The sequence below is a fragment of the Rhabdochromatium marinum genome, assembly GCF_016583795.1.
Lineage (GTDB): Bacteria > Pseudomonadota > Gammaproteobacteria > Chromatiales > Chromatiaceae > Rhabdochromatium > Rhabdochromatium marinum.
The window spans coordinates 1-53,685 of sequence record NZ_NRRS01000022.1; the positions used below are offsets into that span (position 1 = coordinate 1).

The 53,685-nt window shown below is 62.2% G+C and carries 41 protein-coding genes and 1 pseudogene; 25 read left to right on the plus strand and 17 right to left on the minus strand.

Translation table 11 applies throughout. The features are described 5' to 3' along the window. Positions 1-236 precede the first annotated feature (236 nt). A pseudogene (gene iscB, locus CKO36_RS08655) lies at positions 237-1,019 on the plus strand (RNA-guided endonuclease IscB); the annotation flags it as partial. A gap of 89 nt (positions 1,020-1,108) precedes the next feature. Here the strand turns inward: iscB and CKO36_RS08660 are convergent. The 7 genes from CKO36_RS08660 to bchF form a co-directional block, all read right to left on the minus strand. Continuing rightward, positions 1,109-3,943, minus strand: coding sequence for a hybrid sensor histidine kinase/response regulator (locus CKO36_RS08660; RefSeq protein WP_200283464.1), 2,835 nt, complete (start codon positions 3,941-3,943; stop codon positions 1,109-1,111). A gap of 52 nt (positions 3,944-3,995) precedes the next feature. Then, complete coding sequence (locus tag CKO36_RS08665) at positions 3,996-5,087, minus strand: uroporphyrinogen decarboxylase family protein (RefSeq protein WP_200283466.1); 1,092 nt, start codon at positions 5,085-5,087, stop codon at positions 3,996-3,998. Further along, complete coding sequence (locus tag CKO36_RS08670) at positions 5,084-5,761, minus strand: cobalamin B12-binding domain-containing protein (protein WP_200283468.1); 678 nt, start codon at positions 5,759-5,761, stop codon at positions 5,084-5,086. Before CKO36_RS08670 ends, CKO36_RS08665 begins: the two co-directional genes overlap by 4 nt. A 63-nt stretch (positions 5,762-5,824) precedes the next feature. Next, positions 5,825-7,219, minus strand: a complete 1,395-nt coding sequence (locus tag CKO36_RS08675) for a BCD family MFS transporter (RefSeq protein WP_242469475.1) — start codon at positions 7,217-7,219, stop codon at positions 5,825-5,827. 129 nt (positions 7,220-7,348) lie between these two features. After that, positions 7,349-8,920: a ferredoxin:protochlorophyllide reductase (ATP-dependent) subunit B gene (gene bchB / locus CKO36_RS08680; RefSeq protein WP_200283472.1), complete on the minus strand. Its 1,572-nt coding sequence runs from the start codon at positions 8,918-8,920 to the stop codon at positions 7,349-7,351. 21 nt (positions 8,921-8,941) lie between these two features. After that, positions 8,942-10,216: a ferredoxin:protochlorophyllide reductase (ATP-dependent) subunit N gene (locus CKO36_RS08685; protein ID WP_200283474.1), complete on the minus strand. Its 1,275-nt coding sequence runs from the start codon at positions 10,214-10,216 to the stop codon at positions 8,942-8,944. Then, positions 10,213-10,704 (minus strand): 2-vinyl bacteriochlorophyllide hydratase, encoded by a 492-nt coding sequence (bchF, locus tag CKO36_RS08690; RefSeq protein ID WP_200283477.1) that lies wholly within the window; start codon positions 10,702-10,704, stop codon positions 10,213-10,215. The genes CKO36_RS08685 and bchF overlap by 4 nt, the downstream gene beginning before the upstream one ends. A gap of 337 nt (positions 10,705-11,041) precedes the next feature. Between bchF and CKO36_RS08695 the strand changes: the two genes are divergently transcribed. From CKO36_RS08695 to CKO36_RS08730, 8 genes are all read left to right on the plus strand, one after another. Next, positions 11,042-11,179: a hypothetical protein gene (locus tag CKO36_RS08695; RefSeq protein WP_200283481.1), complete on the plus strand. Its 138-nt coding sequence runs from the start codon at positions 11,042-11,044 to the stop codon at positions 11,177-11,179. After that, complete coding sequence (gene ppsR, locus CKO36_RS08700; RefSeq protein ID WP_338053443.1) at positions 11,176-12,600, plus strand: transcriptional regulator PpsR; 1,425 nt, start codon at positions 11,176-11,178, stop codon at positions 12,598-12,600. The genes CKO36_RS08695 and ppsR overlap by 4 nt, the downstream gene beginning before the upstream one ends. 28 nt (positions 12,601-12,628) lie before the next feature. Next, on the plus strand, positions 12,629-13,534 hold the full coding sequence (gene chlG, locus CKO36_RS08705; RefSeq protein ID WP_200283484.1) for a chlorophyll synthase ChlG: 906 nt from the start codon (positions 12,629-12,631) through the stop codon (positions 13,532-13,534). 80 nt (positions 13,535-13,614) lie between these two features. Next, the gene (locus tag CKO36_RS08710) at positions 13,615-14,841 is read left to right on the plus strand and encodes a geranylgeranyl diphosphate reductase (RefSeq protein ID WP_200283487.1); all 1,227 of its coding nucleotides are present in this window, start codon (positions 13,615-13,617) and stop codon (positions 14,839-14,841) included. Between the two features lie 43 nt (positions 14,842-14,884). Continuing rightward, a complete protein-coding gene (locus tag CKO36_RS08715; protein ID WP_207161423.1) occupies positions 14,885-15,154 on the plus strand; it encodes a hypothetical protein in 270 nt (89 codons plus the stop codon). A 45-nt stretch (positions 15,155-15,199) separates the two neighbouring features. Beyond that, a complete protein-coding gene (locus CKO36_RS08720; RefSeq protein ID WP_242469476.1) occupies positions 15,200-17,650 on the plus strand; it encodes a sensor domain-containing protein in 2,451 nt (816 codons plus the stop codon). A gap of 41 nt (positions 17,651-17,691) precedes the next feature. Continuing rightward, positions 17,692-18,144, plus strand: a complete 453-nt coding sequence (locus tag CKO36_RS08725; protein ID WP_200283489.1) for an SRPBCC family protein — start codon at positions 17,692-17,694, stop codon at positions 18,142-18,144. A gap of 60 nt (positions 18,145-18,204) precedes the next feature. Further along, positions 18,205-18,663, plus strand: coding sequence for a PAS domain-containing protein (locus CKO36_RS08730; protein WP_200283493.1), 459 nt, complete (start codon positions 18,205-18,207; stop codon positions 18,661-18,663). On the opposite strand, the gene CKO36_RS08735 is transcribed toward CKO36_RS08730, so the two are convergent. Both CKO36_RS08735 and CKO36_RS08740 read right to left on the minus strand, forming a co-directional pair. After that, positions 18,660-20,099: a GTPase/DUF3482 domain-containing protein gene (locus CKO36_RS08735; RefSeq protein WP_200283496.1), complete on the minus strand. Its 1,440-nt coding sequence runs from the start codon at positions 20,097-20,099 to the stop codon at positions 18,660-18,662. The genes CKO36_RS08730 and CKO36_RS08735 overlap by 4 nt on opposite strands. Then, positions 20,099-22,129: a DUF2868 domain-containing protein gene (locus tag CKO36_RS08740; protein ID WP_200283498.1), complete on the minus strand. Its 2,031-nt coding sequence runs from the start codon at positions 22,127-22,129 to the stop codon at positions 20,099-20,101. Before CKO36_RS08740 ends, CKO36_RS08735 begins: the two co-directional genes overlap by 1 nt. A gap of 452 nt (positions 22,130-22,581) precedes the next feature. Here CKO36_RS08740 and CKO36_RS08745 point away from each other — a divergent pair, with 452 nt between their 5' ends. The 5 genes from CKO36_RS08745 (at position 22,582) to CKO36_RS08765 (ending at position 31,492) form a co-directional block, all read left to right on the plus strand. After that, a complete protein-coding gene (locus tag CKO36_RS08745) occupies positions 22,582-23,550 on the plus strand; it encodes an RRXRR domain-containing protein (protein WP_200283500.1) in 969 nt (322 codons plus the stop codon). A 64-nt stretch (positions 23,551-23,614) separates the two neighbouring features. Next, complete coding sequence (locus CKO36_RS08750) at positions 23,615-24,706, plus strand: glycoside hydrolase family protein (protein WP_200283502.1); 1,092 nt, start codon at positions 23,615-23,617, stop codon at positions 24,704-24,706. Positions 24,707-24,748: 42 nt separating this feature from the next. Then, positions 24,749-26,083, plus strand: a complete 1,335-nt coding sequence (locus CKO36_RS08755; protein ID WP_200283504.1) for a metallophosphoesterase family protein — start codon at positions 24,749-24,751, stop codon at positions 26,081-26,083. A 17-nt stretch (positions 26,084-26,100) separates the two neighbouring features. Continuing rightward, positions 26,101-29,625, plus strand: a complete 3,525-nt coding sequence (locus tag CKO36_RS08760) for an ATP-binding protein (protein WP_200283506.1) — start codon at positions 26,101-26,103, stop codon at positions 29,623-29,625. A 130-nt stretch (positions 29,626-29,755) separates the two neighbouring features. Continuing rightward, a complete protein-coding gene (locus CKO36_RS08765; RefSeq protein WP_200283508.1) occupies positions 29,756-31,492 on the plus strand; it encodes a methyl-accepting chemotaxis protein in 1,737 nt (578 codons plus the stop codon). A 7-nt stretch (positions 31,493-31,499) separates the two neighbouring features. Here CKO36_RS08765 and CKO36_RS08770 read toward each other — a convergent pair whose 3' ends face one another. After that, positions 31,500-33,638, minus strand: coding sequence for a YgiQ family radical SAM protein (locus CKO36_RS08770; protein ID WP_200283584.1), 2,139 nt, complete (start codon positions 33,636-33,638; stop codon positions 31,500-31,502). Between the two features lie 85 nt (positions 33,639-33,723). Here CKO36_RS08770 and CKO36_RS08775 point away from each other — a divergent pair, with 85 nt between their 5' ends. The 6 genes from CKO36_RS08775 (at position 33,724) to modC (ending at position 42,201) form a co-directional block, all read left to right on the plus strand. Then, positions 33,724-35,169 carry an efflux RND transporter periplasmic adaptor subunit gene (locus tag CKO36_RS08775; RefSeq protein ID WP_200283510.1) on the plus strand — a complete coding sequence of 482 codons (1,446 nt, stop codon included), beginning with the start codon at positions 33,724-33,726 and terminating at the stop codon, positions 35,167-35,169. Beyond that, positions 35,166-38,318, plus strand: a complete 3,153-nt coding sequence (locus CKO36_RS08780; RefSeq protein WP_200283512.1) for an efflux RND transporter permease subunit — start codon at positions 35,166-35,168, stop codon at positions 38,316-38,318. Before CKO36_RS08775 ends, CKO36_RS08780 begins: the two co-directional genes overlap by 4 nt. 298 nt (positions 38,319-38,616) lie before the next feature. Further along, on the plus strand, positions 38,617-39,444 hold the full coding sequence (locus tag CKO36_RS08785) for a TOBE domain-containing protein (protein ID WP_200283515.1): 828 nt from the start codon (positions 38,617-38,619) through the stop codon (positions 39,442-39,444). Between the two features lie 203 nt (positions 39,445-39,647). Then, the gene (gene modA / locus CKO36_RS08790) at positions 39,648-40,406 is read left to right on the plus strand and encodes a molybdate ABC transporter substrate-binding protein (protein WP_200283518.1); all 759 of its coding nucleotides are present in this window, start codon (positions 39,648-39,650) and stop codon (positions 40,404-40,406) included. A 16-nt stretch (positions 40,407-40,422) separates the two neighbouring features. Next, positions 40,423-41,100, plus strand: a complete 678-nt coding sequence (gene modB, locus CKO36_RS08795; RefSeq protein WP_200283538.1) for a molybdate ABC transporter permease subunit — start codon at positions 40,423-40,425, stop codon at positions 41,098-41,100. A gap of 12 nt (positions 41,101-41,112) precedes the next feature. Beyond that, positions 41,113-42,201 (plus strand): molybdenum ABC transporter ATP-binding protein, encoded by a 1,089-nt coding sequence (gene modC / locus CKO36_RS08800; RefSeq protein WP_200283541.1) that lies wholly within the window; start codon positions 41,113-41,115, stop codon positions 42,199-42,201. Positions 42,202-42,223: 22 nt separating this feature from the next. On the opposite strand, the gene radC is transcribed toward modC, so the two are convergent. After that, entirely contained in the window at positions 42,224-42,898 is a 675-nt protein-coding gene (gene radC, locus CKO36_RS08805) for a RadC family protein (protein WP_200283544.1), read from the minus strand. Positions 42,899-43,013: 115 nt separating this feature from the next. Here radC and coaBC point away from each other — a divergent pair, with 115 nt between their 5' ends. Genes coaBC through argB form a run of 4 tightly spaced genes read left to right on the plus strand, consistent with a single transcriptional unit; the run spans position 43,014 to position 48,224 of the window. Next, positions 43,014-44,243: a bifunctional phosphopantothenoylcysteine decarboxylase/phosphopantothenate--cysteine ligase CoaBC gene (coaBC, locus tag CKO36_RS08810; RefSeq protein ID WP_200283547.1), complete on the plus strand. Its 1,230-nt coding sequence runs from the start codon at positions 43,014-43,016 to the stop codon at positions 44,241-44,243. Continuing rightward, positions 44,197-44,655 carry a dUTP diphosphatase gene (gene dut, locus CKO36_RS08815; protein ID WP_242469477.1) on the plus strand — a complete coding sequence of 153 codons (459 nt, stop codon included), beginning with the start codon at positions 44,197-44,199 and terminating at the stop codon, positions 44,653-44,655. Before coaBC ends, dut begins: the two co-directional genes overlap by 47 nt. A gap of 32 nt (positions 44,656-44,687) precedes the next feature. Then, entirely contained in the window at positions 44,688-47,303 is a 2,616-nt protein-coding gene (locus CKO36_RS08820; protein WP_200283550.1) for a phosphomannomutase/phosphoglucomutase, read from the plus strand. Between the two features lie 24 nt (positions 47,304-47,327). Then, entirely contained in the window at positions 47,328-48,224 is an 897-nt protein-coding gene (gene argB / locus CKO36_RS08825) for an acetylglutamate kinase (RefSeq protein ID WP_200283553.1), read from the plus strand. A gap of 4 nt (positions 48,225-48,228) precedes the next feature. Here argB and CKO36_RS08830 read toward each other — a convergent pair whose 3' ends face one another. Both CKO36_RS08830 and pyrE read right to left on the minus strand, forming a co-directional pair. Then, complete coding sequence (locus CKO36_RS08830) at positions 48,229-49,344, minus strand: DUF4124 domain-containing protein (RefSeq protein WP_200283556.1); 1,116 nt, start codon at positions 49,342-49,344, stop codon at positions 48,229-48,231. Positions 49,345-49,403: 59 nt separating this feature from the next. Further along, positions 49,404-50,078, minus strand: a complete 675-nt coding sequence (pyrE, locus tag CKO36_RS08835; RefSeq protein ID WP_200283559.1) for an orotate phosphoribosyltransferase — start codon at positions 50,076-50,078, stop codon at positions 49,404-49,406. Between the two features lie 61 nt (positions 50,079-50,139). On the opposite strand from pyrE, the gene CKO36_RS08840 reads away from it, so the two are divergent. After that, on the plus strand, positions 50,140-50,814 hold the full coding sequence (locus CKO36_RS08840) for a sulfite exporter TauE/SafE family protein (RefSeq protein ID WP_200283561.1): 675 nt from the start codon (positions 50,140-50,142) through the stop codon (positions 50,812-50,814). Between the two features lie 44 nt (positions 50,815-50,858). Here CKO36_RS08840 and CKO36_RS08845 read toward each other — a convergent pair whose 3' ends face one another. The 4 genes from CKO36_RS08845 to CKO36_RS08860 form a co-directional block, all read right to left on the minus strand. Next, the gene (locus CKO36_RS08845; RefSeq protein WP_200283564.1) at positions 50,859-51,143 is read right to left on the minus strand and encodes a DUF167 family protein; all 285 of its coding nucleotides are present in this window, start codon (positions 51,141-51,143) and stop codon (positions 50,859-50,861) included. A 30-nt stretch (positions 51,144-51,173) separates the two neighbouring features. Then, positions 51,174-51,758, minus strand: coding sequence for a YggT family protein (locus CKO36_RS08850; protein WP_200283567.1), 585 nt, complete (start codon positions 51,756-51,758; stop codon positions 51,174-51,176). Positions 51,759-51,834: 76 nt separating this feature from the next. After that, a complete protein-coding gene (gene proC / locus CKO36_RS08855) occupies positions 51,835-52,665 on the minus strand; it encodes a pyrroline-5-carboxylate reductase (protein ID WP_200283570.1) in 831 nt (276 codons plus the stop codon). 66 nt (positions 52,666-52,731) lie between these two features. After that, complete coding sequence (locus CKO36_RS08860) at positions 52,732-53,436, minus strand: YggS family pyridoxal phosphate-dependent enzyme (RefSeq protein ID WP_200283573.1); 705 nt, start codon at positions 53,434-53,436, stop codon at positions 52,732-52,734. Between the last annotated feature and the right edge of the window lie 249 nt (positions 53,437-53,685).

Here is a 53,685-nt window from a genome sequence, read left to right on the forward strand (position 1 = left end):
CAGCGCGTGCATCAATTCGCCAAGAACATCAACCGCAACGTCTTTGAAGTAGCGGATCGCCTGTGGGTAAAGATCGCCCTCGACCCAGAGGAAGAAAAACTACGTATTCCAGGTTAGGCGCGGTTTAAATATGCAATACTACCACCACGCCTTACTTGAACTGCTGGGATGGCGGTATGTGGCGTTATATTCTGGAAGCGGCTGAGGGGGGTGCGGAATGACGGCAACAGGGCGAACTCGCCGGTTATGAGGTGCGCGAATACCTGCTGGAGAAATGGCATCGCACCTGCGCTTATTGCGGCGCACAGCAGGTTCCGCTGGAGATCGAGCACATCCAGCCCAGGAGCCGGGGCGGATCGGATCGAGTCTCCAATCTCACACTCGCCTGCCGCTCCTGCAATCAGCGCAAGGGGAATCAGCCGATTGAGGTGTTTCTGGCTCATCAACCCGAGCGGTTGCGCCGTATTCAGGCACAGGCCAAAGCACCGCTTCGTGATGCCGCTGCGATCAATGCCACCCGCTGGGCGCTGTTTGAACAACTCAAGGCCACCGGCTTACCCGTGACCACGGGTTCAGGCGGCCAGACCAAATACAACCGTCAGCGCCTCGGTATTCCCAAGACCCATGCACTTGATGCCGCCTGTGTCGGTCAACTCACCGCGCTCCATGGCTGGAACATCCCGACGCTCGCCATCAAGGCCACCGGGCGCGGCTGTTACCAGCGTACCCGCCTGAATCGCTTCGGCTTTCCACGCGGTTATTTGATGCGTGAGAAGCGCGTTAAAGGATTCCAGACCGGAGATCGGGTCATCGCTGAGGTGCCAAAGAGCAAGAAAGCCGGAACCCATCTTGGGCGCGTGGCCGTGCGTGCATCCGGGCGCTTCAATCTCCAGACCGCAACCGGTCTGGTTCAAGGCATTTCACACCGCCATTGCCGAGTGCTGCAACGCGCCGATGGCTATGGCTATGGCTATGCATTCACTCCAACCCAAACGGAGGCCGCTAGACCGGTGGGTTAACCGCGCTACGCGCGGTGCGCTCTACCTCCTCGCCCTGAAGGGCGGGGTTTCTCGCGCAAGACTGATGAATCAGGCCCAAGCAAGTCCAATCAGGCCAGCCGCTTGCGCAGAGCATCCTCAAAACTGACAAACTCAGCACGCACCTCCGCCGCTAGCGAGGCGTCAAGCGCTTGCCCGTCCCGCTCCAGCTGCTCGATCTTATCAGCCAGCGCCGCTAGACGCTCGGCCCCGACATTCGCTGCTGCTCCATGCAGAGCATGAGCTAAACGGGTAATCATGGCCCGATCACTTTGCTCAATGGCCCGGCACAAGGCCTCCAGCTTGGGCGGCTGATCCTCCACGAACAACTCCAGTACCATCTGAACGCTCTCGACATCGTTATCCAAGCGCATGAACAGCCCTTTCCAGTCGAACACCAAGAGCGATGAATAATGCGAATCCAACGTCGGCCTGGCCTCATCAATCCTCTTGGCTGCCGCTGTCTCTGCCACTTCTGCTTCCGCTTCAGCGTTATTCGCGGGCTTGGCACTCGGGTCCAGCTTCAGCCAGTGCCCGAGCGTTGCGGCCAGTTCCTGTGGTTGCAGCGGCTTGACCAGATAATCGCTCATCCCTGCCGTCAGGCAGCGTTCGCGATAACCGGGCATGGCATGCGCGGTCATGGCGATGATCGGCACAGCAGCACCCGCCTCACGCGCCGCTTCAGCTTGGCGGATACGATGGATTGCCTCGAAACCATCCATGCGCGGCATTTGCATATCCATTAACACCAGATCGAAATGCCCGTTCTGCACAGCGGCAACGGCATCAGCGCCATTGGAGACGGTCTGAACATTCAGACCCAGGCGTTTCAACTGCGCCACGGCAATCTGCTGATTGACCGGATTGTCTTCCGCCAACAGCACGCACCCCGCGCCCAGTAAGCTGTCTGGCACGTTATCTGCTGGGCTGTTCGGCACGGTATCCGGCACAGCATCCAGCGCTAGCACATCCTCTTCCGGCGCTGACGCTAACGCCGACACCGACGCCAACTCGAACACGGCACTGAACCAGAAGGTCGATCCCTCGCCCAAGCGACTGTCAACTCCCGCCTGTCCTCCCATTAACTCCGCAAGCTGCTTGACGATCGCCAGCCCCAGTCCGGTGCCGCCAAAGCGGCGTGAGGTCGAGGCATCCACCTGACTGAACTTGGTAAACAGCCGATGCAGCTTGTCGGAAGAAATACCAATACCAGTATCACTGACCGCAAAATGCAGCCGTACCGACTGGTGCGGCTGCAACCGATCGCCCTCATTGGAAGCCAGCCCCACCTTAAGACGCACCTCGCCCTGCTCGGTGAACTTAATGGCATTGCCAAGCAGGTTGAACAGCACCTGCCGCAGTCGGCCGGGATCCCCGTACAGATACCGGGGCACGGTGGTGGCGATGTCCAGATGCAAAGCCAGCCCCTGCGCACGCGGCTCGAGAATCGATATCACGCCGCTCAGCACATCATTCAGCGAAAAGTGCAAGCGCTCCAGTCTGAGCTTGCCGGCCTCGACCTTGGCAAAATCAAGAAAATCATTGACCAGCACCAGTAGCGCGTTGCCACACTCGCGGATGGTTGTGACCTGATGCCGCTGCTCGGACCCCAGCGCGGTATCAAGCAACAGATCGGCCATACCAATCACGCCATTCAGGGGGGTGCGGATTTCATGGGTGACATTGGCGAGAAATTCACTTTTGGCGTGATTGGCGCTTTCGGCCTGTTCGGCCAGCCGGGTGGCCTGCTCGATGGTCTGTTGCAGTTCAGCATAGGTGCGCGCATTGGCAATGGCCAAACCGCACAGGCTGGTAATCGCCAGGCCAAGGTTGTAATAGCGCGCGCGATATTGCGGAAAGGCAATCCCGCGCAACACCACCATACCCAACACCTGATGCCCGTAGTCAATGCGCAGCACAAAGCCGGTTTCATCGGGCAACTCCATGCCGGGTGTCTTGAGCTGATCGAGCCACTGTTGCACAATCGGAATTGACAGCTGACGCTCGGGCATTGACCACCCATGCACAGCCCCCACACGTCCGTCATGCACCTCGACATAGTGGAATTCGCGACAGCCAAAGAGCATTGAGAACAGCTCCTGAATGCGCTGGATCGTGGTCGGCTCATCAGCGATGTCGGACAGGCGCATCAGCAAATCCAGCGCCATGGCGTGATCGGCCAGCTTGCGTTTGGAGTCCGCCAGCTCTGCGCGCAGGCGCGCCTGCTGCTGGCGATGACGCCAGGCATTAATCTGCCGCTCCAGCAAGGCGCGCAAATACTCCCGACCCACAAACAACCGGCGCCAGGGCCGATCCAGATAGGCGGCCAGCTCGGTGAGCTGCTGGGCGATGCGCTCATCCGAAACCGTTTCCAACCACAGCAGCTCGCGCGCCGATTCCTGAAAAAAAGCCCGTGCCGTGGCCTGATCAAAGCCCCAGGCGGATAAATGCTCGCGCCAATGCAGAATCCAGCCTCCATTGAGCAACCAGGCACCATTGGCGAGCTGGCGCTCCAGCAGATCGCGCCCGGCCAGCAACTCGGTGCAATGCTGTACCGGAACCATGACCGAGCGCTCGGCGCCAGCTGCCAAGGATGCAGGGGCCGATGACGGTGGGGACGCAGCCCCAGAGCCAGAGGTTAATCCGTGCGCTGGGCTCCCAGGGCATCCGGCACGCAGCCCCTCGCAGGTTCCCAGCACCAGGCTGTCGGTACAGTCATTAGGCTCGACATCACGCGCGCGACTGACCAACAGACAGCGTCCCGTGCGCCCGAGACAGGAGGCCGGCAGCGACAGCAGATGGACATCCGCGCCATCCAGACCGGCAAACACCGCCTGCACATCCGCCCAGTAATGGGCGCAGACATGAATGCACAACAAGGGTGAGGCAGGGGTATCGTCCGACATTCAGGCCACCGGCAGCACCCGCGATCCAGTCGCGGCGCGGCATGCGCGTGACTTAGTCCGTAACGGTGGCGTCCTGCGCAATCCAGTCGAGTGGATAGCGTCCCCAGCGTTCAACGGCGTCGGCAATGGCCAGCAAGGTCTCCTCCGGAACCTGAAAGGGAATCTCGCCATGATTGTCTGAGAGGATGAAACCACCGCCCGGTCCAGCGGCGGCAATAGCTTGCTTCACCGCCTGCTCGGCAGCAGCCGTGTCCCAGGTGCGCATGGCGATGCCGTTCAGATTGCCCAGCAGGGTCAACTGCCCGGCTGCCGCGCGCTTGAGTTGCCCCAGATCATCGTCGGCACTGACCCCGATCACCGCCGCTCCGGTCGCTGGCAGATCCTCAATAATGCGCACACAGCGCCCGGAGGCAAAGTGCATGGCCACCGGCCCCTGGATTTGAGCAATGGTGCGGGTGGCAATGACTTTGCCCCGCCGTCGGAAATCCTCCGGCCGCGAGATGGTCTGCGAGGACACCGGATCAAAATAGCAAATCGCCGTGGCACCGGCCTTGAGTTGCGCATTGGCCCAGTCCACACAAAACACCTCGTTGAGCCGCATCAGATGATCGAACAGCTCCGGGTGCTCGTACAGCAGGGTCAGATAGCGCTCGAACCCGAGCTGCATCACCGGCAGGGAAAAGGGCGCCATCACCACTCCGATGATGGGCGTTGCGCCATCGCGGGCGCGCAAACCGGCAATGGCGTCCAGCACGCGCCTGAGATCCGGGGATTCCGCCACCCGTGGCGGCTGCAACTGGCGGATCGACTCCAGATCGCGCACCAGCGGCCCCCCGCAATTGGGCGGTCCATTGTCGAGATAGATGACCTCCGCGCCCCAGGCTTTGGTCTCAATGGCGGCGTAGAAAAAGGCGTAGTAGCAATCGTTGCGATACTTGAGGCGCATGCGCCACTGGCCTTCGATCACATGCTGCGGATCGGCGAAATAGTCGTGAATGGACAGCCCCAGTTCACGCGCGCCGTGCATGGTCAGCAGCAAAAACAGCGGCACCCGATCTGGCTCGGACTGCCCAAGCGTGGTCAGTACCCGCTGCAATGAGGTCATGACTGGCGACAGCTGGGATGCAGGGCGCTGGCTGGTCATGGCGTCAGGGCCTCCTCAGCAGCGCGTACCAACTCCAGCGCATCGGCGGCACTGGCACCGGCTGCATCAGCCCCCACCTCCTGACACAGATTGGGATCGAAGCGGAAGGGTGCACCGCCGACCAAAATCCGTGGACACTGCCCGGCGGCATTCAAAGCGGTGCGCAACTCTTTGATGCGTAGCGCCGCTGGCAACATCAACACCGACAGCAGCAACACCTGAATCTGATCGCGCACCACATGAGCGGCCAGGGTGGTGGGATCGGTAGTGCCATAGTCACAGAGCTGATAACCACTGGCACGCAAGACCGCGCAGACCATGCGCTTACCCAGCAGATGGTAGTCATCCAGCGTGGAAATGCCGATGTTGATGTTATGCGCGCGCAGCGACCTGGCCGCCGGGCTGTGCGAGTCCTCGTCATCCCCCAAAGGCAAGGGCGTCAGGGGCGGTAGCTTTGTGATCAGCTCCTCGCACAGCCGTCCGCTCATATAGACCTGCGACAGCGAAAGCTCGCCCTGCTCCCACTGCTCGCCCACATACTCCAGGGCCGGCACCACCAGATAATCAATGGGCACCAGCGGATCCTTGGCACCAGCGCTGGCGACCATCTCCTCAATTTTGAGCCGATCCATCGCCAGCAGTGCTTCCACAAATGCCGTAACCATTGCTTCCATTGCCGGCTCCCCTGGTTAGCCAGCCCCCATCCAACCATGGATGCTGGGGCCGAACACTACAATCTAAAGCATTTCAGAAATACCAAACTTCTTGGGTGCGTCGAGTTCAGGCTGATTCTTTTTCAGCAACAGCGGAATGACCACCACCAAAGTGGCCAACAGCAGCACAATCTCCATGTAATAGACCACCCCGTAGCTGAAGGCCGGCCCGGACAGCTCGCTGCCAATCCAACCTTCCTCAACCATAAAGCTGACCAGATCGCGCACCGCACCACCGATGAAAATCGCACCACCCTGCGCCGTGGCCTGCACCGCGCCCCAGGCGCCGAGCGCCAAACCGGTGTGCCCGCCCTGGGCCAGCCCCATCGCAGCCGTCAGGGTGCCTACCGCAAAGAGCCCGCCCCCAAAGCCGATCAGGCCAGCGCCGGTGCGAAACAGCCAAGGCATACTGAAAGAGCCGGCGATAATCACCGCCGCAAAGGCAAACAGCCCCAGCGCCGCGCCAATGACACTCATCCGGTTGGGGTTGCCGCCCTTGGTGAGCAGCCAGCCGGCCAGTGAGAAGGCGATCAGTGTACCGCCGGCCCAGATGGCGGTCAGCAGCGTGGTCTGCGACACCGACAGCCCCAGCACCTCACCGCCATAGGGTTCGAGCAGAATGTCCTGCATACTGAAGGCGGCGGTGCCCAACCCCACCGCAATCAACAAGCGCGCGGCATAGCGATCCTCCACAAAGGCCTTCCAGGTCGCGGAGAACTTGGGTGCGCGTACCGGATTGGCCGCCCGCTTGCGATCCACCGCTTCCTGACGCCAGAGCGCGGTAATATTCAGCAGGATGGTCGCTGCCGCCGTGGCCTGAATCACCTGAATCAGTTTCACCTGGGTGAAATCGCGCAGGAAGAAGCCATAGAGAATCGCGCTGAGCAGCATGCCCAGCAGCAGAGTGACATAGAGCAGCGCCACCACCCGCGGCCGAGCTTCCTTGGGCGCCAGATCGGTCGCCAAGGCCAAACCGGCGGTCTGAGTGGTATGCAGTCCGGCGCCGACCATTAGAAAAGCCATGGCCGCAGCGATGTAGCCCATGAAGGCCATCTGATTGCCTTCCGCTGACATCAGCAGCAGCGCAAAGGGCATGAAGGTGAAGCCGCCAAACTGCAACAGGGTGCCCCACCAGATATAGGGTACCCGCCGCAGCCCAAAGGCCGAGTGGTGATAATCGGAACGGTGACCGATCAGTGCGCGCAGCGGCGCGAACACCAGCGGCAGGGCAACCATCAGGGACACCAGCCACACCGGCATGCCCAGCTCCACCACCATGACCCGGTTCAGGGTGCCATTGAGCAGCACCACAGCAGCGCCAACCGAGATCTGGAACAGCGACAGCCGCAGCAAGCGTGGCAACGGCAAGTCATCGGTGGCAGCGTCTGCAAAGGGCAGGAAGCGGATCAACAGCTGCATGCCGATCTGTTTGAGTTCGTCTATCGTGGATCTGTTACTGGCCATTTTTTCAGGTACTTAGGTATCAGGGATCTTAGGGGTTCAACCAAGGAGGGATGTCAACCACGGATGCGAGGTGACGGAGCCCGCTTAACGGCTAAAGTGCGCCTTGGCTTCGTAGAGCGTCTCAACGCTGATCTGGCTCAAACCACGCTCGCGGGCAAAGTGCTCGGTGTTGCGACGCGCCTTGCCACGGACAAAAAACGGAATTTTGCGCAGCTCCTTCTCGGCTTCCGGCTCCCAGCGCGGCGCATCGGCCTCAGCTGGCGTATCAGGTTGCGGCGCCGCTGTGGTTTCCTCAGCGGCCGGTGAGCGCTGCACTTGCGGCACCTCACCGTCATGGAACTCCACATCCTCGCGGAACATGGTAATCAGATGCTCTTCCAGGCCCATCATCAGCGGATGCACCCAGGTGTCGAAGATCACATTGGCGCCTTCAAACCCCATCTGTGGTGCATAGCGCGCCGGAAAATCCTGCACATGCACTGGCGAGGAAATCACCGCACAGGGCAGCCCCAGCCGCTTAGCGATATGACGCTCCATCTGGGTGCCCAACACCAACTCCGGGTGCAACTCAGCGACCCGCGCCTCGACCGCCAAATAGTCATCAGTGATCAGCGCCTCAACACCGATCCGCTCGGCCAGCGCGCGTAGCTCGCGAGCAAATTCGCGGCTGTAGGTGCCAATGCCAACGACATCGAAGCCAAGTTCCTCGCGCGCGATGCGTTCGGCGGCGATCACATGGGTGGCGTCACCGAAAATAAACACCCTTTTGCCGGTCAGGTAAGTCGAATCCACCGAACGCGAGAACCACGGCAGACGGGTGCGGGCGCGCGCCAGTGCCGGCTCCGGGTCGAGTCCGGTCAGCCGTCCGACTTCAAGCAGAAAGTCTCGCGTGGCCCCCACGCCAATGGGAACCGTGCGCACCCAAGGCTGCTTGAACATGCGCTCCAGCCACACACAGGTGTCATGGGCGATTTCCGGATACAGGCAGACATTGAAGTCGCCATCTGGAATGCGCGCCAGATCGGCCGGACTGGCCCCGGCGGGTGCCACCAGATGCACATCCACCCCCAGCGAATCCAGCAATCGCGTCACCTCAGTGACATCGTCACGACAGCGAAAGCCCAGCGCCGTGGGCCCCAGTAGGTTGGCACGCGGGCGCCGTCCCTCGGCTTGGGCGCGGGCGGCCGGATCAGCGGCCCCGTCAAGCGGCGGACGGCCATGCAGCAGCGCGCGCACCAGTTGATGGAAGGTTTCGCTTGCGCCCCAGTGCTCCTTGCGGGTAAAGGCCGGCAACTCCAGCGGTACCACCGGAATCTCAAAGCCCATGCCTTCAGCCAAAGCACCGGGCTGGTCCTGCAAAAGTTCCGCCGTACAGGCCTCGCCCACCAGCAGAGCCTGGGGCTGAAAGCGCGCCACGGTGTCGCTTAGGCGCGCCTTCACCAGTTGCGCGGTATCGCCGCCGAGATCGCGCGCCTGGAAACTGGTATAGCTCACCGGCGGGCGCGCTGCCGAGCGTGCGATCATGGTAAAGAGTAAATCGGCATAGCTGTCGCCCAGGGGCGCGTGCAACACCAGATGCACGGCATCCATGGAGGCGGCAACGCGCATGGCGCCGATGTGCGGTGGGCCTTCGTAGCTCCAAAGGGTCAATTCCATGGCTGTATTCCCAAGTAGATCCTAGATCGCGAGGCGTTGGCGGCGATTGAGCGGCCGCACAAACAGCTCGGCCAGATCGGCGGCCTGGTCAAAGCCCTGAATCGGGGTAAACACCAGTTCGATCGACCACTTGGTGGTCAGGCCCTCGGCCTCCAGCGGATTGGCCAGTCCCAGACCGCAGACGGTGATGTCAGGGCGCTCGGCACGCAACCGATCCAGCTGCGGCTCCAGATCCTGACCCTCGGTCAGCTGGGTGGTGGATGGCAGCAGCGCCAGTTCCGGCTCCATCACTCGCCGATCCAGATAGGGCACGCCAACCTCACCCAGCTGCATGCCGCATTCCTGGGCCAGAAAGCGCGCCAGCGGCAGCTCCAGCTGTGAGTCCGGCAAAAAGCTGATGCGCTTGCCGGCGAGCCAGTCACGACAGCGCGCCAGCGCCTTTTCCGCCCGCGCTGCCGGTGCGGCGATCACCGCATCGACCCGCTCCGGCGCCACGCCCCAGGCCGCCGCCAGCGCATGCATCCAGGCCCGCGTGCCCTCCACGCCCAGCGGGAAGGGAGCCGCAATCAGCTCGGCTCCGCGCGCGCGCAGCGCATCAATGGTTTCACCGACAAAGGGCTGCGCGGCCAGCAGCCGGGTGCCCGGCCCCACCGGCGGCAGCTCAGCGGCGCGGCGCGGCGGCAGGAAATGCACCGGCGCAATGCCCAGCTGATCGAACAGACGAGTGAATTGATCCTCCACCACATCCGCCAGGGAACCCACCACCAGCACCGAGCGCTGCCCGGCCGGCAGTTCCGGCAACACCGGCACCAGCGCTTGCAGACAGGTATCCTCGCCCTGGGTAAAGCTGGTATCCAGCCCGCTACCGCTGTAGGCCAGAATCCGCACCCGCCCCTCATGGCCCTGTTGCAATCGCGCTGCCGCCGTGTCGAGATCGAGCTTGATCACCTCGGATGGACAGGAGGCCACCAGAAACAGGGTGCCGATATCCGGGCGCCGAGCGAGCAGTTCGCGCACCACCCGGTCGAGTTCGTCATTGGCATCGGCCAGCCCGGCCAGATCGCGATCCTGCAACACGGCTGTGCCAAAGCGGGGCTCTGCAAAGATCATCACCCCGGCGGCGGACTGCATCAGATGCGCACAGGTGCGCGAGCCAACCACCAGAAAGAAGCTGTCCTGCATCTTGCGATGCAGCCACACAATGCCGGCCAGCCCGCAAAAGGTTTGGCGCTCACCGCGCTGGCGCAGAACCTCCGGCCCCGACACTGCCGCGCATTCCTCGCTGGTGGCACTCATGACTCACCCCCGGCATTCGCCATGGCGGCCTCACTCGACAGGCGCGCCGCGCGCAGCTTGAGCAGGAACTGCGTAGCATTGACCACATAGGTGGCATAGGCGGCCAGCGCCAGCCACATCTGCCCGCGCGTATCCAGCCAGCCGGTCAGCAGTGCGACCAGATAGGCGGTATGCAGGGCCAGCACCAGCATGCTGAACACGTCTTCCCAGAAAAAGGCATGTACAAACAGATATTTGCCAAACACCACCTTCTCCCAGATGGAGCCGGTAATCATGATGGTATAAAGCAGCAGGGTCTTGATGACAATCGACCAGGTCGCCGCCAGTTCGCCGGTACCAGTAGCGAGATAGCGCAGTACCAGCACTAGACTGATCAGAAAGACCAAAAATTGCAGCGGTGCCAGGATGCCCTGCACCAGTGTCCAGGGAGATTCGTCGCGCCGGCGGCGTTCTTCTGGCGTATAGAGAGGTTGTATGGGCCGTGTCATGAGAAGTGATGGCTCGATAAGGTCAACGCACGCGAAATCAGGCGGCTTCCAGAGTAAGCCTCCTTGCAGATGAGTCGGTTACTTTATCAGACTTGCAAGGCTCGGGTAGCGCCGAGGCATCCAGGCCCATTGCCAAGCCCACCAATCATACCTGCAATGGCGGCTGGGGAAAAATTATGCCCGCGCCCGGTCTATGTCAACTATACTTAACGTAAACAGGACTTGACAGATATCAGTCCTGGGTTTTACTAATTGGTGTAGCAATTCCTGTCGAACCAGGCTGCGCGGGCCTCCTGATCAGCGTCCGACCACCTTCAACAACCATCTGGCAAACCCCATGACCTTCAGCAAGGCTCCATGTCGCGGCACCCACCTTCCCTCCAGCACCCAGCAGGCCATTCAGGCACCGGTCAGCACCCACCAGCGCAAGTGCTGCCATGCCCTGCAAACGCCTGATACCCCGGCGGACTGGTGAAATTGTTTGACGCTCCGGAATCAGCCCTGGGTGACTTGGGCACCGACGCCGCCGCCGAGCTGATCGCGGCGGCTTCGGACATTGCGCTCATCCTCGACAGCGAGGGGCGCATTCTGGATCTCGCCTTCGGCAATGACGAACTCTCGACTCAGATCGGTGATTGGATCGGCCTGTCGTGGTCTGACACCGTCACCAGCAGCAGCCGCGCCCGGATCGGGCAGCTGCTGCACAGCGCTGGCGCCGATGAACAACCCCCGCACTGGGAGCAGGTCGAGCATGTCGCACTGAGCGGTGAAGAGCTGCCGGTACGCTACTGTGCTGCCAGTCTCGGCAATCGTCATCGCATTGTCGCTGTAGGACGCAGCCAGCAAGGCATGGCCGCCCTGCAACAGCGCCTGGTGGATGCCCAGCAGTCGCTGGAGCGTGACTACTGGCGTCTGCGCCAGCTCGAAACGCGCTATCGACTGCTGTTCCGCTCCATGTCGGAGGCCATCCTGATCGTGGATCCTGGCAACGGCAAAATTGTCGAAGCCAATCCGGCCGCCAGCCTGCTGCTTGCGACCGACTCGCGCAAGCTGGTCGGGCGGCCCTTCCCGGAAGGCTTCGACAATGCCGGCACCGAGGCGATCAAATCCCTGCTCGCCGGAGTACGCTCTGCCGGGCGCCCCAGTGACCTGCGCGCGCGCCTGCGCGAGCGCGATCTCGAATTCCTGATCACGGCCGCCCCGGTGCGGCAGGAAAATACCACCCTAGTGCTGGTGCGCCTCACACCGGTCGAGACCAACAACAACGCCGGCCTGCTCAACGAACCGCGTTCACGGCTGTTCAAGATGCTGGAAAAAGCCCCCGACGGCGTGGTCATCACCCGTCAGGACGGGCGTATCCTGAGCGCCAACAACGCATTTTTGGAGCTGGCCCAGCTGTCCACCGAGGAGCAGGCGCGCGGCGAATCCCTCGACCGCTGGCTGGGACGCCCTGGCGTCGATCTCAATGTGCTGATCGCCAACCTGCGCCAGCACGGCGCGGTCAGGCTGTTTGCCACCAGCGTGCGCAGCGACTATGGCAGCTCCACCGAGGTCGAGATTTCCGCTGTCGCGGTGCAAAATGGCGATCAGCCCAGCTTAGGCTTTATCATCCGCAATGTTGATCGCCGCGTTTCCGCCAGCGCTGCGCCTGGGCGCGCCCTGCCACGCTCGGTCGAACAGCTGACCGAACTGGTCGGCCGGGTGCCGCTCAAAGAGGTGGTGCGCGAATCCACCGACATGATCGAGCGCCTGTGCATTGAGGCCGCCCTGGAGCTGACCGGCGACAACCGCGCCTCCGCCGCTGAGCTGCTTGGCTTAAGCCGCCAGAGCCTGTATGTCAAACTGCGCCGCTATGGTCTCAGCGAGTCCGGCGCCGAGCATGAAACCGAACATTAATTCACCATTCAAGCACCCATGACCGCCCATGACCGATAGCCTTGCTGCCTCCCCGACCCCGACCCGCATCAAACCGGCCGACGTGCTGGAGTTCATGCACCCGATCACCTGGTTTCCGCCGATGTGGGCCTTCACCTGCGGGGTGGTGTCCTCCGGTCAACCAATTCTCAGCCACATCCTGCTGCTGATCGCTGGCGTCATCCTGGCCGGCCCGCTGCTGTGCGCCACCAGTCAGGCGGTCAACGACTGGTTCGACCGTCACGTCGATGCCATCAACGAACCCGAGCGGCCGATTCCCTCCGGGCGCATTCCCGGTCGCTGGGGGCTTTACATTGCGATTCTCTGGTCAGGGCTGTCGCTGATCTGGTCGCTGTGGCTCGGTCCCTGGGTGATCGTCGCCACCCTGCTCGGCATCGCGCTGTCCTGGGCCTACAGCGCCCCGCCGGCGCGGCTGAAGCAGAACGGCTGGTGGGGCAATGCGGCGGTGGGCTTTTCTTATGAAGGATTGGCCTGGATCACCGGCACTGCGGTGATGCTCGGCGGCCTGATGCCGGACTGGCGCAGCCTGACCCTGGCATTTCTCTACAGCGTTGGTGCCCATGGCATCATGACCCTAAACGACTTCAAGGCCATTGAAGGCGACCGGCAACTGGGCGTGCGTTCGCTGCCGGTGCAACTGGGAGCCGATCGTGCTGCGCTGCTGGCCTGCATCGTGATGATCGCGCCCCAGCTGGTTGTCATCGGTCTGCTGTTTGGCTGGAGCCAACCCTGGCACGGCTGGGCAGTGGTCGCCCTGGTCATCGCGCAGAGCGTCATGATGCTGCGCTTCCTGCAAGCCCCGATCGAACGCGCCACCTGGCTCAGCGCCTTCGGTGTCACCCTCTCCGTCAGCGGCATGATGATCAGCGCCTTTGCGGCACGTTCATTGGTCTGACAGGCGACCCAGGCCAATGCGCTGGCGAGCAACTCAATCAAGAAACCTTATCCACTGACCAATCAACCACCTAACACACCATGCCCGAACTTGACACCTACGACGTCGTCGTCATCGGCGGCGGCCCCGCTGGCGCCACGGCTGCCACTGATCTCGCCCGGCGCGGGCGCTCCGTGCTGCTGCTTGATCGCAGCAGGCGCATCAAGCCCTGCGGTGGCGCCATTCCGCCCATCGCCATCAATGAATTTGAGATCCCGGACGAGCAACTGTGCGCGAAAATTCACTCCGCGCGTATGGTGGCGCCGAGCGAGCGCCATGTTGACATGCCGATCAATGGCGGCTATGTCGGCATGGTGGATCGCGGCCCCTTCGACGAGTGGCTGCGCGAGCGCGCCGTCTCGGCGGGCGCCACACGCCGCAACGGCAGCTATCAGCGCCTGACGCGCGACAGCGATGGCACCGCAATCATTCACTTCCAGCCCGATGGCGATCCCAAGCCCGAACCCAAGCAGGTGCGCGCCCGCGCAGTGATCGGTGCCGATGGGGCCATGTCCAAGGTCGCCAAGGACTGCGTGCCGGGTGCCAAGGAACTGCCCCATGTCGCCGCTTATCACGAAATCATCCGCTCGCCCCAGACCGGCCAAGCGGCTGCCATTCACGGTGACTTCGACCCGACCCGCTGCGATGTCTACTACCAGGGCAAGATCTCCCCGGACTTCTACGGCTGGATCTTCCCCCATGGCGAGACTACCAGCGTCGGCGTCGGCACTGAACTCAAGGGCTTCTCGCTCAAGCAAGCCACCGCCGATCTGCGTCAGGCCGCCGGGCTGGCCGACTGCGAGACGCTGCGCTGCGAGGGCGCGCCCATCCCGCTGTATCCGCTGAAGAAATGGGACAATGACCGCGATCTGGTGTTGGCTGGCGATGCCGCTGGCGTGGTCGCACCGGCCTCCGGCGAAGGCATCTACTATGCTCTGACCGGCGGGCGCCTGGCCGCCGACGCAGTCGAGCAGTTCCTGATCACCGGTGACGCCAAGGCACTCACCCAAGCCCGCAAGCGCTTCATGAAAGCCCATGGCCGGGTGTTCTGGATTCTTGGCATCATGCAGCGTTTCTGGTACAAGAGCGATAAACGCCGTGAGCGTTTCGTCAGCCTGTGCGATGATCCGGACATCCAACACCTGACCTGGGAGGCCTACATGCACAAGCGATTGGTGCGCGCCAAGCCAGCGGCGCATCTGCGTATTTTCCTCAAGGATACCGCCCATCTGCTCGGGTTGGCCAAGCCCTGGAAGGCGAAGTCCTAACCTAAGCCACGCCCAAGCGTCTCCGAACCACAGATCTCTCACCATGATCGAGGCGGGCTTTGCCAACGGTCACATCATCGACGCTATCCTGCTCATGGTGTGGCTCGAAGCCGCTCTGATTTGGTTATGGCGCCGGCGCTCGGGACGCGGCCCAACCCTGATGAGCCTGCTGCCGGTGCTGGCATCCGGATTCCTGCTTCTGCTGGCAGTGCGCGCGGCCCTGACTGGGGCGCCCTGGCCCTGGGTGGCACTGCCGCTGACCGCCGCCTTGTTCACCCACATCCTTGACCTCGCCTCGCGCTGGCGAGGCTAAGCCACTTTCGACGCATGCCCGGCGCTGTCAGCCATGGAACCATAGATGGTCAAGCGTCGGTCACTGTTCATGGCCCTGACCCAACGGGTACTGCTGATCGCCAGCTTAGCGCTGATTGCCAGCCTGGTGCTGGTGGTTCTGCTCGAATATTTGAGTTACAACCAAGCCTCCCAGGCGTTTTTCCACGACTCACTCACCCTGCAAATCGGCGCCATTGTTGGCATTTTTTTGCTCGCGGCCGTATTCGCCTGGCTCAGTACCCGCCGCACCACCGCGCGGGCGCGCGACCAGACCCGGCGGGCCCTGGAAACCAGCGAGGAGCGTTTCCGCACCCTGGTGGAAGTCAACCGCTTCGCCATCATGGAACTCGACACCCAGGGCCGCTTTCGCTACGCCAACCCGGCAGCAAGCGAGATTCTCGGCTACCCGCGCGAACAGCTCACCCACATGCAGGTGACCGACCTGCTGCCGCCGGATGAAGTGGAACGCTTTCGCGCCGACCTCGTCCGCGTCGTCACTGAACAACCCGAGCCCACCACCTACACCAACCACAACCGCACCGGCGATGGCCGCTGGATCGAGGTGCAGGTCAGCTGGAATTATCTGCGCGACATCAAGGGCGCCGTGGTCGGCTTTGTCAGCATCTCCAGCGACGTCACTGCTTACCGACTGTCGCAGCGACTGCTTGATGGCCGCAATGCTGTGCTCGAACGCCTGGCGAGCGGCGCACCGCTGGCCGACATGCTGCGCGCGATCGTCAATTACAGTCAGGACATCCTGCGCGAGGCCTGGATTGCCATTCACCTCCTTGACTGTAAGCAGGGTCGGCTGCATTCCGCCGTTAGCCGCCGGCTGCCGCCAAGCTATCTGGAGGCCTTAGAGGGCGTGCGCATCGGCCCCAATGTCGGCTCCTGCGGCCATGCCGCCTATACCGGCGCCCGCACCATTACCACCGACATTCGCATCGACCGCAAATGGGACGGTTTTCGCGCTCTGGTGCTGCCGCTCGGGCTGGTGGCCTGCTGGTCCGAGCCGATTCGCGGACGCGACGGCCAGGTGCTGGGCACCTTTGCCATTTACCAGGAACAGGCCGGCGGACCGGAGCGCCACCATCTGCAACTGATCCAATCCGCCGCCGAGCTAGCCGGCATCGTCATTGAGCATCAGCAGAATGCCGACGCCCGGCGCAAAGCCGAGCGCGAGATCCAGCACCTCGCCTTTCATGATTCCCTCACCAACCTGCCCAACCGCGCGCTCTTTCGCGAAACGCTGCGCCATGCGCTGAGCAACTTTCAGCGCCAGGGCCGCCGCTTTGCCCTGCACATGCTCGATCTGGATCACTTCAAGGATGTCAACGACAGCCTCGGCCATCCGGTTGGCGACCGCCTGTTGTGCGCAGTGAGCGAACGCATCCGCACGCTGTTGCGCGCCAGCGACATGCTCGCCCGCCTCGGCGGCGATGAATTTGCACTGCTGCAGGAAGGTGTGCGCACCCGCGAGGATGCCGCCCAGCTGGCGACCAAAATCATCGACGCCCTGCAATGGGAATTCACCATCGACCAACATCGCCTGCGCATCAATACCAGTATCGGCCTGCTGATCGCCGAGCGCGACGACACCGATGTCGATGAGATGATTGGCCGGGCCGATGCCGCACTCTATCAGGCCAAGGCCGCCGGGCGCGGGACCTTCGCCTTCTTCGAGACCGACCTGGCCCAACGCTTCGAACAGGAGCGCGATCTCCTCGACGCGCTGACCGAAGCGGTGCCGCAAGGGCGCATTGGCTTCGCCTATCAGCCGCAAATCCGCCTAGCCGATCAGCAGCTGATCGGGGTCGAAGCCTTGATGCGTTGGGAGCATCCCACCTGCGGCCAGCTCGTGCCCCGGGACTTCTTCGCCATCGCCCGCAAGCGCGGCCTGCTGCGCGACCTGTCCAACACTGCCATTGAGGACGCCTGCCGGCAGGCTCGCGCCTGGTCAGCGGCGGGCCTGAGCTTCGGTCGCATCGCGGTGAATCTGTGCGCGCAACAGCTGAATCACCCGCATTTCGTTACCGAAACCCGCCGAGTGCTCGACGCCACAGGCGCCGATCCTCGCCACATCAGCTTCGAGCTGACCGAAAGCCTGCTCGGACAGGCGCCGAATCAGGTTCTAAACGCACTCAAAGAACTGGCGAACCTGGGCTTTGAGTTCGCGATCGACGACTTCGGCACCGGTTTCTCCTCGCTACGCCATTTGAGCGACCTGCCGATCAGCAAACTCAAGCTCGACTGCAACCTGATCCAGCATCTGCCCGAACAGCATAACGCCACCAAGATCGTCAAGGCCGGCATTGCGCTTGGCAAGGCGCTAAACTTTACCCTGCTGGCCGAGGGCGTCGAAACTCAGGCCCAGGCCGACTTCCTGCGCGAGCACGGCTGCGACCAGGCCCAAGGCTTTCTCTTCTCGCATCCAGAGCCAGCCGAGCGCATCGAGCACGATTGGCTGCGCAGCTAGCCAGTACAGATGACAGACGCGCAACTACGAGGACAGTATCAATGGTTAAGACCAAAGCCAACATTCTCATCAACCGACGACCGGAGCAGGTCTTCGGCTTCATTGCTGAGGATTTTCTCGACAACTACGCCCGCTGGTCACCGGAGGTCAAACAGATTGAAGCCCTCACCCCCGGCCCGCTCACGCTGGGCAGCCGCATGCGTCAGGTGCGGGTCGATCAGGGGCGGCGCAGCGAAAACCAATTCAAGGTCACTGCGCTGGAAAAACCCGAACGCCTGGAATTTACTGAAAGCTCCGATCTGTTTCGCACCGGCTACTGGCTTAGTGCCGCTGGCCAGCAGACGCGGCTGGAATTCGGCTTCGAGCTGTGCCGCATTGAGCTGTACATGCGTCCTTTCGAGAAACTGATTCGCATCGCCATTCAGGAAGGCACCGAACGCGTGGTGCGTAATATCAAAACATTGGCCGAACGCGAACTGACGCCCGACGCCTGATTCCCCCCCGACGCCTCATTGCCTGCCCAGCCATCTCATCTCATGCCTCAGGAGCCGACCATGGACTTCACCGCTGACAAAGACCCCGGACTGATTCCCTTTGTGCTCTCCCAGATCCTCGACACTGTCGTCAACGGCGTCACCCTGTCCGACCCCGATCAGCCCGACAACCCCATTGTCTACGCCAACGAAGCCTTCGAGCTGATCACCGGCTATGACCGCGACGAGATCGTCGGCCGCAACTGCCGGTTTTTACGCGGCGAGGATCACGACCAACCGGAACTCGAACGCATCCGCGCCGCACTGGCCCAAAAAACCCCCGTCACCGTCACCCTACGCAACTACCGCAAGGACGGCACCCTGTTCTACAACCAATTCAGCATCCGCCCGCTGTTTGACCGCGACGGCAACCTGATTTACTTCCTCGGTCTGCAATACGACATCACCGAACAAATCCGCGCCCAAGCGGAACTCAAGCGGCTCAATGAGCAACTGGCCCGCGCTGGAACGCCAGGCTAAAGCTCCGCCCGACTGTCGATTTCGCTCGCGGACAAGGCGCGCAGGATTTCCCCCAGAATCTGGCGGCTGTCATCCTCAAACTTGCTGTCCTTGCCCTTGCGGATGTCAGCAAAGAACTTCGACAGTGTCCTGAGTTGATTGGGCGCGAGTTCATCGGAAAAGCCGCGCTTTTTCTTCAGTGCCCGGTCGGGAACCCGGTTGCGCGCGCTGTCATCGGCGGCTTTGCGTCCGTGTGACCAGTTCATGGCACGAGCGCAGTACAGCAACATGCGATCAAGCAGAATGAAGGGGAAGCGCTGATTGCTGATGGGGCCAAGCGAGAACCGCTCCACGCCCAAGGTGCGTTGTATGTCAACCTTGGCCAGAGCAGCGCCGCCCAGGGCGCCTAGCACACTGCCGGCCGTCGCCCCCACCAGCAGCCCTGCGCCCAGGCTGCCACCGGCCAGCGACAGATCCAGACCAACGCCGGTGGTGGCACCGGCAGCAGCACCGGCTAGCGCCATCTGGAGTCGGTTCAGGCCCAGTGCCTTGCCGACATCATCGGAGAACAGATCCTTCTGCAGCAGGGAGTCGGGCGGCAGGTTCCAGACGTGGTGGCGAAAATGCGCACGAATCTGGTTCTGCGCATCGGTTTCCAGCTTGCGCAGCCCGTCCTGAAAGGCCACTTGCAGCGCCTGCTGGACATCAGCCCGATCCGTGTCGGATTGCAGATCACTAACACGCACCACGCGGTTGACCCGAAAGCTCAGGGCTTCTTTCAGCAGGCCAATGATGGTAGTCACACTTGCGTCAATGCGCCGCTCCCAGTCGTAACTGAAGGCTTCAATGGTTTCCTCCAGACGCGGTTCCCAGCGCTGGTTGATGCTTTTGAGGGCATTGAGCAGCTTAATGCGCTCGGAATAGGTAGCCCGGTGGGCATTGAATTCGCGAACCGAATTAAACGCCTTGCTCAGTGCATCCTGCCAGGCCGGCATGTATTTCTGGTTGTTACTGAGATTATTCAAAATGGCCATGCGCGGGCGTGCCGTCAGCCGCAGCAGCTCCATTTCGGTGCGGTCTTTTTCCTTGATGCGCTTGGAGCCATCAATCACCAGAATAATGCCCGCTCCGGCAGCGACCGGCTCCAGCAGAGCAATATCATGGCTGAACAGTGGATCATGATGGAACGCCTTGACGAAGGCGCGAGCCAGATCAGTCTCGCGCTCGTGCGCCTGAAACCACTCCAGAATGGCGCTTGGGTTCTGAAATCCGGGGGTATCAACAAAGTCGATGATGGTTTTGCCATCAATGATTACCGGATAGTGGTCGGAACGGGTAGTGGTACCGGCGCGCTTGTCGATCTCAATGCGGTCGTTTTCAGTCAGGGTGGCGACCACTGAGGATTTGCCAGCATTCGGATGGCCCATGATGGCCAGGGTTGGGATGTCCGCAGCCATTAGCGCTCCTCCGTGTCGTCATCCGCAGCCGCCGCAACCAAGGAAGTCAGGCGCAGATAAGGGTCGGCCAGTTGCTCAATTTTGCGCTGCCAGTCGCTGAAATCGAAGGCCGTCACTGGCGGCAGCGGGTCATCCTCGTCTTCGCCTTCGGGATCGCCGATCAGGCTGATCAGCATCTGCGCCTGATCACCAGCCGCTGCGCGCACCCGCCGCAGGAAGCTCAGACTTTCGGTAATCGGCGGCTGCGAGCCATCATCGACCAGCGCAATGCGCGGCGGCGGCGCCTCCCATAGGCTGTCGGTGATCAGGGCAATAGCCTGATCGGCCATGGCTGAGCCACCACCATAGGTGGCGGAGCGGGCCACCCGCCAGCCCGAGCACTGGCGCAGCAGCTGTTGCAAACGGCCATGATCGGCTTCTTCCAGCACATCGGCCACATCGACATGCAGCAGCAAAATACAAGCATCAGGAGCGATGCGCGCTTGATCCTGCGGCGCTTTGTCCTGCGCCGGTTGTTTGCTGATGGCACGGTGCGGCGGGCTGGAGGTCGTCGGAGCGGGCGTCGCAACCGGTTTCGCAGTCGGTTTCGCAACCGGTTTCCCAGTTGGTTTGGCAACTGGTTTCCCGGTTGCCTGCTTCACCAACTCCTTGGCTGGTGTATCGGTCGATATGTCAGCCGGTTTATCAGCTAATTTTTCAACTGGTGCTTCAACTGACTTATCAGCCGGCTTAGCCGTGGGTGGTGGCGTGGATTGCGCCGCTTCGTCCGTCACGGGCACCTCGGGCGGCGTCGATGTCGGCGCCGCGCGCGCAGCCGTCACCGGGGTTAAGGGGCCGGGAATGGGCATTTCAGGGCCAGTCCCGGTGCGACCCAGCCCGGTATCCAGCTCGGGCGTCACCAGTCGCGTGTAGAGCGCCTGAGTGCGCTGATGCGTGAAGGGCAGACGATTCAGCGCCTGGCGTTGGCTGAAGGCGGACAGTCCGAGCAACAGCAGCCGTGGCAGCAGACCGTAGCAGATCAGCGCCAACAGCAAAAACCAGCGCCAGGCGCGCAGATGCTCAGCATTCAGCAGGTACAGCGGATCTTTCAGGTTAATGCGCGTACCGGCCACCTCGGCCAGCGTCGGATAGCCAACCCCTTCGCCAAATAGATCGCTCCAGGGCCAGGCCACCGCTTTGGTCAGATGATAAATCACCGCCGGATCGACATTCAGAGCTGACCCCCAACCGAACGCCAGATCGCTGAACCACACCAGCAGTAGGGTGACCAGGATGGCGCCGAGATTAAAACCGATGCCAAAGGCCTGCACCGGAATCAGCATCGGCAGATAGGAGGCTGGCCCGTAGAGTGAGAAGTGCGACTGCAACAGCCCCTGACGCGACTTGGCCCGTTCGCGCACCTCGGGTGGCATTTGCCCCAGCCGGTGGCGCTGAATCCACTGCGCCACGCGCGAAAACAGTGGGCGAATCAGATGCGCCAGCAGGGAAACATCGCGCAGAGCCTGCTGCATGGATTTGGAGCGACGCATGAACCAGGCTCCCAGCGTAAAGCCAGCCAAACCCAGCTGTAAGAACACCAGCACAAACAGAAACCAGGACACATTGACCGGGCGCACGCCGTCATACTGCAACAGCGCCGAGGCCACCGCACCGCCGGTAATGAGGCCCAGCACGGTCAGCAGGATGGTGACCACCCGCTGACCGCGCGCAAAGGAAGCACCGGGCAACAGGGGCCGCAGAGCCGGATCTTCCGTGCGGCGACATTCGGCGAGCCACAGGCGCAGCGCGGAGCGGCGGTGCTCGGCGGTATGCTCGGCGGCTTGAATATGCGGTTTGACACGCTCAAGATAGATTGAGCGATCACGCTTGGCGAGCGATTGTCGCTCCACCAGGGTGTCCTGCTCGGCATGTTCATCGGCCTCGACGTAATAGTCGAAATCGATCAGGTCGGGGACTTCCCAACGTGGAAACGGGGCTGTATCACCTTGCGACGACTCGGCCGACAAGGCGGTTGTTCGGAAAAAGGTCATCGGATTGCCAGGACTCCGCTCAAGGGATATTCCAAAATAGGATAGCAATTCCTCCAGACGCCTGAATGGCGAATCGACTTTCGAATCGACTTCTGGGTGCAAGATCACCACTGAGAGCGCCATCGAACGGCTCTGTGCTAACCTCAACCAGCTCCGCGACATCAGAATCGAGATCAGCTGTCAACTACCCCGCCCTGAAGGGCGGAGCTTGTGAAGACAAGCTGGATTGACCAGGGAAAGCGGTGAAAACCCGCTACGTTTGCAACAGGTCGTTGAGACCCACTCCGGGATGCTTCCTCAGTCCCGGACCCTGGAAGATCAGGATCATGCGGGCGAAAGGCAAAGCGCCGAAGGTTTTGATCGCTGCCGCAAGGCCGGAGCCGGTTGCAGACAGTCCCGAGGGGAGCGGGCTGCAAAGCCCCGTCACCAGGCCCGTAAGGGCAGGAATTGAAATGGCTGTCTTCGTATTAGACCAACAGAAAACACCCCTGATGCCCTGCTCAGAAAAGCGGGCGCGGCTGTTATTGGAACGCGGGCGAGCAGTGGTGGTGCGATTGCACCCCTTCACCCTTTGCCTCAAAGACCGCATCGGCGGTGAAACCCAGCCGCTGCGCCTGTCGCTCGATCCGGGCAGCAAGACGACCGGAATCGCTTTGGTGCGCGAGCTTGAGTGCATCGACCTTGAGACAGGGACGGGCGAGGTGAGCCGTGAGATCAGCGGAGTCGAATACCAACAGGGTGAACTCGCCGGTTATGAGGTGCGCGAATATCTGTTGGAGAAGTGGCAGCGCGCCTGCCGCACCTGCAATCAACGCAAAGGCCGTCAGCTGATTGAGGACGTTCTGAGCAACCAACCCGAGCGCCTGCGCCGCCTTCAGTCACAGGCCAAAGCCCCACTTCGCGATGCGGCGGTGGTCAATGCGACGCGCTGGGCACTCTTTGAGCGATTGAAGGCCACGGGCTTGCCCGTGAGCACGGGCTCGGGCGGTCAGACCCAATACAACCGCCAACGCCTCGGCATTCCCAAGACCCATGCGCTCGATGCGGCCTGTGTCGGTCAACTCACGGCGCTCCATCGCTGGAACATCCCGACGCTCACCCTTCAGGCCACTGGACGCGGCCGCTATCAGCGCACCCACCTGAACCGCTTCGGCTTCCCACGCGGCTACCTGATGCGCGAGAAACGCGTCCACGGCTTTCAGACCGGGGATCGAGTAATCGCTGAGATGCCAACAGGCAAGACAGCTGGCATCCATGTCGGGCGCGTGGCCGTACGTGCCTCGGGACGCTTCAACATCCAGACCGCAACGAAATCTGGTACAAGGGATTTCACACGCCATTGCCGCGTGGTGCAACGCGCCAACGGCTATGGCTACTCATCCACCCCAACCCAAACGGAGGAAGCGAGACAGGTGGGTTAACCGCGCTGCGCGCGGTGCGCTCTGCCTCCCCGCCCTGAAGGACGGGGTTTCTCGCGTAAGACTGATGACGACAACAGACACAACACCACCGGGCCTGATGCTCACTCCCGGCCCCAAAGGCGCCTGGGACGATGCCCGGGTTTCCGGCCCCCGGGTGCTGCGCTCGGCCAATGGCCTCTGGCGCATGTGGTACTACGGTCGCGATCAGGACTTCGACTCGGAGATCAACCTCCCCACCGGTCGCTGCGGGCTGGCCACCTCGAATGACGGGCTGCACTGGACCCGGGAGCCGGGGCCACTGACCAAGGGCGCGGTCTTTGAGCCTCACCCCAATCCCGACCGTTTCGACTGCGCGCATGTCGGCATCAGCGACCTGAGCTACCAGGACGGCCTGTACTGGATGTGGTACCTCGGCGGGGATCAGAGTCGCACCCACATTGGCGAGTTCGACGCCAAAGGCCTGCAACTGCGCCCCGGCTGCGCCATCTCACGCGACGGGCTGCACTGGCTGCGCCTTGAAGGTCCGCACCGTGGCGCCCTGCTGGACCTCGGCGCCCCCGGCGAGCCGGACATGGCCCTGTGCGGCTGGCCAGTGGTGCGCCGCTTTGCTGATGGCGTCTGGCGGATGTACTACCACAGCCTGGATCCGGCACGCATGGTCTTTGTGCTGTGCCTGGCCGAATCCAGCGACGGACTCCGGTGGACCAAGCGCGGCGAGATTCTAGGTCCCGGCGAGCCGGGCCGCTTCGACGCCCAGGGCATCGGTACGCGCGACCTGCTGTTCCATCACGGCCACTGGCTGATGTTCTATGAAGGCGTTGGCGAGCAGGGCTACCGCTCCATTGGGCTCGCCACATCGGATGATGGCATTCACTGGACCCGCCGACCGGGTCGGGAACCTGATGGCTCGGCGTTTGCCCATGCCCCCAAAGGCTCGGGACAATGGGATGCCTTTGCCGTCGGCACTCCCCATATTGTCCCTTTACCGGACGGGTCCTTCCGTCTCTACTATGTGGGGGCGAATGAAACCCCCGCCGGTTTTACCGATGAACTGGCCATGGTGCAGCAAATCGGCGTGGCCATCAGCAACGGCCCTGACCTGACCCGCTGGAAGCGCTGGCAAGCGCAACCCCGGCCACAAAGCACTGGCACCTAAAGTCACTCAAAAGCCATCCAACCCTGAGCCACCAGCCAACCGATGCCCGCCTTCCTCCATGCCGCTGATGTGCATCTCGACAGCCCGCTGACCGGGCTGGAGGCCTATGACAGTGCGCCGGTTGAGGACATCCGCGCTGCCACCCGCCGCGCGCTGGAGAATCTGGTTGCGCTGGCGCTGGCCGAATCCGTCGATGCCCTGCTGCTGGCCGGCGACATCTACGATGGTGACTGGCGCGACTACAACACCGGCCTGTTCTTCGCCGGACAGATGGCACGGCTGCAACAGGCCGGGATTCCGGTACTGATGATCCATGGCAATCATGATGCCGCCAGCCAGATCAGCCGCCAGCTGCGCCTACCGAAGAATGTGCATGTCTTCTCCAGCCGCGCACCGGAAAGCCACCGCATTGAGGCCGCCGGTCTGGTGATCCATGGTCAGAGTTATGCCAGACGCCAGACCACAGAGGATCTCACCCGCGCCTACCCGGCAGCCGAGCCGGGCCTTTTCAATATCGGCTTGCTACACACCTCACTCGACGGCCGCCCCGGCCACGATCCTTACGCGCCCTGCCGACTTGATGATCTGTACCGCCTCGGCTACGACTACTGGGCGCTGGGTCATGTGCATCAGCGCGAGATCGTTCATGAAGAATCCCCCTGGGTGGTCTTCCCCGGTAACCTGCAAGGACGCCATGCCCGCGAGACCGGCGCCAAGGGCGCCACCCTGGTGCGCATTCAAGACAATCGTGTGCTGGCCGTCGAACATCACCCGCTCGATGTGGTGCGCTGGGTGCAATGCGATCTTGAGCTTCCCCACACCATCACCAGCGACCAGATCGAAGCCCGCATCGCCACCGAATTGCAAGCCGCCCAGGCCGCCGCCGAGGGACGGCTGCTCGCTGTGCGCCTGCGCCTGCATGGCACCACCCGTGCCGACACGGAACTGCGCGCCACCGCCGAAGCCCTGCTCAATCAGTGCCGAGTCATTGGCTTCGAGGTCGCCGGTCGCGATCTCTGGATCGAAAAACTCATCCTCGCGACCAGGCGACCGGCACACCCGCTGACAGCCACGGAATCGGCCGCTCAACCGGACGGCTCCGAAGACTCCGCCCTCGCACCGCTGTTCGAGTCCCTGGCCGACCCCGACAGCCTGCTCGTGCCGGCCAATGATCCGCCGGCGCTCGCCACCAACCTGCTCGAAGACATCGAAGCGCTGCTGCACAAGCTCCCCGCAACCCTGCACAACGACTCCAACGGTCTGGACCTGAGCGCCCCCAGCCTGACTTGCCACGACGGCGGCCTGCATCAATGCCTGCGCGATGCCCATGCGCTGCTGCTCGAACGCCTGCGCGCTGGCCCCAGTCCCCAGCACTAAGGCCAGCGCACCCGCGCATGCGCCTGCTCGAACTGCATCTGCAAGCCTTCGGCCCCTTCACCGACTGTCGGCTTGACCTCAGCGCCGGCCAATCGGGCCTGCACATTCTCCACGGCCCCAATGAAGCCGGCAAAAGCTCCGCCTTGCGTGCCCTGCATGCATTGCTGTTCGGCTTCCCGGCCCGCACGCGCGATAACTTCCTGCATGGGTCGCGCGATCTGCGCGTCGGCGCCCGGCTGCGCAGCCAGAACGGACAGGAATTGCACTGCTACCGGCACAAGGGCAACAAAAACACCCTGCTCTCGGCCGAGCAACAAAGCCTTCCGGAAGAACAGCTCAGCCGTATGCTTGGTGGCGTGGATGCCGAGCTGTTCCAGCGTCTGTTTGGCATCGACCACCACACCCTGGTCAGCGGCGGCGAGAAACTGCTCGCCGAACAGGGCACCGCCGCCGATGCCCTGTTCGGGGCCGATCTAGGGAAACTAAATTTGCGCGAGGTGGCCGCAACCCTCGCCAGTGAAGCCGATGCGATCTTTCGCCCCCAGGCCACCAAGCCGCTGCTGAATCAGGAACTGGTCCGCTACCGCGAACTTGAACGCAGCTTCAAACAGGCCGACCTCAGCCCGCGCGAGTGGCATCAGGCCGCCCAGGCACTGACCGAGGCCGAACAGGCGCTGCGCGACATCCAGCAGAGCATCTTGACCGCCGAAACCCGCCGCCGCCAGCTGGAGCGGGTGCGCCGCACTCAGCCCAATCTGGCGCGTCTCCAAGAACTCGACGTGCAACTCGATGCCCTTGGTCCGCTCCCGACCCTGCCGGAAGACTTCAGCGCCCGACGCCAGCAGAGCGAGCGCCAGCTCCACCAGGCCAATAGCGCCCAGGCCAGCGCGGCTGCCCGCCTGGCGGGACTTCAACAGCAGGTCGCCGCCCTGCCCGTCCAACATGCGCTCCTGAGCGAAGCCGAGGCCATTGACAGTCTGAGCGAAGCCCTCGGCAGCTACCGCAAGGCAGCGCAAGACCGCTCCAGCCTGGTCACGCAGCACGACACCCTGGGCGCACAGATCAGTCGCGTCCTGGCCGTCGCCCGCCCCGGCCAATCCCCGGATGAGGTTGAGTCACTGCGCCCCCTGCTGGCCTTGCAGCGCAGCACCCAGACCCTCGCCGTCGAGGGCGCACAGCTGCAAGCCACCACCAGTCAGGCGCACAAGTCGCTGCGCAAACTCGACCACCAGCTCAACCAACGCCAGGCACGCCTAGACGCCTGCCCGGCTCCGCCCGCAACCGCTGCTCTGGAAGACGTCATCACCGCCGCCCGCCACGCCGACAACTTGGACGCTCTGATCGACGACAGCCAGGCCGAGCTGACCCACAGCACCGAACAAGCCGAGCGCGCCCTGGCCGCCGCCGGGCTCTGGCCGGCTGACCTGCCCGCGCTGTGCCGCGCCGCCCTGCCCAGCGAAACCCAGATCGCCGAGATGATCGAGCGCGAGCAGACCCTGGCACAGGCCGCCGAGCGCATCGCCAGCGCCATCCGTGATAATCAGACCGAGCAGGCGCGTACCCGCGAGCGTTTGCAAGCCCTGCAGCGCGCCGACAAAATCCCCACCGAAGCCCAACTGCTCGAAGCGCGCGACCAGCGCGAACAGCTGTGGCAGCACATCAAGGCGCGGTGTTGTGCCGCCACTCCGCCCGCCCCTGAGGACAACGACCCATCGCTGCCTGAGCGCTTCGAATCACAACAAAGCGCAGCCGACCACCTCGCCGACCGCCTGCGCCGCGAAGCCGAGCAGGTGCATGAACAGGCCGCTGCCCAAACAAGTCTGGAGCAAGCCCAGAAACAAGCCACAGCTCTGGAGCAACAGGCGCGTGAGCAGGAAGCTGCATCCGCAGCTCTGAACCAAGCCTGGCAGGCCCTGTGGGCGCCACTGGGTATCGAACCACACTCCCCGAGGGCCATGCGCGACTGGCGCGCCCAGGTGCGCCCGTTGATCGAGCAAGCTGAACAACGCAGCCGCCTGGCACACCGCATCCAGGGACTTGAGCAGGAACGCAGCCGTCAACTCCAAGCCCTCAATGACGCCTGGCCCCCGCCCGACGCCACGCCCTCAACCCGGCTGGCACCACAGCTGCAACAGGCCGAGCGCGAACTCGCGCAGCGTCTCAAACAAGCGCAGGAGCGAGCCAGCCTGGCAGCCGCCTGCACCGAACTGCGCGCCCGCCAACAGGAACTCCAGGCGGAAACCACCGTCGCCGCGAACCAGCTCCAGGATTGGCAGCTGCGTTGGCAAAACCGCCTAGCGGAGCTGGGACTGCCCGCTAATCGCGACGCCGTCGCCGTCGCCGAGGATTTCGAGCGCCTGGCCCAGATGTTCACCCTGATCGACCAGCAACTGACGCTGGGCGCCCGCATTCATGGCATTGATGCTGATGCCCAGGCCTTCACCGAGCGCGCCCGCGCGCAGCTCGCACGCCTGACCCCTGATCTGCACGATACCGAGCTGGAACCCGCACTGGGCGCATTGCGCCAGCGCCTCGCGCGTGAACGCGAAACGCACAGCCGCCGCGCCGAACTCATCAGCCAATGCCAGCAGGCGGAACAGGAACTTGCCAGTATTACGGCCACGCAGGCCGGCGCCCAGGCCGCCCTGGACGAACTCTGTCGTCTCGCCGGCGCACCCGCACCCGAGGCACTCGCCGAGCTCGAAACCCGCATCCAGCACCAGCAACACGGCCAACGCGAACGGGCCGCCATCATCGCCGAGCTGCGCACCGCTGGCGATGGCCGCCCCCTGGATGAACTCAACGCCGAGGCCCAGACACTCGATGCCGATGTCCTCAGCGCCGAGTTGCAGGCCCTGGAACAGCAGCTGCAATTGGAACTGCGCCCGCGCGAGCATGCCGCCATTGAGCGCAAGCTCAACGCCCAGCAAGCCCTGGAGGCCATGGACGGCAGCGCGCTAGCCGCCGAACGCGCCGAGGAACTGGCCCAATCGCGCGCTCGGCTGCAACGGCTCAGTCAGCAATGGATTCAGTTGCGCTTTGCCGCGCGCCTGCTTACCGAGGCCAAGGAGCGCTTTGCCGAACAGCATTGCGACCCGTTGCTGCCGCGCATCGCCCATTACTTCGCACAACTAACCCAAGATGCCTTTGGCGGGGTGGAAATTGACTTTGACCAGGGCGAACACCCGGTGCTGCTCGCGCGCCGTGCCAGCGGTCAGCGTTTGGGTGTGGAAGCACTCAGTACCGGCACCCGCGATCAACTCTACCTGGCATTGCGCTTGGCCACCCTCGAACAACGCGCCGCCCGGACCGAGCCACTGCCGCTGATCGTCGATGATATTTTGGTGCAGTTCGACGATCAGCGCTCCCGCGCCACCCTGGCCACCCTGGCCGAGTTTTCGCATCACACTCAGGTGTTGCTGATGACTCACCACCGCTATGTCATCGAGCAGGCCCGGGCGCTGCAAGCCAGTCCCCCGGATGATGGCTCCGCAACTGTCACCGCGAAAGAACCCGCCATTTTTGTACATGCGATGGACTGACAGGGTGCCTGGCGACTGCGAATCGCGACTCGGCAGAAAGCCGCTTGACGATTCCCGGGGTTGCGCCTAGCCTTTCGACAAAGTTTATGTGGTTTCCGCCCCGATCCCCCCTTTTGAGGAAGCGTCCGCCGTGTCAAAATTCAGTAGCGTCGGCTTTCGTATTTTGGCCGCCACCGCAGCCATCCTGGTGCTCATTGCGGCCATCACTCTGGTGCTCTATGCCAGGGATGAATTCAAGCAAACAGTCGCCAGTGAGGTGCATGCCGCGCGCAATTTGCTGCTGCTGACCGAATCTGTGCGCGAAAATATGGACGAAAAGTGGCGCCTTGGCCTATTTTCGGCCGAGAAGCTGCGCAATTTCACCGGTTCCGATGAAGAGCGCTGGGACAAAATCGCCGCCACTGTGCCAGTCATTTCCGCCTGGGAAGCGGCTAAAAGCAAAGCGGCGGAAGGCGGTTATGAATTCCGCACCCCACGCAAGGGCGCGCGCAACTCCGACAACGAACCCGACGCCGTCGAGGCCAAAGCCCTGGCCTACCTGCGCGACACTCCGGATGCCGAAGAGCATGTGGTGGTGGATAAGGAACAGGATGCGGTGCGTTACTTTCGCCCGGTCTATCTGAGCCACATGTGTCTTGACTGTCACGGTAACCCGGAGCGCAGCGAGCAACTCTGGGGACGTTCAGACGGCAAAGACATCACCGGCTATCGCATGGAGGGCAAGCGTGTCGGCGACATGCACGGCGCCTTTGAGATTATTCGCCCCCTGTCCGATGCACGCGCAGAAACCCGCAACAAGATTTTCCTGCTGGTGATCATGGTGATTGTGGCCGGCAGCGGCGTGATCGGCCTGATCGGCTGGCTGAGCTGGCGCATGGTGTCGCGTCCCATCGATACCGCCGTGGATGCACTGGTCGATGCCCAGAAAAGCGGTGATCTCAGTTTCCGCCTGCCGATGCAGAACAACCGCGAAATGGGGCGGCTCTCGGAAAGCTTTAATGCCTTCATTGCCCGCATCCAGTCGCTGGTGAGCGAAGTGGCCCAGTCCGCCGAACAGGTCGATATCGCCGCCCGTGAGGTCGGCCAGATCACCAACGAGACCCATGCCGGCGTACAACAACAGCAGTCGGAGACCGACCAGGTCGCCACCGCTATGAACCAGATGACCGCCACGGTGGAGGAAGTGGCGCGCAATGCTGCCGCTGCCGCCGAGTCGGCACGCAATGCCGATAACGAGTCAAGCCATGGCAAGCTCATCGTGCAGCAGGCCATGGTCGAAATCGAAAAGCTTGCCAGCGACATCGAGCAAGCCTCGCAGATTATCTCCCGGCTGGAAAACGACGCCGAACAAATCGGTGCCGTAGTCGATGTTATCAATGGCGTGGCGGAGCAGACCAATCTGCTCGCGCTCAATGCCGCCATTGAGGCCGCACGCGCCGGTGAGCAGGGGCGAGGTTTTGCTGTGGTGGCCGATGAGGTGCGCAGCCTCGCCAGTCGCACGCAAAGCTCGACTGGCGAAATCCAGCAGATGATTCAACGCCTGCAAGCCGCCGCCAAGGAGGCCGTCACCGCGATGGGGGATGGTCAGACCCAGGCCCAGGAATCGGTCACCAAGGCGGTCGAAGCCGGCGCTGGGTTAGATTCCATCACCAATGCCGTCAGCACCATCACCGAGATGAATCAGCAGATCGCCAGCGCCTCGGAAGAGCAATCCGCCGTGGCCGAGGAGATCAACCGCAACATTGTCAACATCAGCCAGGTGGCAGATCGAACCTCCATGGGCGCCGAGCGGATGTCCGAATCTACCGAGCGCCTCAAGCATCTGGCGCAAACGCTGCGCGACCAGTTGCAACAATTCCGACTGTAATCCTGTTTCAGCGCCCTGATTGGCGCTTGGTTCGCGCCGCCCTTCGGCGCCCTTGCCCCGGCACCGCGCGCGACGCGGCTGCCACGCCGGCGGTCCCAGGTGGCTGAAAGCTCGGGATCAGGTGGCGCTTGCCGTTGCCGATCAGGTCGGCGCGGCCCATGCGGGTCAGGGCTTCGCGCAACAGAGGCCAGTTCTCGGGGTCGTGATAGCGCAGAAAAGCCTTGTGCAGACGCCGCTGGCGCTGACCGCGCACCACCAGCACCCGCTCGGAGTCCGGGGTGATGCGTTTGAGCGGATTGCGCTCGCTGTGATACATGGCGGTGGCGATGGACAGGGGCGTGGGCAGAAAGGATTGCACCTGATCCAGGCGAAAGTTGTTGCGCTTCAGCCACAGGGCGAGCTTGAGCATGTCTTCATCGCTGGTACCAGGATGGGCGGCGATAAAATACGGGATTAAATACTGCTCCTTGCCAGCTTCGCGCGAGTAGCGCTCAAACAACTCGCGAAAGCGCTCGAAACTGCCGATGCCGGGTTTGAGCATTTTGCTCAACGGCCCTGGTTCGGTATGTTCGGGGGCGATTTTCAGATAGCCACCGACATGGTGCGTCACCAGCTCCCGCACATAGGTCGGTGAACGCACAGCGAGATCGTAGCGCAGGCCGGAGGCGATCAGGATGCGTTTGATGCCTGGCACCGCGCGCGCCTTGCGATAGAGCCCGACCAGCGGGCCGTGATCAGCATTGAGATTGTTGCAAAGATCCGGATGCACGCAGGACAGGCGCCGACAGGCAGCGGCAATGACCGGGCTGCGACAGGACATGCGCCACATGTTGGCCGTCGGTCCGCCAAGATCGGAGATGGCACCCTTAAATTCCGGCGCGCGGTCGCGAATATCCTCGAGTTCGCGCAGGATGGACTCCTGCGAGCGACTCTGGATCACCCGCCCTTCATGCTCGGTGATGGAACAGAAGGTGCAGCCGCCAAAGCAGCCGCGCATGATGTTGACCGAGAAGCGGATCATCTCCCAGGCCGGGATGCGCGCAGCGCCGTAGCTCGAATGTGGCCGACGCGCGAAGGGCAGCTCATAGAGCCGGTCCAGCTCGTCCGTTCTCAGCGGCACCGGCGGCGGATTGAGCCACAGCTCGCGGTCACCATGCGCCTGCACCAACGCCCGGGCATTACCGGGATTGGTCTCCAGATGAAACACCCGCGCCGCCTGGGCATAGAGCACCGGATCAGCGCGCACCTGCTCATAGGATGGCAACCGAACCAGGGTACGCTCACGGGAGACGCGCAGTGCCACCCTCGCTGACGGAACTGCTTGGCCTGATCCTAATCCTGACTCTGCTTCCAATCCCGAACCCGCGTCTGTCTTGCCGCGACAAATGGGTTCATCGCGATACGGATTGGGATGCGGGTCGATGCGCTTGGAGCTGTCGAGCGTGCTGGCATCCATGCAGATCCAGTCGGACGGCAGTTCGCGACGCATGAATGCCGTTCCGCGCAAATCGCGAATGTGCTCAATGGGTTCGCCACGCGCCAGGCGATGCGCCAGCGCGACCAGGGCGCGTTCGGCATTGCCATACAGCAACAGATCAGCCTTGGCATCGACCAACACACTGCGCCGGACTTTTTCTGACCAGTAATCATAATGCGCCACCCGGCGCAGACTGGCTTCGATACCGCCGAGCACAATGGGCACATCCTTGTAGGCCTCGCGCGCGCGCTGGGCATAGACGGTTAGGGCGCGATCCGGGCGGTGATCAGGCTTGGCATCCGGGGTATAGGCATCGTCAGAGCGCTTGCGCCGATCCGCCGTATAGCGATTGACCATGGAGTCCATGTTGCCGGCGGTGATACCGAAGAACAGCTCCGGGCGTCCGAGGCGGCTGAAATCCGCCACGCTGGTCCAGTCCGGCTGGGCGATGATGCCGACGCGAAAGCCCTGGGCTTCGAGCAGACGGCCAATGATGGCCATGCCAAAGCTGGGATGATCAACATAGGCGTCGCCACAGACCAGGATCACATCGCAGGCATCCCAGCCGAGCAGTTCCATCTCGGCACGCGACATCGGCAGCTCGGGCGCAGTACCAAATTTATGTGCCCAGTGTTTACGATAAGAGAAAATATCCGGCGCTTCGGTCATGGCAAGAATCGCGGGCATTGGCGGCAACGATCGTTTAGCATACCTTGGTTTATTCGTTTCGCTCTGAAGATTATGAGGTTCCCCGATGCGACATGCAGGTTGCGCGCTTTCCCTCTCCCATTCCGCGCTCACGGCGCTCCATCCGCGCCAACCGGCCTCCCCGATCCTCCAATGGCGTCTGCTGCCGGCGGCGCTGCTGCTTGGCTTGGCGCTTGGTGGTTGTAGCAACTCGGCGCCTCCGGCGGCACCGGCTGCGCCACCCTCGGTGGTGGCGGAACCGGCCAAGATGGCGCTGGTCGAGGATCAGGCCAACTTTGTTGGCCGGGTGGATGCGATCAATAAGGTAGAACTGCGCGCGCGGGTCGAGGGCTTTCTTAAGGAACGTCGCTTCAAGGAAGGCGATCGGGTCAAAAAAGATCAGGTGTTGTTCCTGATTGAACCGGATCAGTACGAAGCCGAGGTCGAGCAACGCCTGGCCGATGTCGCCTCCGCTAAAGCCAGCGAGCTGAACGCCAGCGCCCAGCTCAAGCGCGGTCAGGAGCTGTTGCAAAGCAAAAATATCGCCCAGTCCAAGGTCGATGAACTCCAGGCCGCCGAGTCAGTTGCCCAGGCCAGCATTGCCCAAGCCCAGGCCGCGCTGAACGCCGCCGAACTGAATCTGAGCTATACCGAAATCATCGCGCCAGTGGCCGGGCGCATCGGCTTGGCCAATTTTACCGTTGGCAACCTGGTCGGTCCCGCTTCAGGCACTCTGGCAACCCTGGTCAGCCAGGATCCGATCTATGTGAAGTTTCCAGTCACGCAACGCGAACTGCTCCAAGCCCGACGCGAAATCGAAAATCGCGGAGGTAATGCCAAGAATGTGAAGGTGATGGTTGAACTGCCCGATGGCACTCAATACGACCACACCGGTCAGCTGGATTTTGTCGATGTCACCACTGATGAGACCACCGACTCCATCACGCTGCGCGCCGAGATCGCCAACCCCAATGCGCTGTTGGTCGATGGCCAGTTTGTCAATCTCAAGCTGGCACTGGGCGATCCGGAGGAGTCAGTGGTGGTGCCGCAGGCGGCGCTCCAGGTCGATCAGCAGGGGATTTACATCTTTGTCGTCGATCAGGACAACAAGGCGCAAGTGCGTCGCATCCAGACCGGCCCAGCCAAGGGCGCTGAAATTGCTGTGACCAAGGGACTCAAAGAGGGCGAGCTGGTGATTGTGCAGGGCATCCAGAAGGTACGCTCTGGTCAGCCGGTTAAGGCCAGCCCGCCACAGCAACCAGATGACAGCAGTGCGGCCAACTCCGGTCAGGATTCAGCCGATCCGCATGCGGACGCGGACGCGGACGCTGACCAAAAGACTCAACAGCCAGCGGATCAGGACTCCGATGCTGCCAAGGCATCCAAGCCAGCGGCAGCGGCGAAACCGGATGCGGATGATGAAACACAGAAGCAAGACGCCACCAGCGACTCGGATGATGCTTCTACCGGCCAGACCGAAGCCGAACAGCAGAGCGAGGCCAACGCCCTATGATTTCCGACGTCTTCATTGACCGGCCGCGGCTGTCGCTGGTCATTTCAATTGTGGTGGCCCTAGCCGGTCTGATTGCCATCACCCGTATTCCGGTTGCACAGTTCCCGGATATCGTCCCGCCGCAGGTGTCCGTCGCCGCCTCTTACCCCGGCGCCAATTCCTCAGTGGTCGAATCCTCGGTCGCCCAGCCAATCGAATCCCAGGTCAATGGCGTCGACAACATGCTCTACATGCAGTCGACCAGCGCCAATGACGGCAGCTATCAGCTCAATGTCACTTTCGCACTCGGTACCAACCCAGACATTAACACCGTCAATACGCAAAACCGGGTTAATCTCGCCGAGCCGCAACTGCCACAGGAAGTCGTCCGCCAAGGCATCACGGTCAAGAAAAAATCGACCGCGATGCTCCAGGTGATTTCACTGTATTCACCGAAGGAGTCCTATGACGCCCTCTTTCTGAGCAACTACGCCACCATTAACCTGATGGACACTCTGGCGCGGGTGCCAGGTGTGGGTGAGGTCAGTCAGTTTGGCCCGCTCAATTACAGCATGCGCATCTGGCTAGATGTAGACCGCATGACTGCACTGTCGCTGTCGCCGCAGGATGTGATCAATGCCATCCAAGCGCAAAATGTGCAGGCGGCAGTGGGCACCATCGGCTCCCAGCCGATGACGGCCGATCAGCAGTTTCAGATCAATCTGCAAACCCAGGGCCGGCTGACTGATGCCAGCGAATTCGAGCAGATCGTGGTGCGCGCCAATCCGGATGGTTCCAATGTGCTGCTTAAGGACATCGGCACCATCGAACTCGGCTCTCAGCAGTCGGACGTAGTCACTCAGCTCGACGGTCAGGACACCGCCGGCATTGCCATCTACCTGGCTCCGGGCGCCAATGCTGTGTCAGTGGCCAAGGGCATCGAAGCGGCCATGAACAAGCTTTCCGAGCGGTTTCCGGACGACCTGGATTACCTTTACGTTTACGATACCACCGACTTTGTTGAATCCAGCCTCCAGGATGTCATCCATACCCTGTTCGAAGCCTTTGTGCTGGTCATTCTGGTGGTGTTTATCTTTCTTGGCAGTTGGCGCGCCACCCTGGTGCCGCTGGTGGCGGTACCGGTCGCCCTGGTTGGCACCTTCGCCTTCCTGCTGATGATCGGTTTCTCGGCCAATACCATCTCCTTGCTGGCGGTGGTGCTGGCCATCGGCATCGTAGTGGATGATGCCATCGTGGTGGTCGAAAACGTCGAGCGCATCATGGAAGAGGATGATCTCGACCCGCGTGCGGCAGCCAAGAAGGCCATGGGTCAGATCACCGGGCCCATCATCGCCACCACGCTGGTGCTGCTGTCGGTTTTCGTGCCCGTAGCCTTCATTCCCGGCATCACCGGGCAACTGTTCCAGCAGTTCGCGGCGGTGGTGACCTTCTCCATGCTGATTTCGATGGTTAACGCTCTCACCCTGTCCCCCGCCTTGTGCGCGGTGTTGCTCAAGCCGGCTCAACACCGCAAGGGCGGCATCATGGCGCGACTCATGCGGGCCATTGATGGCGTGCGCGACGGCTATTCATCCGTCGTGACCCGCCTGGTGCGGGTCGCAACCTTGGTGTTGGTAATGGTCGCCGTTATTGGCGCCAGCGCCGGCTGGCTGTTTACGCACACGCCCACCGGCTTCCTGCCGGAAGAGGATCAAGGGGCCTTTATGGCCGAGGTGCAACTGCCCGAGGGTGCCTCGGTCAATCGCACCGTCGCCATCAGCCAGGAAATTCTCAAGATCATGCAAAAGGATCCGGCGGTGGCGCATCTGTTCACCGTGCCAGGCTATAGCATCCTGAACAGTGCGGTGCAATCGAACAGCGCGCTGGTCATCGTGCGCCTCAAGCCATTCGATGAGCGCACCTCGCCCGATCTCAGCGCCAATGCCGTCATCGACCGCATGGCAGAGAAAACCGCCGGCCTCCCCGGCGCGCGCGTCATGCCCTTCAATCTGCCGCCCATTATCGGACTCGGCACGGGGGGTGGTTTTCAGTACCAGCTGCAAGATTTGCAGGGGCGCACGCCGCAAGAGCTGGCCGGGGTAATGCGCGCCATGATTGTGGCCGCCAATCAGCAACCCAATCTGGAGCGGGTATTCTCGACCTGGACCACCAACACTCCGCAGATATTCCTGCACATCGACCGACAAAAGGCACAGACCCTTGGAGTGGAGATCAGCGACATCTTCCTCGCGCTGCAATCCACGCTTGGCGGCTATTATGTTAATGATTTCAATAAATTCGGCCGCGTCTGGCAGGTGCAGATCCAGGGAGACCAGCGTGATCGCAAGCGCTTCGACGACGTCTACCGTATCCATGTGCGCAACAAGCAGGGGCAGATGGTCCCGATCCGCGCCCTGATGACGCCAGAATTGTTGCTGGCCCCGCAAGTGCTGCAACGCTACAACAACTACCGCAGCGTCAGCATCCAGGGTCAACCGGCGCCCGGCTTCAGCTCAGGTGAGGCGCTGAACGAAATGGCGGACCTCTCGGCCAAGACCCTGCCACCCGGCTATGCCTACGAATGGACCGGCACCGCCTTTCAGGAGCAAGAAGCCGGCGGCAAGACGCCCATCGTGCTGGGCCTGGCGGTGCTCTTCGCCTACCTGTTCCTGGTCGGTCTGTATGAGAGCTGGTCCATGCCGGCGGCGGTGCTCATGTCGGTCACCATCGGCCTGCTTGGCGCTACTCTGGCACTGTGGATCTCCGGGCTGCCGAACGATCTCTATGCCCAGGTCGGCATCGTGGTGCTGATTGGTCTGGCGAGCAAGAACGCCATTTTGATCGTCGAGTTTGCCATGGCCGAGCGCAAAGCCGGGCGCAGCATCGAACAGGCCGCCATCAACGGCTCCCATCTGCGCATCCGCGCCGTGCTCATGACCAGCTTCGCCTTCATCCTCGGCCTGATTCCACTGGTCATCGCCTCAGGCGCCGGCGAAGCCAGCCAGCGCGGCGTCGGCACAGCAGTGTTCGGCGGCATGCTGGCCGCCTCCGTACTGGGCATCTTCCTGATCCCCATGCTCTATGTGGTCTTCCAGCGCGGACGCGAGTGGTTCCATGGCCTGGGTAAAAAGGATGCAGCTTCCGGAGAAACCGCAACCGCTACCCAGTGAGCAACCGCTCACCGCCACCTGCAACCAGACCTTTTCAACTTCAAATGCTGGCGCACCCTCCCGAGTGCGCCGGCTGCACAGCCGGTCAAACCAGCACAGCCATTTCCCCTGTGCTCAGGGCGTGATCTCGCCACTTGCGTCAATGGTGCCAAGGATGGTGCCAGCGACCGATCCGCTGCCAGCGATGGGAATACTGACGCCAAATCCCTCCAATAACTACCCTGATTTGCATTGGCGTCACGATCGTTATATCCTTTAAGATATAACGACACATTCCCCCCATCGCACCCTAGGCACCATGAGCAACATCATCGAACCCGGCTCTCTTGAAGCGAGTTTGAAAACCAGCGGCCCCTTGTGTCTGGAGATTGATCAACACCGCTTTGCCGGCCATGGTCGCATCGATCTGCTGCGTCGAATCGGCGAGACCGGTTCAATCTCACGGGCCGCGAAGGCCATGGGTATGTCCTACAAGCAAGCCTGGGATGCCGTCGATGCCATGAACAATTTGGCCACACATCCCCTGGTGTCGCGCCGGGCCGGCGGGCGTCACGGCGGCGGCACTGAACTAACAGACACGGGACGGCGGTTGATCCAAGTCTTTGAGGTCGCCGAGCGCGAGCACCGCCGTTTTCTTGACTGCCTGAGCCAGAGCGTTCAGGATTTCGATCATTTTCACCACCTGCTAGGAGCTATCAATATGAAAGTCAGTGCACGCAACAACCTGCGCGGTATCGTCTCCGAGATCAAGTCGGGCGCGGTCAATACCGAGGTCACCCTCAATATCAACGGCACCCCACTGGTCGCCATGATTACCAATGAGAGCGCCACCTCCCTGGGACTGGCCGTGGGCACTGAGGCCTTTGCACTGATCAAGGCCTCCTTTGTCATACTAGCCACCGAGGATGGCGGTCTGCGCACCTCCGCACGCAATCGGCTGTGCGGCACCATCGAGCGCATCACTGCCGGCGCCGTCAACACCGAGGTGGTGCTGGCTCTGGACGGCGGCAGCCGACTCACGGCTATGATCACCAATGAAAGCGCGCACGAATTAGAGCTGGCGGATGGCACTCGCGCCTGCGCTTTGATCAAGGCGCCGCATGTGATCCTGGCTGTACAGGACTAGGACTGACCCGGGTCGCAATGGTGCACAAGCGACCATCGCTTGTCGGTTTCACAACCAACCCCCGGCTGACATCGACCTAACCGACTGAATGCGCTGGGCCAAAGCTTGGCATCCATATTGCTTTTGGCCCATCGTTATTCTTTCAAGATATAACGATTGTTGAGATCTTTACTTATCTTTCTCACCCTACACGGAGTCATTCTATGCGTTGCATCTCTCCGCTGCTCGCCATCACCGTTAGCCTAACCTCAGTCGCCCAGGCTGAGGAAGTCAGTGTCGCAGTTGCGGCCAATTTCACCGGCCCCATGCAAGAGATTGCCGCTGCCTTTGCCGAAGACACTGAACATGAAGCCAAGGCAGCCTTCGGTTCGTCCGGCAAGTTTTATGCGCAAATCAAAAACGGCGCACCCTTTGAAGTATTCCTGTCAGCAGATGCAGCAAAACCGGCGCGGCTCGCCGAGGATGGATTCACCGTTCCTGGCAGCAACTTCACCTATGCCCTGGGTTCCCTGGTGCTCTGGAGCGCCGATGCTGAGCGCATCCCCGCTGGCGAGGGGGCTGCTGTGCTGCAAGCCGGTGAATTTCGCAAGCTAGCCATCGCCAATCCCAAAACCGCGCCCTATGGGGCGGCGGCCGTTGCAACCCTGCAAGCGCTGGATGTCGAAGACGCCATCAAACCCAAGCTGGTGCAGGGCGAGAACATCGCCCAGACCTACCAGTTCGTCAGCACCGGCAACGCAGAGCTCGGCTTCGTGGCCCTGTCACAGGTGATCCAAGACGGCGAGATTGGCTCGGGTTCCGGCTGGCGGGTGCCGGCTGAACTGCACGAACCGATTCGCCAGGATGCCGTGGTGCTCACACAGGGCAAGGATAATCCGGCCGCCCAGGCGCTGATGGAGTATCTGCACGGCGAACGGGCGCGGAACATCATCCGCGCCTATGGCTACAACCTGCCGGAATAATGGGAATCTGAGCGCCATGGGCTTTTCTGAGGCCGATCTGCAAGCCATTGGGCTCACCCTGCGCCTAGCCAGTCTGGTGACTGTCGTGCTGCTCATCCTCGGCACCCCCATCGCCTGGTGGCTGGCGCGCACCCGCTCGCGCTGGAAGGGACCGGTCGGCGCCGTGGTGGCGCTGCCGCTGGTATTGCCACCCACAGTGCTTGGCCTGTATCTGTTGCTGCTGCTGGGACCGAACGGCCCGGTCGGGCAGTTTACCCAGTGGCTTGGCCTCGGGTTGCTGCCCTTTACCTTCTGGGGGCTGGTGGTAGCCTCAGTGTTTTACTCCCTGCCCTTTGTGGTACAGCCGATTCAGAACGCCATTGAAGCCCTGGGTAAGCGCCCGCTGGAAGTGGCCGCCACCCTGCGCGCCGGTCCCTGGGATCGCTTTTTCACCGTGGTAGTGCCACTGGCCAAGCCGGGCTTTTTCACTGCCGCTATCCTTGGCTTTGCCCATACCGTTGGCGAGTTCGGCGTGGTGCTAATGATTGGTGGCAACATCCCCGGCGCCACCCGAGTGGTTTCGGTGCAGATTTATGACCATGTCGAGGCCATGGAATATGGACAGGCCCATTGGTTGGCCGCCACCATGGTGGTATTTTCCTTCCTGGTGCTGCTGGTGCTCTATAGCCTCAACCCCAACCAACGCCGTTTTTAACCACCAACCACCATGATTCAGGATGCGATACATGCGCGTTTCCAGCTCGATTATCCCGGGTTCTCGCTCCAGGTAGATCTGGAGCTGCCGGGACGCGGTGTCACCGCTCTTTTTGGTCATTCCGGCTCGGGAAAAACCACGCTGCTGCGGCTGATCGCTGGGCTGACCCGGGTGTCCGATGGCTATCTAAAGGTCAATGGCGAGGTCTGGCAGGAGGGTCGCGAGTTTCTGCCCACCCACCGCCGCCCGCTCGGCTATGTCTTCCAGGAGGCGAGTCTGTTTCCGCACCTGAGTGCCCGCGCCAATCTGGCCTATGGCATGAAGCGGGCCGGCGATGCTGCCATGGGACGCGAGGCCCTAGCGCAGGCGGTCGAGCTGCTCGGGATCGGGCATCTGCTCGACCGCCGTCCGCAGCAGCTCTCCGGGGGCGAGCGTCAGCGCGTCGCCATCGCCCGCGCCCTGGCGTTGCACCCCAAGCTACTGCTCATGGACGAACCACTGGCCGCGCTGGACCTGAAGCGCAAGCAGGAGATCCTGCCCTATCTGGAGCGCCTGCATGACGCGCTGGAGATCCCGGTGCTCTACGTCAGCCACTCGCCCGATGAGGTGGCCCGCCTGGCCGATACCCTGGTGCTAATGGAACAGGGCCGGGTGCGTGCGCAGGGGCCAGTGAGTGAGCTGTTCAGCCGCCTGGATCTGACCCTGGCCCAGGATCAGGATGCCAGCGCCATCATTGAGGGCGTGGTGCTGAGTCACAACGATGACTACGCGCTCAGCCGTTTGGAGATCCCAGGCGGCTTTCTAACCGTGGCGCGACTCCAACGTGACATCCATGAACAGGTACGGGTGCGCATCCATGCGCGCGATGTCAGCTTGGCACTGGACGACCCCGGTACCTCCAGTATCATCAATATCCTCCCGGCGCGCATTCTGGAGCTGCGCGAGATCGAACAGGCCCAGGTGCTGGTCAAGCTGTGCACTGGCGCAGGTGAACGCACCCCGCTACTGGCACGCATCACCCGCCACTCGCGCGACCGGCTGCGCCTGTATGAAGGGCAGTCGGTCTTTGCGCAAGTCAAGGCAGTGGCCTTGATGGACTGAGGCCCCAACGCAAGCCTGGCCCTCAGATCAAGCCGCGTTCAGAAAAGGACGTACCCGCCCCGGCACCGACGATGATGTGATCCAGCACCCGGACATCGATATACTCGAGCGCCTGACGCAAGCGCTCGGTGATGCGAATGTCCGCCTGGCTTGGCTCGGCGACTCCGGAGGGGTGGTTGTGTGCGAAAATCACCGCCGCTGCATTGCACTGGATCGCAGCGCGTATCACCTCGCGCGGATGCACACTGGCCCCGTCAATGGTGCCGCGAAAGAGTTCCGTATATTCAAGCACCTGGTGGCGGTTATCGAGAAAAATCGCAGCAAAGACTTCATAGGGATACCCGCGCAGGCGCATTTTTAGATAGTTGCGCGTCGCCTCCGGACTGGTGAGCGCATCGCGTGCCTTGAGATCTTCGAGCAGATAGCGCCGACTCATTTCCAGCACAGCACGCAGTTGCACGAATTTCGCCACCCCCAAGCCTTTGCCGCTGCAAAAATTATCCTGACTGGCGGACAACAGACCAACCAGACCGCCATAGGTGGACAGCAGTTCGCGCGCCAGATCAACGGCGCTCTTGCCCGGAATCCCAGTTCGTAGAAAAATGGCCAGCAGTTCAGCATCGGTCAGGGCCTCAGCGCCCAAACCAAGCAGCTTTTCGCGCGGGCGTTCATCGGCCGGCCAGTCCGTGATTGACATTGTTCGGTCTCCTGAGCGCGTTAAAAAACAACCAGTACCCGCATAGAGTAGACGAAATGTTTAACAAGGCCAAGCGTTCCACAAGCCATCAACGGCTGGCACCTCACACAGCATCATGAGCCAGACGCAACATCCGCGCATTCTGCTTGGCGTTAGTGGCAGCATCGCCGCCTACAAGGCGGCAGAACTGATCCGCCGCCTGCGCGAACGCGGTGCCGAGGTGCAGGTGGTAATGACCGCGCACGCACAGGCCTTTATCACACCACTCAGCCTGCAAGCCGTGGCCGGGCAGCCGGTGCGTTGCGAACTGTTTGACCGAGCGGCTGAGGCCGGGATGGGACATATCGAACTGGCCCGCTGGGCGGATCACCTGCTGATCGCACCAGCCAGCGCCAACCTGATTGCGCGTCTCGCGCATGGAATGGCCGATGACCTGCTGACCACCCTGGTACTGGCCAGTGCCGCCCCGCTGGCCATCGCCCCAGCGATGAACCACCAGATGTGGTCCCATCCGGCCGTGCAGGAAAATATCAACCGTCTGCTGGCCCGTGGCGTGCATCTGCTGGGGCCGGAGTCGGGCGACCAGGCCTGCGGCGAGAGCGGTGCAGGGCGCCTGCTGGAACCGCAGCGGATTGTCGAACAACTCCTGGGATCCGAGCACCGTCCGCTGGCCGGGCGCCGGGTGCTGGTCACAGCGGGACCGACCCGCGAGGCGCTGGATCCCGTGCGTTTTTTGGGCAACCGCAGTTCGGGAAAGATGGGCTATGCTGTGGCCCAGGCACTCACCGCAGCCGGCGCCCAGGTCATGGTGGTTTCCGGCCCCACGGCGCTAACGCCACCGGCGGTTGAGCGAGTCATACCCGTGGAAACGGCGCTGGAAATGCACGCGGCCGTCATGGAACACATCGACCACTGCGACATCTTTGTCGCTGCGGCGGCTGTGGCCGATTATCGCCCCCAGGCCCCATCCCCGGAAAAAATCAAGAAACACCACCACGAGTTTCAGCTGCGCATGGTGCGTAATCCGGATATTCTGGCCGAAGTTGCCGCCCGCCACCCCGCGCCCTTTACTCTGGGGTTTGCCGCCGAAACCGAGGCGCTGGAAGCTCATGCCCGGGAGAAACTCCAGGCCAAAGGGCTGGATATGATCGCCGCCAACTGGGTCGGCGGCGCGCAGGGGGGCTTTGATCGCGATGAGAATGCCCTGTTGCTACTGTGGCGCGGTGGCCAGCGTGAACTGCCGCTGATGTCAAAACGCCAGGCGGCGCGTGAAATCGTCCATACCATTACGGAGCGCTATGCTGCATTCACTGCACGTCAAAATTTTGGATCACCGCCTGGGTGACACCTTTGAGCTGCCCCACTATGCCACTGAGGGCGCTGCCGGACTGGATCTGCGCGCCATGCTGGCGAAGCCCTTGCAGCTCGACCCCGGCATGACAGAGCTGATTCCCACCGGACTGGCCATCCATATTAAGGATCCTGGCACGGCCGCCATGATTCTGCCCCGTTCGGGCTTGGGACATCGTCATGGGATTGTGCTTGGCAATCTGGTCGGTTTGATCGATTCCGACTACCAGGGAGAGATCTTGGTATCCTGTTGGAATCGCGGGCAAACGCGCTTTGAAATTCAGGTTGGCGAACGCATCGCGCAACTGGTGTTGGTCCCCGTCTTGCGTGCCAAGCTCGAAATCGTTGCTGATTTCGCGCCCTCATCACGCGGCAGCGGCGGCTTCGGGCACAGCGGCCGGCAGTAACCCGACTCTATTAAAGACAGCTGCATTGCATCATGGCTCTTCTAGGCAAAAAAAGCGTCAAACACGACAAGAAGGCTACCCAGGGCTCGCAGCCGCATTCTCAGCGCCTGAGCCACTACTGGCTCTTGGCTGGCGTGCTGTTGAGCCTGGCCACTCTGGCGGCCTTCGTGGTGGCGGCTTGGCTGGGGACTGGAACCGAGCGCAAGATGCAGGAGCAACATCTCAGCGAGTTGGTCAACAACCTGGCCGGTGCCCTGGATGATCATAAAGAGCGCCTCTATGAACAGCTCAGGGAATTGTCCAAGGACCAGCACCTGCGCACCAGCTTTGAATACGCCGACCAGGCCGATTTCGTTGCCACTGCGCAGCACTTGCAACAACGGATTCCCCTGGCCCTGCAATTACTGCTGGTACGCCTTGAACCCGGCTCCTCAGACGTACAGATTCTGAATCAAGCCACCACGCCACTCAGCTATGCCGGACTGGTGATGGTGCGCGAGGTCGCGACCTCCGGGAAGCTGTCACAGCTGGAAGCCCATCAGGTCGGCACACCTGAGGCCCACCTGGCGCTGGCCGGTCCGGTGCTGGCCAGCGATGGTCAGACGACACTCGGGGTCATCTATGTGGCGCTGCCGCTAAGCCTGCTGCCAAAGCCTGATGCCGCCACGGCCCGCAATCACCACTTTTTGTTCCAGCAAGGCCGGGGGCAAGACCAGGCGATCATTGCCCCGGCGGCGGCCTCCCTGCCCCCGGCTGATGCTTTGGTGGCTAGCACCAAGATCCCGCGCACCGACATGGAGTTGATCGCCTGGCAGCCTCCGCCCCAGCCGCTCGATTCGCAGTTGCTGTGGTCCAATCTGATCGGAGCCGGTGCCCTGCTAGCCATGACTCTGCTGATTCTTGCCGCTGCTGGCAGCGCACAGAGCCGGCGACTGCATCGCGAAATCGATCAGCTCAACCGCGGTCTGGCGGAGGTCGATCTCGGCCAGGTGCCAAGCAAACGCACCGTGCAGCTACAAGAGCTGGCCGTTCTGGATGAGGGCCTGCGCCAGATGTCACGCAAGCGGGCGCATGTCGCCAAAGCCCCGGCGGCCGAGACCCCGGACATGGCCCTGGATCTGGGCTCGAAGATGCTGGACGGTGATCCGGCAGAAGCCGCCATGGAGATGGATCTGGCCAATCCGCCCAGCCAGCTCGCGGGCACTTCCGAGATGCCTACCAACGCGCGCTCATCCAATCCACTACCGCGTGTGGATGTCTCCGCCTTGGGCACCATTCCGGCACGGGTATTCCGACCCTATGACATTCGCGGGCTCATCGCCACTGAGCTGACCGAGGACTTCATGCGCTTTCTCGGGTATGCCATCGGCACCGAATCCCAGGACGGCGGCAGTCGGGCCGTGCTGGTCGGGCGCGATCATCGCGCCAGCGGCGCCTCTCTGTGCGGATTCCTGACCGAAGGCCTGCGCGCCAGCGGCTGCGATGTGATCGACCTGGGCATTGTGCCAACCCCGGTGCTCTACTTCGCCACCCACCTGGCTGGCGATATTTCCGGGGCCATGATCACCGCCAGCCATAATCCGCATGAATACAATGGGGTAAAGCTGGTGCTGTCCGGCAAGTCGGCCACCGCGCTGAATGTTGCCAAACTCAAGCAGCGCTTGCAGCGGGGCGAATTCCGCGCGGGTGAGGGCAGTTATCGTGAGCAATCCGTGCTGGCCGACTATTTCGACGAAGTGGAACAAAACATTACCTTCGCCCGTCCGCTCAAGCTGGCGATTGACTGCGGCTTTGCCACGCCGGCCCTGGTGGCGCCGCAACTGTTCCGCGACCTGGGCTGCGAGGTCATTGAGGTGCGCTGCGATCTTGAAGACCCGCGCGCCGGAACCGAGTTGCCAAACCCTTCTGCGCCCGAGCATCTGCGCGACCTGATTGACGCCGTCACCGAGCATCAGGCCGATCTTGGCATCGGCTTTGACGGCGACGGTGACCGCCTTGGGGTGGTCGATTCAGCCGGCCAACTAATACAGACCGAGCGCGTGCTGATGCTGCTCGCCGCCGACCTGCTCTCGCGCGCGCCCAGCAGCGACATTGTCTTTGATGTCAAATGCAGCGGTCTGCTCACCAAGTACATCAGCAGCCTGGGCGGTAAGCCGGTGATGTGGAAATCCGGCCATGCCTTCATCAAGGAAAAGCGTGAGGAACTCAAGGCGCCGCTGGCCGGCGAGTTCAGCGGCCATATCGTCTTTGGTGATCGCTGGAACGGCTTTGATGATGCCTTCTACGCCGCCGCACGCCTGATCGAGGTGCTGGCCATCGACTCGCGTTCCACCCAGGAAATCTTCGCTGAACTGCCCACCGCCATCAGCACGCCCGAGCTGCTGGCCCCGGTTGCGCCCGGCCAGGAGCTTGAGATTATGTCTCAAGTTATGGAGGTCAAAGGCCGCCTGAGCGGCGTCACCGCCATCACCATTGACGGCCTGCGCGTCGAAAGCGACCGCGGCTGGGCGCTGGTGCGCGCATCGAATTCCGAGGCGGCGCTGGCCTTCCGCTTTGAGGCCGTGAATGAATCCACTCTAGAAAAGCTCAAGGATCTGGTACGCCGTATCATGAAAAGCGCCGCCCCCGGTCTTGAGCTGCCGTTTTAACCCTGCTTTGCTCTTTTTGCGTCTATGTCACTCCCCGCCGAACGCGCCCAGAATATCGCCCATGTCCTGATTGAGGCACTGCCGTATATCCGCCGCTTCAGCGGCAAAACCATGGTGATTAAATACGGCGGCAACGCCATGGTCGAGCAACGTCTGAAAGCCGGCTTTGCCCGCGATCTGGTGCTGATGAAACTGGTCGGCATCAATCCGGTGGTGGTGCATGGCGGTGGGCCGCAAATCGGCGACCTGCTCAAGCGACTCGGCAAGGCGAGCAAGTTCGTGCAGGGCATGCGGGTGACTGACAGCGAGACCATGGATGTGGTTGAAATGGTTCTGGGCGGCCTGGTCAACAAAGAAATCGTCACCCTGATTAACCATCACGGTGGCGCTGCGGTGGGGCTGACCGGCAAGGACGGAGATTTCATTCGCGCGCGCAAGCTGCTGCTGCGCCGCGATGCCCCCGAGCTGAAGGAACCTGAAATCATCGACATTGGCCATGTCGGCGAGGTTGAAAGCATTGATGCCGCCGTGGTCGATATGCTGGTTGGCGGCAATTTCATCCCGGTGATTGCGCCCATTGGCGTCGGCACCGATGGCTTTTCCTACAACATCAATGCGGATCTGGTGGCCGGCAAGGTGGCCGAAGTCCTGCATGCCGAAAAGCTGATCCTGCTGACCAATACCTCCGGGTTACTCGATGAGGAGGGACGCCTGATCAAGGAAATCGACGCAGCGCGGGTCGATGAATTGATTCATAGTGGCGTTATCCAGGGCGGCATGCTACCCAAGGTGCGCTGCGCGCTTGAAGCCGTGCAAATGGGTGTCGGTGCCGCCCATATCCTTGATGGGCGCATCGAGCATGCGGTGATGCTCGATTTGTTCACCGACGAAGGTATCGGCAGTCTGATTCGCCGCCGCTAGCCACCTATTCCGCGCCCTGAGTGGTGGCGGCTGGCTCATCCGCTTGGTCTGATGATGCCACTGGCTCAGCGGCCTTGGCCTCATCAGCATTCGCTGGATCCCCATCGGCCTGATCGCCAAGCAGCGCGGTACGAAAACCTTCCAGCACTTCCAGACGCTGGTCGGTACGGCAGGCAGAGGCGGCCTGCAAATAGCTTAAACATTGCAGGTCCAGAAAAAGCACCGCATTAGCCTCTGGGTGTTTGGGATCATTGGGAATGCGTGAGACGATCAGGCTAATATCTCCCTCATCCTGCGGAGCAGCCGTGATCACAACCGTATCGCTCAGGCTCTCAATCGGTTGGGTAGCATTGGCCTCCACATAGCCCACCGCCTGTCCCCACAGCAGATCGCACTCGCGATCATTCGCACAGGGCACCAGATTGTCGAGACCAAGCAAAATATTCCTTTTATCCTCTTTCTGCACCAGCTCGCGCACATTCTTCAGGCGCCGAAAGCGCTCCATGTCTTCAGCAAACTGCTCATAGATGCCCTGCTTGGTGCGCTCGTGGCGCAAAATCACCGCCAGATCGCTCTGGATATTCTCTTTGGTCGCAGCGATATTACGCTCCAACTGGGGGTAAACCGGCTTGCCAGCGCGCTCCAACTCAGCGGCGTCGGACTGCAAGCGGTTGATGCGATTCTGCAAGCGACGAATGTTGCCCTTGAGTTGCTGGATCATCACATCAACAGCGGCAATCTTGCCATCGCGCATCATGATGAGATCATCCGCTGTGCGATAGGAGCGCAATAGCACCTGATCCTCATTGCGTTGCTGGTCGATCAGCGCCTGCTGTTCCTTGCGCAGCCGTTCCAGCTCCTGCTCTTGCAACCACTCGTCGCGAGTCTTGGCGCGATCCACGGTGCGCAGCGGCACGCCTTCCTTGGACAGCTCCACGCGCGCCTTGTCAGTGGCTGCGGGCGGCAGGCGATCCGAAAAATGCACCTTGCCATCATCATCGACCCAGCGATACAACTGTTGCGCCGCTGCCGACAACGGCAACACCAGCCCGCCCAGCGCGAGCAGCAGGCCCAGCAGCAGAGGCAGAGGCAGAGGCAGACGCAGACGCCGAGGTGCCATCGCGGTCGTTGACTGGCTGAACAGCCTTTGAGAAATTCTAGTTGCCTGTGGCCAGCGGATCATGGGCTCTCTCCGTTATCAGTAACACCATAATGCTGCCGATACGACTCCATCGCCTGGATCAGCTCGGGCGTGAAGCCGGGATAGTTCTGATGCTTGCGCACAAAGTCGATCAGCTCCGTCAGGGACGCAATGCTCAGCACCTCGACACCATAACGCGCAGCAACCTCATCGGTTGCCGCCAGGCCGGTCTGGCCGCGCTCGCGCCGATCCAGTGCGATGAGCACGCCGGCCAGCTCGGCCCCGGCCGCTTCGATCAACTCGACTGATTCCCCCACCGAGGTACCAGCGGTGATGACATCGTCAATCACCAGCACCCGGCCCTGCAAGGGACGCCCGACAATCTGCCCGCCTTCGCCGTGATCCTTGGCCTCCTTACGATTGAAGGCATAGGGCAGATCGCGTCCATAGAGATCCGCCATGGCAATCGCGGTGGCCGCCGCCAGGGGAATGCCCTTATAAGCTGGACCAAACAGCATATCCACCGCCAGCCCCGAGGCATGCAGGGTCTTGGCGTAGAATTGTCCCAGGCGCGCCAGCCCGGCACCGCTGTCAAAGCGCCCGGCATTGAAAAAATACGGGCTGCGCCGACCGGATTTCAGTGCAAAATCGCCGAAGCGCAACACCCCGGTTTCCACCGCAAAGCGGACAAAATCCTGCTGATACGCGTGCAAAAATCTCTCTCCCCCAATGACTCAATGACGAAAGCGCCTTTCCGATAACGAGCAATCCACCATGACCCATTCTCTGATCACGGCTTTTCTGGTTGGCCTGCTCGGTGGCCTGCACTGCCTGGGCATGTGCGGCGGCATTGTCACCAGTTTGACATTCAGCCTGCCGCGCGCGCAACGCCCTCTCGCGCGCCTGCCGATGCAACTGGGCTACAACCTCGGGCGCCTGCTGGGCTATGGCGTCATGGGCGCACTCTTCGGCGGGCTGGGCGACTGGATGCTCGCGGCCCTGCCGCTGGAGCAGGCGCAGCGGCTGCTCTATGCCGCCGCCGCCCTCATGATGTTACTGCTGGGACTTTACCTTGGGCGCTGGTGGCCCGGACTCGCGCGTCTCGAACAGCTGGGCATCCCCCTGTGGCGCCATCTCGAACCTCTGGGACGCCGCCTGCTGCCATTGCGCCACGGCTGGCAGGCCCTGGCCATCGGCTTCATCTGGGCCTGGCTGCCGTGCGGTCTGGTCTACAGCGTCTTAATTTGGGCGCTGGCCGCCGGCAGCGCATTGTCCGGCGCTCTGCTGATGCTGGCCTTTGGCCTGGGCACCTTGCCCAATTTGCTGGGAATCGGGCTGCTCGCCGGAGCCAGCGCCCGCCTGAGCGAGCGGCCCTGGCTGAATCAACTGGCCGGTGCCCTGGTGATCGGCTTCGCGCTCCTGGCGTTCTGGCAACTGCTTGCCGCTTGAGCAGCCCCCGGCCCGGCACCGTCGCGCACAGCGCCCACAAGCTGTCAGCCCGGCTCAATCCCCGCCGGCAACGCCTGTGGCGCCTGGATGCGCAGCCGTTTAGTGCGACTGTGCTCACCACTGAGCAGGGTCACCTCGGCGCGCGACACGCCAAACGCCTTGGCCAGAAAAGCGATCAGGCTGGCATTGGCCTTCCCATCCACCGGAGGGGCGCGCAACTGGAGCTTGATTGCCTCACCCAGCGGTTCGGCAAAGCCATCGCGCCGCGCGCGCGGCTGCACCCGCACCCGGAGAATGACATCCCCGCCCTGCCATTGATACCAGTCCATGCGTACCTGACCCGGTCGCTTACACAGCGCTTACAGCACCAGAGCCGCCGGTGCCAGTGTCAACGCCAACAGGGGTGGCAACAGCAGCATTTGCAGCAGCACCAGCACCATCATCACCACCATGGGGGACAAGTCGATGCCACCAATCGGCGGCAGCAGCCGTTGGGCCGGCAACATCAGCGGATCGGTCAGACGCCCAAGCAAGGCCACCGCCGGATTATAGGGATCAGGATTCACCCAGCTCAGAATCACCCGAATGATGATGGCAAACAGGAAGATATTGATCACCAGCTTCAGCAGCGCCGGCAGCGCCCACAGCGGCGCCAGCCAGGGCACTGAGGCGCCCAGCAAGAGCGCGATCAGCAGCAGCTCAAGGGCCTTAAACGCCCAAGCCGCCAGCATGGATGAGGTATCCATGCCCTTGACGCTGGGCACCAGCCGCCGCAACGGTTGCAACACCGGAGCCGTGAGCTTAACCACAAACTGCGAAATAGGGTTATAGAAATCAGCCCGCGCCCATTGCAGCAGAAAGCGCAACACCAGCAGGGTGGTATAGATCCCGAGCAGGGTCTTGATGATAAAAATCAGCGGGTTGGTAAAATAGGACGCGCCCATGAGCAAAGGCCTCCAGCCAAAAATTCGTGCGGTGGTTATGCGTGCCTGGTCACCAGACCAGTCGTCACCAAGTCGGTCAACCGGCCTGATGCAGATCGTGCGCGAGTTCGGCGGCACGCTGCCGGGCGGCCTCCATGGCCTGCTCGACCAGCGCGCCAAAACCGGCGGCTTCAAAGTGCGCAATGGCACGCTCAGTGGTGCCGCCCGGTGAGGTCACCCGAGCGCGCAAGGCTGCTGGCGACTCGGTACTTTCCATCGCCAAACGCGCCGTGCCCAGCGCGGTTTGAATCGTCAGCAGACGCGCCGCCTCGGCCTCCAACCCCTGCTGAATACCGGCGCGCTCCATGGCCTCCATCAGCAACAGAAAATACGCCGGTCCGCTGCCGGAGAGCGCGGTCACGGCATCAATGGCCGCCTCGCTGTCCACCCACTGGGTCACGCCGCCAGCGCGCAGAATCTCCTCGGCCAGGTTACGCTGCTCGGCGCTGGCCTGCGCATTGGCATAGAGCCCGATCGCGCCCGACTGCACCAGCGCCGGCGTATTGGGCATAGCACGCACCAGCGGCACTGGGCGTCCGAGCCACGCCTCCAGGCTGGCAGCGGTGACACCGGCCATCACCGAGATCACCAGTGGCGCTGCGGCTGGCAGCTGAGCAGCCAGCGCACGGCACACGTCCGGCGCCATCTGAGGCTTGACGCACAGCACCAGCACGCGCGCCTCTGCCACCATGGCCGAGGTATCCGCGCTGGCTGTGACGCCAAAATGGCTGGTGAGTTGTTGGCATTTGGTGGCATCCGGTTCCGCGACCCGAATCGCGGTGGGCTCATGGTCATCCGCAATCAGACCGGCAATCAGGCTGCGGGCCATGTTGCCGCCACCGATAAAGGTAACAGTTGTGTTCGACATGGTTGTGATACGGCTTGGTTAAACTGAGAGTGGTACGGCCCGCGCCGGGCATGCAGATGCGGTCATTCAGATCGGCGCACGTGCACCAAAGAGCGCGGTACCAATGCGCACCATTGTAGCGCCCTCAGCGATGGCCGCTTCAAGATCCCCGGACATCCCCATCGACAGCATCGGCAAGGGCCGCTGCGCGCTGGCAAGCTGATCCCGCAGCGCGCGCAGGGCAGCGAAGGGCCGGCGCTGGGTGGCAAAATCCTCTGCCGGCGCCGGCAGCGTCATCAGCCCTTCCAGCTTGAGCGCCTCGTGGCGCTCGACCTCCGCCAGCAGCGCCTCGGCCTGTTCGGGCAAAATCCCGGCCTTGGAAGCCTCGCCGCTGAGATTGATCTGCACGCAAACATGCAGCGGGCCGCGCGCCGGCGGGCGCTGTGCGGCCAGGCGCCGGGCGTGATCGGCACTGACCAGCCCATGCACCCAATCGAAGTGCTCAGCAATCAACCGGGTTTTGTTCGATTGAATGCGGCCGATGAAATGCCACGCCAGCCCTTGATCGGCCAGCGCCTGCCGTTTCTCCACCCCTTCCTGCACATAGCTTTCGCCAAAGGCGTGCTGACCTGCCGCCTGCGCCGCCACCAACTTGGCCAGCGGCTGGCGCTTGCTGACCGCCAGCAGCTGCACCGATCCTGGTGGGCGTTCAAAGCGCTGCTCAGCAGCCTGAATGCGGGCGCGCACCGCCTGCAAACAGGCGGCAATCTCGGAGGTGTCTGCTGTGCTCATGCCGGATGCCTTATCGACCAGAAAGTGATGCAAACCCCGCCCAGCCACAACGGCGGGCGGAGCTGAACCCGATACCAGTGTAACAAAGACAGCCCACTCAACGACCGGGCTGGCTCGCCTGGGCAGGGCGAGCGCGTATTAATCGTCAAGCAGCCAGGATCTTAGCGCGATAGTCGTCGTCCCAGGCGGCCTTGCGACGTTTGTGCGCCATGCTGAGCGAGGAGCCTTCCTTCTCGAGTAGGTTGACGC

Excerpts from the sequence above, each read along its gene's own strand:
- CKO36_RS08845 (WP_200283564.1), bottom strand. The coding sequence starts at position 51,143 with ATGGACTGGTATCAATGGCAGGGCGGGGATGTCATTCTCCGGGTGCGG.
- CKO36_RS08675 (WP_242469475.1), bottom strand. The coding sequence starts at position 7,219 with ATGCAGCTGTTGATCCGCTTCCTGCCCTTTGCAGACGCTGCCACCGAT.
- modB (WP_200283538.1), top strand. The coding sequence starts at position 40,423 with ATGGGCTTTTCTGAGGCCGATCTGCAAGCCATTGGGCTCACCCTGCGC.
- CKO36_RS08850 (WP_200283567.1), bottom strand. The coding sequence starts at position 51,758 with ATGGGCGCGTCCTATTTTACCAACCCGCTGATTTTTATCATCAAGACC.
- argB (WP_200283553.1), top strand. The coding sequence starts at position 47,328 with ATGTCACTCCCCGCCGAACGCGCCCAGAATATCGCCCATGTCCTGATT.
- CKO36_RS08730 (WP_200283493.1), top strand. The coding sequence starts at position 18,205 with ATGGACTTCACCGCTGACAAAGACCCCGGACTGATTCCCTTTGTGCTC.
- CKO36_RS08820 (WP_200283550.1), top strand. The coding sequence starts at position 44,688 with ATGGCTCTTCTAGGCAAAAAAAGCGTCAAACACGACAAGAAGGCTACC.
- CKO36_RS08755 (WP_200283504.1), top strand. The coding sequence starts at position 24,749 with ATGCCCGCCTTCCTCCATGCCGCTGATGTGCATCTCGACAGCCCGCTG.
- CKO36_RS08780 (WP_200283512.1), top strand. The coding sequence starts at position 35,166 with ATGATTTCCGACGTCTTCATTGACCGGCCGCGGCTGTCGCTGGTCATT.
- CKO36_RS08660 (WP_200283464.1), bottom strand. The coding sequence starts at position 3,943 with ATGTCGGACGATACCCCTGCCTCACCCTTGTTGTGCATTCATGTCTGC.
- CKO36_RS08670 (WP_200283468.1), bottom strand. The coding sequence starts at position 5,761 with ATGGAAGCAATGGTTACGGCATTTGTGGAAGCACTGCTGGCGATGGAT.
- CKO36_RS08740 (WP_200283498.1), bottom strand. The coding sequence starts at position 22,129 with ATGACCTTTTTCCGAACAACCGCCTTGTCGGCCGAGTCGTCGCAAGGT.
- proC (WP_200283570.1), bottom strand. The coding sequence starts at position 52,665 with ATGTCGAACACAACTGTTACCTTTATCGGTGGCGGCAACATGGCCCGC.
- CKO36_RS08750 (WP_200283502.1), top strand. The coding sequence starts at position 23,615 with ATGACGACAACAGACACAACACCACCGGGCCTGATGCTCACTCCCGGC.
- radC (WP_200283544.1), bottom strand. The coding sequence starts at position 42,898 with ATGTCAATCACGGACTGGCCGGCCGATGAACGCCCGCGCGAAAAGCTG.
- modC (WP_200283541.1), top strand. The coding sequence starts at position 41,113 with ATGATTCAGGATGCGATACATGCGCGTTTCCAGCTCGATTATCCCGGG.
- dut (WP_242469477.1), top strand. The coding sequence starts at position 44,197 with ATGCTGCATTCACTGCACGTCAAAATTTTGGATCACCGCCTGGGTGAC.
- CKO36_RS08770 (WP_200283584.1), bottom strand. The coding sequence starts at position 33,638 with ATGACCGAAGCGCCGGATATTTTCTCTTATCGTAAACACTGGGCACAT.
- CKO36_RS08775 (WP_200283510.1), top strand. The coding sequence starts at position 33,724 with ATGCGACATGCAGGTTGCGCGCTTTCCCTCTCCCATTCCGCGCTCACG.
- CKO36_RS08710 (WP_200283487.1), top strand. The coding sequence starts at position 13,615 with ATGCCCGAACTTGACACCTACGACGTCGTCGTCATCGGCGGCGGCCCC.
- CKO36_RS08665 (WP_200283466.1), bottom strand. The coding sequence starts at position 5,087 with ATGACCAGCCAGCGCCCTGCATCCCAGCTGTCGCCAGTCATGACCTCA.
- CKO36_RS08785 (WP_200283515.1), top strand. The coding sequence starts at position 38,617 with ATGAGCAACATCATCGAACCCGGCTCTCTTGAAGCGAGTTTGAAAACC.
- CKO36_RS08840 (WP_200283561.1), top strand. The coding sequence starts at position 50,140 with ATGACCCATTCTCTGATCACGGCTTTTCTGGTTGGCCTGCTCGGTGGC.
- CKO36_RS08720 (WP_242469476.1), top strand. The coding sequence starts at position 15,200 with ATGGTCAAGCGTCGGTCACTGTTCATGGCCCTGACCCAACGGGTACTG.
- CKO36_RS08685 (WP_200283474.1), bottom strand. The coding sequence starts at position 10,216 with ATGAGTGCCACCAGCGAGGAATGCGCGGCAGTGTCGGGGCCGGAGGTT.
- CKO36_RS08830 (WP_200283556.1), bottom strand. The coding sequence starts at position 49,344 with ATGGCACCTCGGCGTCTGCGTCTGCCTCTGCCTCTGCCTCTGCTGCTG.
- coaBC (WP_200283547.1), top strand. The coding sequence starts at position 43,014 with ATGAGCCAGACGCAACATCCGCGCATTCTGCTTGGCGTTAGTGGCAGC.
- bchB (WP_200283472.1), bottom strand. The coding sequence starts at position 8,920 with ATGGAATTGACCCTTTGGAGCTACGAAGGCCCACCGCACATCGGCGCC.
- CKO36_RS08860 (WP_200283573.1), bottom strand. The coding sequence starts at position 53,436 with ATGAGCACAGCAGACACCTCCGAGATTGCCGCCTGTTTGCAGGCGGTG.
- CKO36_RS08760 (WP_200283506.1), top strand. The coding sequence starts at position 26,101 with ATGCGCCTGCTCGAACTGCATCTGCAAGCCTTCGGCCCCTTCACCGAC.
- CKO36_RS08715 (WP_207161423.1), top strand. The coding sequence starts at position 14,885 with ATGATCGAGGCGGGCTTTGCCAACGGTCACATCATCGACGCTATCCTG.
- CKO36_RS08725 (WP_200283489.1), top strand. The coding sequence starts at position 17,692 with ATGGTTAAGACCAAAGCCAACATTCTCATCAACCGACGACCGGAGCAG.
- bchF (WP_200283477.1), bottom strand. The coding sequence starts at position 10,704 with ATGACACGGCCCATACAACCTCTCTATACGCCAGAAGAACGCCGCCGG.
- modA (WP_200283518.1), top strand. The coding sequence starts at position 39,648 with ATGCGTTGCATCTCTCCGCTGCTCGCCATCACCGTTAGCCTAACCTCA.
- CKO36_RS08745 (WP_200283500.1), top strand. The coding sequence starts at position 22,582 with ATGGCTGTCTTCGTATTAGACCAACAGAAAACACCCCTGATGCCCTGC.
- chlG (WP_200283484.1), top strand. The coding sequence starts at position 12,629 with ATGACCGATAGCCTTGCTGCCTCCCCGACCCCGACCCGCATCAAACCG.
- CKO36_RS08695 (WP_200283481.1), top strand. The coding sequence starts at position 11,042 with ATGACCTTCAGCAAGGCTCCATGTCGCGGCACCCACCTTCCCTCCAGC.
- CKO36_RS08735 (WP_200283496.1), bottom strand. The coding sequence starts at position 20,099 with ATGGCTGCGGACATCCCAACCCTGGCCATCATGGGCCATCCGAATGCT.